Origin of the sequence: Sphingopyxis sp. CCNWLW2, assembly GCF_037095755.1 — a bacterium.
Taxonomy (GTDB): domain Bacteria; phylum Pseudomonadota; class Alphaproteobacteria; order Sphingomonadales; family Sphingomonadaceae; genus Sphingopyxis.
This window is the reverse complement of sequence record NZ_JBAWKJ010000001.1, coordinates 852,660-906,126: the sequence shown is the minus strand read 5'-3', so window position 1 is coordinate 906,126 and position 53,467 is coordinate 852,660. Positions and strand designations below refer to the sequence as shown.

Here is a 53,467-nt window from a genome sequence, read left to right as displayed (position 1 = left end):
CGGGCCGATTTGCCAGCCGCGCGCGATCAGGATGAGCAATTTGGCGATCACGAGAAAAGCCCGGAAATCTGCGCAACTTCACGCGCGATCGATGTTTTTTCTCTACGTTCTTTATCATCGTCACCCCGGACTTGATCCGGGGTCCACAACGCCGTCGCAGCAATGGACCCCGGATCAAGTCCGGGGTGACGACGTGGGGGGGGAGAAGCGGTCATTCCGACACGCTACGCCCGCGAAATAATGTAGGACAGACTTTCATCGCGCCAATTTCTTCGCCGCGCGCTTCAGCGCCGAATCGAGCTGTTCGCCGAGTTCGGCAAAGACGATGTCGTTGCCGCCCGGCCGGCCGATCAGCACATGGTCGGCGCCGGCGATTCCCGATTCGGGGAGCGCGGCGCGGCAGAGCGCGCGCAGGCGGCGCTTCATCCGATTGCGGGTGACGGCGTTGCCGACTTTCTTGCTGACGGTATAGCCGATGCCCAGCACGTCGTCGCCGTCGCCGCGCGGGCGGACGAGCAAGACAAAGCCGGGCATGGGGAAGCGAAGGCCGCGGTTCGCGGCCAGAAATTCGCTGCGTTTTGAAAGCGTTCGCACCAGCAGAACTGGCGCAGAAGCGTCAGCGATCAGGCCGACAGCTTCTTGCGGCCCTGGGCGCGGCGGTTCGCGAGAACCTTGCGGCCGCCAACCGTTGCCTTGCGGGCGCGGAAACCGTGGCGACGGGCGCGCACGAGGTTGCTCGGTTGAAAGGTACGCTTCATCGCGGTTGTCCCTAATTCTCGTCAAAGGCTTTAACAGAAAAGGGCCGCCAAACGTGGGCGGCCACTGATGGGGGCGCGGATAAGCGAGAGTCGGGGCAAAGTCAATCATCATTGCGGCGGTTTTTCGGGCGTTTCGCCATCGGCTGCCTCCAGCGCCTCGCGCTCGCGCCGCCGCGCCGCGCTGGTACGCCGCATCAACCGGTCGGTCCAGCCGGCGTAGCGCGGGTGGCGCCGCTTGAAGCGGACATAGACGCGCTTCGCCCATTCGCTGTTCTGCAACGCCAGCATCAATCCCGCGGGAAACAGGATGACAAAGCCCGGCCCCGGCAGCGGACCGAGCAGCGGCGCGGCGATCATCAGCAGCACGCCGAGGACGAACAACGCCGTCCGCACCCGCGGGTTCGATCGCAATCGCTGGTAGAGGCTGCGTTTCGCCATAGAGGCGATGTGGGGGAGCGTGCGGCGTGTTACAAGGCTAATGCAGCTTGGCGCGCGTAGGTTGATGACCGCGAGCGGCGGGAATGGGGTGGGAAGCGGTCGTAGCGCCACTCGACTTCCGTCATCCCAGGCTTGACCCGGGACCCGCCTTTTCCTTCAAGAAGGCAGGCCCCGGATCAAGTCCGGGGTGACGATGATCGATAAGGCAGCTACCGGTCGTTAGCTGCCTTTACGAACGCAGTTGCGACGACATTCAGTCGAGCGCCACAAACCGCGCCATATCGTCGCGCGTCAGATAGCGGACGTCGTCGAACGGCGTGCTGTTGGTCAGCGCGTAAAAGGCGCGCGCCTTGGCGTCGTTCAGCCCCATTTCACGGTAATAGCCGAGATATTCGGCGTGGACCGGATCGTTCGCGGGATAGTCGTTCGCCTCGCGGCCATATTCGTCGGCCCAGCTGTGGACACCGAATTCGGCATCGGGCGCAGCGCGGCGGGTGACGCCCGCGAGCCAGAGCTCGACCGCGCCCGAGCGGATCGAGCCGCCCACCGGAACCACGGTTTCCATGCCCTGACGGCGGATCGCGCGCGCGAGGATCAGATTCGCTTCCTCGTCGAGGCTGCCGGGGCAGTCGGTCATCTCAAGCCGCTTGAGCCCCGGATAGGCCGCGAGCATCGCCGCGAACTGGCGCGGCGTTGCCGAGGTGACGTCGCCCGCCATGCGGACGGTCGCGCCATCGATTACCGAAAAGGGGCCGAAGCGTGCCTTGGCATGGCCGAGCGTCGCGAGCGTCGCGGCGGGGGCATAGCGCCGCGTCGCCGCGAAATCGGCATCCTCGGCGAGCGCCTCGTCACCCAGCAGCGCGGCGCCTTCGTCGATGACGCCCCCGTCACTATCGGCGGCGCCCTCTTCGTCTCCGGCATCGTCATAGGTCCAGGTCACCGTCGTGGTGGTGATCGTCACGACCTGCTGCGCATGCGCCGGCGCGAACGCGAGCACCGCCGCCAAAGCGGCGACGATGAGTGTGCGGGCGAAGGCGGACGGCGAAACCATGGGTCCGCCTTCGCGCGTGCGCGCCTATCAAATGGCAAAGAGGCAGCGTCAGCGCGCCGTTAACCGCGATCCGGTACAATTGCGCTAGAGCTCGCCTTCGGTGCCATAGGGCGTCGTGATCGCTTCGAGCAAATGGCCGTCGGGATCGGCGAAATAGACGCCGCGCCCGCCGAAATGGCGATTGATCTCGCCCGGCCGGGTCCGCGCCGGGTCGGCCCAATAGTCGAGCCCGCGCGCCGCAAGCTGACCCATCACGCCGTCGAATTCGGTTTCGCTGACCAGAAAGGCATAATGCTGCGGCGCGACCGGCCCGTCCTTCTGCATGAAATCGACCGAGACATGGTTTGCGAGCCGGACGACCATGAAATGCAGGAAGGGTTGGGGCGGGGCGAGCGCGAACATGTCGGCGAGGAAGGCCGAGGACGCGAGCTTGTCGCGGCACCAGATGATCGTGTGATTGAGCTCGACCGCCATTGGCTTAATCGCGGTCGGGCGCGCCGAGCGGAAAATAGGGCCGATAAGGCCGCGCTTCCTCGACGCAGCGCGAAACCGTCGGATGCGCGAGCAGCCGCGCGCGATAGGCGCGCAGATTTTCGTATGTCTCCGGGATTTGATGAACCCAGTCGGCGTAGAAAAGCGAAGGTGCCGCGGCACAATCGGCCATGGTGAAGCCATGGGGCGTCGCCCAGCCGCCGCCCGCCAGTTCCTTGTCGAGCCAGCCATAGATGGTATCGAGCGCGGCCTTCGACTGCTCGACGATCATCGGCACGTGATTTTCGGGCCCGCGGATCGCGTCGGCGACCACGGCCTGCATCCGGCCCATGACATGATTGTCGAAGACACGGTCGAACAGCCGGACCTTCAGTGCCGCGTCGAAATCCGCCGGGATCAGGCGCGGCTCGGGTGCCAGCCGGTCGAGATATTCGATGATGATCGACGATTCGAAATAGGGAACGCCGTCGTGGACGAGCAGCGGGAACTGCCCGACCGGCCAGTGCGCTTTCAGCTCGGGCATATGGTCCGGGAACGCCGGATCGACCGAGCGATAGTCGAACTCGACCCCCTTCTCGTACAGCGCGATCAGCACTTTCCAGGTGTAGGAGGAGAAGGGGTGGCCATAGTAGATCAGCATCAATTATCATCCTTGCGCGTCAGCCAGGCGAGCGGCCAGCCGACGAAGAAAATATGCGGGAACAGCGCGACCGCGCCTTTGACAAGGTCGGCCGGCGGAAAGGGCACTCCGAAGCGGAGCGGCAGCACGATTCCGTTCATAATGACATAGAGCAGCAGCCCATAGAGCGTGCCGGTGAGCCACCAGGGCCAGGCGGCGAGCGCGGTCCAGCGCCGCGCGACGAAGAACCATGTAGCCACCATCGCGCCCATGATCGCAAAATGCGTTGCGAGCCCCGCGATATCGCCGCCGATGCCCCAGCCGCGCGCGGCGTCGCCGAACGGCCCGCTCGCGACCGCGTGGAGCATCGAAGAGACGGTGCCCCCCTGCACGACGCTCGACACCGCCGCATAGACGATGTCGAGCGTACCGCAGAGCAGCCAGGCGAAGAGCGCCGGGCTACGCCGCGCCAACGGCTTCGCCCCGCACCGCGGCCTCGATCGTCGCGATATCGATCTTCTTCATCGTCATCATCGCCTCGAAGGCGCGTTTGGCGGCCGCGGGGTCGCCGCCCATCGCCGCGTCGGTCAGCGCGCGCGGGGTGATCTGCCAGCTCAGGCCCCATTTGTCCTTGCACCAGCCGCACATGCTTTCCTGTCCGCCGTTACCGACGATCGCGTTCCAGTAACGGTCGGTTTCCTCCTGCGTGTCGGTATGGACCTGGAACGAAAAGGCTTCGCTATGCTTGAAGGCGGGGCCGCCGTTGAGCCCGATGCACGATATGCCGAGCAGGGTGAAGTCGACGGTCAGCGCGTCGCCTTCCTTGCCGCTCGGATTGTCGCTGGGTGACCGGTGGACCGCGCCCACGCTGCTGTTCGGGAAGGTCGCGGCATAGAAATTCGCGGCTTCCTCGGCATCCTTGTCGTACCAGAGGCAGAGGGTCACGGGCTGGCTTGTCGGTTGGTTCGTCATTTTCACTCTCCCTTGATCGGCGCGCCGATCGACCATTGATGGCCGAACGGATCCTTGATCTGGCCGTAGCGGTCCCCCCAGAACATATTGTCGAGCGGCATGACCACCGTCGCGCCGGCGGCGACCGCGCGGTCGAACCAGGCGTCGGCGTCGTCGACGTGCAGGTGCAAGGTCACGCCATCGGGCTTGCCGGACGGTTCGCTGACATATTCGGGAAATTCGTCGTGCATCATCAGCGACGCGCCGTTGATTGTCAGGTGCGCGTGCATCAGCCGCACACCATCGTCGGCGGGCATGCGCATATTCTCGGTCGCGCCGAACGCCTTGATGTAAAAATCGATCGCCTCGCTCGCGCGCTTGTCGGCGATGGCGATATGCGGGGTCAGTCCCGTCGTCGGGCCCTGGTTGTCCATCCTCTCTCTCCTTTGTCTATTTGCGGGGGCCGACGAAGCCGATGGGCGCGCCCTGCGGGTCGATCGCGTTCATCGCATATTCGCCGCCGGGGATTTCCATCGGTTCGCTGGTGATCGTGCCGCCGTTCGCGGTCACCGCGGCGTGCGCGCGGTCGATGTCGTCGACGCCGATGTAGAAATTCCACACCGGCACCGGATAGCCCTCCATCAGCGGCATCACCGCGCCGATCATCACCTCGCCGCGCTGGAGGAAGCGGTAGGCGCCGAGCGGACCCATATCCATCTCGCCCTCCTGCCCCCAGCCGAAATGCTTTTTGTAGAAGGCGATCGCGGCATCGGAGTCGGAGGTCGCGAGTTCGTTCCAGCGCACATGCTGCGCTTCGGTGACCGAAAACACGTCGCTTTCCATGCCTTCGGACCCCGGCGGGGGCACCGGGTCCATGATATAGAAATGCGCGCCTTGCGGATCGCTGACCATCGCGATGCGTCCGACGGGCAGGTCGGTCGCGGGCATGTGCACCGCGCCGCCATCGGCCTTGATCGCATCGATCGCGGCATCGACGTCGGCGACCTCGAGATAGCCGAGCCAGCCGGGGCGTGCGCCGCCCGCGAGCATGTCGGCACCCAGCGCGAGCACCCCGCCCGCGTTGCCGCCGTCGCTGCGGGCGATCATGCGATAATCGACGTCACCGGCCGACGGGTCGCGTTCGGCGGCAATCGTCCAGCCGACCACCGCGCCATAGAAGCGCGCCGCGCCCGCGGGATCGGGTGTCATCAGCTCGTACCAGATGAAATTGGATGCCATCGTCTCTCTCCTCTTTCCTCGGTCTCAATAGGTCAGGCTGGGAAACCAGTCGCCGCGCCCCTCGGGCGTCATGTCGAGCAGGCCCCAGAGCGGATCGACGAGGTCGCCCGCGCGGTGGTGCTGGCCGGGATCCCCGGGCGCATAGGCCATCTCGCTCGCCCAGACGTGGCGGATGCTGTCGCCGTCCTTGCGGAAGACGTTGAAGATCGTCTCGTCCCAATCCTCGCCGGGTTTCACGCCATGCTCGGCGCGCTTGGCGCCGGTCAGTTTCGACGTGTCGCCGAAATAATCGGCCGAATAGCGGCCATCGACGTCCGACAGAAAGATGAGGTGCGGCCAGCGCCGCTCCTTCGCCCAGGCCTCGAGCCGCGCGATCGGCGACTTGGCGACAACGTAAAAGGGCGCACGCTGTCCGACATGACGCGCGCTACCGTCGATCGCGTCGAGCATATGGGTGCAGCCGTTGCACGGCTTGTCGCGCTCGGCCCCGAACATGAAGCTTTGCAGGATGATGCTCGGCTTGCCCGCGAACAGTTCGGACAGCTTCACCCGCTCGGGACGCTGATATGCGCCGATGCGTTCGAAGCTATAATCCTCGGGCACCGCCCCGCCCGGCGGCAGCGCGCGGCGCTTGGCGGCGACCGCCTCGATCTGGCGGCGCAGCGCGATCTCGTCGGCGAGCAGCTCGGCGCGCGCGGCGCGATAGGCGGTGCTCTCGTTCGGGAAGGACAGATGTTGCATGGCCTGCTTCCTTATTTGGGTGCTTATAGCCGGTGCAGCCGCAGCGGCTTCACATTTTCGCGCGCGATCAGCCCACGCGCCTCAAGATCGAGCTGAACGCCCTTCAGCCACCAGCCCGCCTTAGCGCCGCCGGGGAACAGATTCTCGGGGAGCAAGGGCAGCACGCGTTCCTTGACCTCGGCGACCGTCAGCCCGGGTTTGTCCTTCGGGACTGCCGCGATCAGCGCATCGCGCATCGCGTCATATTTCGCCTTGTCGACCTGCATCGTGAAATCGGGGCTGGTTATGCTGCGCATCTCGGTGCGTTCGACGGTCTTGCTCATCGTGCATATCCCTTCGTCGCTTCGATCGGCGGGGCGCGAAAGCCCATCGCGGCCCATGCGGTCAGCAGCCGCCACATGAACTTGCCTGACGGCGTTCGGTAATTGGGGATGTCGTCGGGCAGCTCGACCCCGTCGGGCCGGTCGCCGACGATCGTCCGCATCTCGGCGGCCGGGCGCTCGGCCTCTGGAATGCGGCCCGAATAGACGCTGAGCCAATGCCCCTTGGTGAATTCGAGCGCGATCGGCGCGTTGCAGCAGCGCGCGACGAACCGCCGCGTCGGCGAATCGGGTTTCAGCCGATGCTCCTCCAGCTGGTCCGATCCCGACAGCCATTGCAGCCGGTCCTTGCGCATCAGCACATAGGGCGTCCCGCCGTCGGCGCCGACGACTTCCGGCGCACCCGGAAGCGCGCCGAAGCCACGGCCCGCTTGCTGGCAGCTATGGCAATAGCAGGTCGCCGCCATGATCGGCTCGCCGCTGAGCTCCAGCCGCACCGCGCCGCACTGGCACGAGGCGGTGCGCGTCATGTCTCCAGCTCCGCCATCGCCTTGGCGATGGTCACCGGCGCCCTGGGCCGCGCGTACATCGACTTCAGATAGGCGCTGAGCGCGGGGGCATCGTCCAGCATGTCTTCCAGCTTGGCCCAATCGAGCGTGTAGGCGGCATTGAAATCGGCCACCGTCACCCGCTCGCCGACGACAAAGTCGCGCCCTTGCATATGCTGTTCGAATATCGCGATCATCCGTTTGCAATCGCGCCTCGCCAGCGCAATTTCCTCGGCCGATTGCTCGTCGGGTGCATAGAGAAAGCTGTGCAACGCAATCCGCCACAGCGGCGCTTCGATTTCGGTCATCAGGAAAAACAGCCAGCGATACATTTGGCCGCGGCCTTCGGGCGTGTCGGGGATCAGCCCGCCGCCGGGAAAGCGGTCGCCATATTTATCGGCCAGATAGAGCTGGATAGCCGCCGATTCGCTCACCACCAGATCGCCGTCGACCAGTACCGGCAGTTTCGCGGCGGGATTGAGCGCCAGAAATTCGGGCGTCAGCTGCTCGCCGGCGCCGAGGTCGATCGAGACGATTTCGTGCGCGAGGTCGAGTTCGTTCAGGAGCCACATCGCGCGCAGCGCGCGGGTGGGGGGCGTTCCGTAGAGTTTTATCATCGGTCTGTCCTTTCGATCCTCCCTGTCGCGCAGCGATGAGGAGGTGGCAGCGCCCTTCGACTGCCTTGCAGGCGCTCAGGATAAACTGCGCCTTTGGCGCAGCGCTGACGGAGGGGCCAATGGCGCAGCGTCGCGGCCCCTCCACCACCGCTTCGCGGCGGTCCCCCTCCCCACGGCTTCGCCACAGGGAGGAGCAGTCGCGATCAGGCTTCGACGATCGGCACGAAGCCGCCATAGACCATCCGCTGCCCATCGAACGGCGTGTTCTCGGAACTGGCCTTCATCCGCTCGTCGGCCATCATCTTTTCCCAGCCTTGGGTGCGCGCTTCCTTGCTCGGCCACTCGACCCAGCTGTAGACGACGGTCTCGCCGTCCTTCTTGTGCGCGGCGCGCGCATAGTCGGTGACCTTGCCGTCGGGGACATCGTCGGCCCACGCCTCGACGACGCGCGTTGCGCCATAGTCGATGAAGACGCCCGACATCTTCTGCGCCAGCGCCCGATAGGCTTCCTTGTTGCCCTCGGGAACGGGCACGATGTAACCGTCGGCGTAGCCGGTCGGGCCTTCACCGCGATCGTCGACGATCGAATCGAAACCGCCGATGATCATCCGCTTGCCGTCGAACGGCATCTCGCCGCCCATTTGCTCCATGCGCGGGTCGCTCATCATCTTTTGGTTCGCGGCATCGCGCGTCGCCTTGTCGGGATATTCGAACCAGCTGAACACGACGGTCTCGTCGGGCTTCGCCTGCACGGCGCCCTTGAAGTCGTTGACCTTGCCGTCGGGCACGTCGTCGCCCCAGCATTCGACCATGCGCGCGACGCCGAATTCCTTGAACAGCGGCGCCGCGTCGGCGGCGTGCTTGCGATAGGCTTCCTTGTTCGCGGTCGGCACCGCGACGACAAATCCTTCAACATAGGTCATCTTGTCTCTCCTTAAGGGGGGTGGGAGTGGAACTTCAGGCGGCGGGTGGGCCCGCTTCTTCGCTGAAGGCTTCGAGCTGTGCGTCCATCGCACGCTGGAATGCTGGCCGCGCGAGGCAGCGGTCGAGATAGGCCTGCAGCCGCGGTTGCTCGGCGATCAGTCCGGCCTCGACGCCTTCGCGCAGCACGGTCGCCATCGCGATGTCGGCGACGGTAAACTCGCCCGCGACATATTGCTTGTCGCCGATCGCGTCGTTCAGGCGGCCGAGCCGGCCCTGGATGAATTCGATCAGGCTCGGCCGGCGCAGCTTCGCCCATTCCTCGTCGGTCGAGAAAATATCGACATTGCCGAGCTCGAACAGCATCGGCTCGACGCTGTTATAGGCGGCGAACAGCCACGCGAGCGTGTTGGCGCGCGCCTGCGGGTCGCGGGGCATCAGCCGCTCGTCCTTTTCGGCGAGGTGGAGCAGGATCGCGCCGCTTTCGAACAGGCGGATGCCGCCGTCGTTGAGCACCGGCACCTGCCCCCAGGGCTGGAACAGGAAATGGTCGGCGGGACGGTTGATCGCGCTGATCAGATGCTCGGCATAGTCGAGGCCGATCTCCTCGCACGCCCAGCGCGGGCGCAGGTCGCGGACATAGCCGCGCGCGAAATCGGGCACCCAGTCGAAGGCGGTAATCTCGAGCTTGGCGTTCGGGTTGACGGACATGATGACTCTCCTTTTGAACAGGTGGCGGAAATCACGCGGCTTGCGGCGCATGCTTTGCGTAAGAGGCGAGCTGAGCCTTGAGCGCCCGTTCGAATGCGGGCCGCTGTGTACCGCGCTCGACATAGGCGACGAGGTTGGGATGTGCCGCGAGCATGGGCGTCGGTACGGCGCGCAGAACGTCGATCATCACCAGGTCGCCGATGGTGAAGCTGCCGCCCAGCCATAAGCGATCGCCGAGCGCGCGCGACAGTTGCGCCAGCCGCTTTTCGGCGAACGGTCGCGCCGCGTCCTTTGCGGCTTCCTGCCAGTCCCGATCCGCTCCCGCGACGCTCAAAATCACCAATATCTGCAACATCGGTTCGACGCTGTTCAGCGCGCCGATCATCCAGCTGATGGCGCGCCCACGCGCCGCCGCGCCGCGCGGCAACAGGCGTTCGTCCTGCTCGCCGATGTGGAGCAGGATGGCGCCCGATTCGAACAATACCACGTCCCCTTCCTTATACACCGGAACCTGTCCGAAGGGTTGGTCCGCCAGATATTCCGGGGGCTTCTCCTCGAAGATTCCGCCGATCAGGCGCTCGCGATAGGGCCGGCCCACTTCTTCGAGCGCCCAGCGGATGCGCAGGTCCTTGATGCGCCCTTCGGCGAAGGGCGGCACCCATTGATAGCCGGTGATTTCGATCGCCGCATTCGGATCGACGGGCATGATGAAACTCCTCTCGGTCATTCGATGGCGAGGAAAACGGGGTCAGAACGCGGGCGGTGGCGGGGCCTTGTCGTCGAGAAAGGGCGTCACCATCGCGACGATTGCGGGCACCTCGCCCATGATGCCGATGTGCGAAGTTGCGGGCAGGATCGCGAGCCGCGCCTTCGGCGCTTCGGTCATAAAGCCCTGCGTCGCCGCGGCGATGTCGCCGCCGCCGCGCAGCTTGAACAACTGGATCGCGTGATCGAGCCTGACGCCGTCGGCGTCGCCGATGATCACCATCGTCTTGCCGGGGATCGCGCGAAGCTGTTCGTCGGAATAGGCGAAGGGCGTGGCGTCGATCGTCTTGATATTCTCGACCAGTTTGGGAAATTTATCGGGCGTCGGCGACAGGCTCTTGTAACCTGTTTCGATCGGGCTGCCCGCGAATGTCGCCGGGGTCAGCTGCGCAATGCCGGCCAGCACTTCGGGATACCAGCCGTCGAGCCGCGAGGTTCCCGACAGGACGACCTGCTTGCCGACGCGTGCGGGGTGGCGGACCGCCAGCGCGATCGCGGTCGACGCGCCCATCGAATAGCCGAGAACGTCGGCCTGCTTCACCCCCAGCTTTGCGAGCACCGCGGCGGCGTCGTCGGCCATTTGGTCATAGCTCAGCTTGCCGTCGACCCCGCCCGAGCGGCCATGGCCGCGCGCATCGATCGCGATCACCGGGCGCGTCGCGGACAGGGGATCGATCAGCGGCTTCATCGCGTCGGCGAACATGAACGCGCCGTGGAGCACGAGCAGCGGGGTTTTGCCCGACGCGAGATCGCCGTGCAGCTGGTAATGGATGCGCGTGCCGTTCACATCGGCGTCGCCATTCTTGACCGTTACCGGTGTCGCGGCCTTAGCGGTTTCGGCGGCGGCGGGCGGCGCGGCGTGCGCCGGCTGGGGCAGGGCTGCGGCGGCACTCGCGGCGGCGAGCAGCGCGATGACGGACACGAAGCTCCAGCGGGAGGAGTGGTTTGTCATTGGATTATTCCTCTTATTCTAAAGACGGAGGCTAGGAGCGTTTGCCTTTGATCCAGGCGACGATCGACATCGCGTGGCCGTGGCCGAGATCGTAATCGGCCTTCAGCCAGTCGATGATCGCACCCGCCTTGATTCCCGGCGCGAGGCCGCTTTCGTCGGCGAGGCCTTTTTCGATCGCGATGGCCTTCAGTGCGCCGGCCGATTTGCCGGTCTTGGTTTCGACATTGTCGATATAGGCTTGAAAGCTCATACCGCCGCTCCTGCCCTGAGCGGGATCAGCGCGCGGAGGCGCGGGTCGCGCAGCCACAGGCCGCCCCACAGCATCAGGCCCAGATAGACGCCGAACAGGCTGTGGCTGAACAGCGGGCTATTGATGCGCACATGCGTGCCGATCGCGCCGCCGAGATAGCCGGTGATCAGGATCGCACCGAGGATCGCGGTGCGCGGCCAGATATAGAGCAGCGTCGGGATCAGCAGCAGCGTGCCGAGCAGATACATCGTGCCGACTTCGAGCGGCCATCCGAGGTCGGGCGGGCTGTATTTGATCGCGGTTTCGGGCGACACCAGCTTGAGCCCGGCGTCGAAGAGCAGGAAGAGGATCACAAGGCCGCTCAAAACGCGGCCGGCGATCAACTGGCCCTTGGGGGTCGTATCGGTCATCCTCTTCCTCCTCCCTTATGCGCTTGTCAGGCCGTGGCTTCGGCGGGTTCGCCGGCGGGGATCGCGGTCGGGTCCATCCACATCACTTCCCAGATATGGCCGTCGGGATCTTCGTAGCTGCGGCCGTACATGAAGCCGAAATCCTGCGTCGGGGTCGGGTCGGCCTTGCCGCCCGCCTTGACCGCCTTGTCGACCTGTCCGTCGACCGCGTCGCGGCTGTCGGCCGAAAGGCAGAGCAGGACCTGCGCATGGGTGCGCGCGTCGGGGATCGTCTTGGTCGTGAAATCCGCCCATTTCGCGTGGGTCAGCAGCATGACGTGGATCGACCCCTCTTCGACCACCATGCACGCGGCGGTGTCGTCGGTGAAGGCGGGGTTGTTCGCGGCGCCGACCGCCTCGTAAAAGGCTTTCGACTTGTCGAGGTCGGTGACCGGCAGGTTCACGAAAATCATCTGGGGCATTACTCTCTCCTTTGGGGGGTGGTGATTGTTGAAGTCAGCGTGCGCGGCGCGCGGCGGCAATTACCTGTCGCATCATGGCGTGCCGCCGGCGCCGAACAGCATCCGGACATAACGCTTCAAATGGGTGACGGTGCCGCGCGCAATCGCCGGATCGTTCGTCGTTTTCGCCAGGACGAAGGCGCCCTGCAGTACCGACTGGACATGCTGCGCCAGGCCGATCGCGGTGACGTCCTCGGGCACGCCGTAAATGTCGATCGCCGCCTGAATGTCGGGCGCGAGCGCCTGGCAATAGGCGTTGATGCTCGCCTCGCACGCCGCGCGAATGCGGTCGTTGGTCGAATAGGCTTCCTGCACCATCGTGCCGACGAAGCAGGTATAATCCTCGGTCGGGCCGTCGAGCATCGCCAGGCGGAAATCGATATGGCCGAGCAGGCGGTCGAGCGGGTCTTCCAGCTTCACATGCGGCGGCAGTTCGAACATCGGCCGCGCGCGCTCGGTCCAGCCCTCGGCCGCCGCGACCGCCAGTTCTTCTTTCGACGCGAAGTGATGAAAGAAGGCGCCCTTGGTCACCCCCGCCGCCGCGCAAATCTGGTCGACCGTCGTCGCCGCATAGCCCTGCTTGCGTACCGTGGCATGCGCCGCGGCGATCAGCCTGGCACGCGCGCTGCCGCGCGGGGCGCGGGCCCCGGGGGTGCCGCCGCCCGCCGGGGGGACGTCGCGGGCGGCGGCTGCGGGGACAGAAGGGGGCTGATTCGTCGTCATGCGAATCGACATACCGACTAGTTGGTATGTTGTCAAATCGGCGCAAACATCCGCGATGTGCGCAACGATCGAGAAGTTGCGAAAAGACTCGACCTTCCCGCCACTTCGCCTAAACAGGGCATCGGAACAAAGGGGGCACATCGGTGCTGTTCCGGGGGGAATATGGTCGCAGTCGTTTCAACCACTGCCTATCTCGGCATCGACGCGCGCGGGGTCGAGGTGCAGTGCCAGATCACCCCCGGCGTGCCGCGCTTCGTCGTCGTCGGCCTGCCCGACAAGGCGGTCGGCGAAAGCCGCGAGCGCGTCCGCGCCGCGATCGCCGCGATCGGCCTGTCGCTTCCGCCCAAGGTCATCACCGTCAATCTGTCGCCCGCCGACCTGCCGAAAGAAGGCTCGCATTACGACCTGCCGATCGCGCTCGCGCTGCTCGGCGCGATGGGAGTCATCGATGCCGAGACGCTCGCCTCCTATGTGGTCGTCGGCGAACTCGGGCTCGACGGGCGGGTTGCGGCGTCGCCGGGCGTGCTGCTCGCCGCGATCCATGCGGGCAGCGCCGGGCTCGGGCTGATCTGCCCCGCGGCGCAGGGACCCGAGGCGGCGTGGGCGGGCAATGTCGAAGTGATCGGGGCGCCCGACCTCCTGTCGCTGCTCAATCATTTCAAGGGCCATGCGCTGCTCGCGCCGCCGGTGCCGGGCGAGGTCGAGATGCCGGTGCGCTCCGCCGACCTGCGTCAGGTCAAGGGGCAGGAGACCGCTAAGCGCGCGCTCGAAATCGCCGCCGCCGGCGCGCATAATCTGATGATGTCGGGGCCGCCAGGCGCGGGTAAGTCGCTGATGGCGGCGTGCATGCCCGGCATCCTGCCCGACCTTACCCCCGCCGAGGCGCTCGAAGTATCGATGATCGCGTCGGTCGCCGGGAATCTCGAGGGCGGGCGCCTCGTCCGCGCACGGCCGTTCCGCAGCCCGCATCATTCGGCATCGATGCCCGCGCTCGTCGGCGGCGGGCTACGCGTGCGGCCGGGCGAGGTCAGCCTCGCGCATCTCGGCGTACTGTTCCTCGACGAATTGCCCGAATTCCAGCGCGGCGTGCTCGATTCGCTGCGCCAGCCGCTCGAGACGGGCGAGGTCAGCGTCGCGCGCACCAATGCGCATGTCACCTTCCCCGCGCGTGTCCAGCTCGTCGCGGCGATGAACCCGTGCCGCTGCGGCCATCTCGGCGACCCCGCGCTCGCGTGCAGCCGTGCGCCGCGCTGCGCCGCCGATTATCAGGCGAAACTGTCGGGGCCGCTGCTCGACCGCATCGACCTGCATGTCGAGGTGCAGGCGGTGAGCGCCGCCGACCTTGTGCTGCCGCCGCCCGCCGAGGGCAGCGCCGAGGTCGCGGCGCGCGTCGCGGCGGCGCGCGCGGCGCAGACGACACGCTATGCGGTGCACAAAGCGCGGACCAATGCCGAGATCGACGGCGAGCTGCTCGAAGCCGTCGCAACCCCCGACGAGGCGGGGCGCAAACTGCTCGCGCAAGCGGCCGAGGCGATGCGGCTGTCGGCGCGCGGCTATACGCGGATATTGCGCGTCGCGCGCACGATCGCCGATCTGGCGGGCAGCGACGCTGTTGGGCGTATCCATATCGCCGAAGCGCTCAGCTATCGGCGGCAGGCACCGAGGAACTGATGGAGGAGATTGTCTTCGAGGCGGAGATCATCGAATGGCGCGGGCCGGCACCCTTTCTTTTCGCACCGGTTCCGGGCGAGCATGTCGGCGCCGTCCGCTACGCGGCAATGACCGCGAGCTATGGCTGGGGCGTCGTGCCCGTGGTGGCGACGATCGGGGAAACGGCGTTCGCAACCTCGCTTTTCCCGCGGGGCGGGACCTATCTGCTGCCGATCAAGGTCGCGGTCCAGCGGTCCGAAGCCGTGGGCCTTGGCGATCGGATCGCGGTCCGGATGCGCGTCGGCCGGCCTTAGATTCGCGCGATCCTCCCGATGGTGGTAAAGATTTCCGAACATATTGATGCGATGGGGTAGGGATGATCGCGGCGGGACATCTTCTGGCGCACCTGTGCGGCCGGCTGGGGCTTGGCTTTGCCGTCCTCATGCTCGCGCTGTGGGCGGGGCCGGCGGCGGCGGTGACACTCGACCTCGATCGCGACCTTTGCCATGCTGAGACCGGTATCGCGGCGCGCGACGGCAGCCTGTCCGCACTTCGCTTTTCGTGCAGCAGATCGCCCGCGAATTATCAGCAGGGCAGCCTCTGGCTTCGTGCGCCGCTTGAGGGGCCCGATGCCCGGCGCGGCGATGTGACGCTGATGGTCCATCAGTCGCGTTTCGACCGACTCGCCGTCGCCTTTTCCTACGCCGACGGCACGACGCGCTGGCAGCAGGTGCGGGCAGGCGATTATGGATCGCATTGGCGCACCGGCGGGCAGATATTGTTCGAAGCGCCCGAGCGCGGCGCGGCGTTGACCGCGGTGACAATGCGCTTCGATCGCCTGTCCGGCCACCAGTTCATCCACGCGCGGCTCATCCCGAAAGCCGAGGCGGCGATGCAGTCGGCGGGCATGGCGGCCGCCATCGGTGCGGCGCTCACGCTGCTGCTCATCAGCTGTATCTACAGCCTGTCGCTCGCTTTTGCGGTGCGCCGCCAATATCTGGCGTGGCAGGCGGCCTGGTCGGGCACGATGCTGCTGTGGGGCGCGCTCTGGTCGCAGGTCCATCTGGCGCTTGTGCCGGGATTGGCCGGGACGGTGACGACGCAGATTTGCACCTTTTTGTCCTGCCTCGCTATCGCGCTCGCGACGGTCAGCGCGGCGACCGCGGTCGACCGTGGCCGGGTGCCAAAATGGCTTCGTACCGCGACGCTCGTCCTCGGCGTGGGCGTCGGGATCGCCGGCATCCCGTTGGCGCTGATCCGGGGCAGTAGCCTGGGGGCGCTCGCCGATGTTCTGGGGCTGGTGGTGATCGCCGATCTGTTGGCGGTAACGGCCTATGTTGGCTGGGCGTGGCGGCGCGGTTCGGTCGAGGCGCGCGATTTCCTCGCCGCATGGGGGCTGCCGATGGCGGTGCTCGCCGCCATTCATGTCGTCGATGTAGAGGACGGCCTATGGGGCGGCGGATCGAAGCTGCTCGTGCTGGTCGCCGCGACCTGGCAGGCGCTGTGGCTGGCGGCGGCGGCGACGCGGCGGCTCGGCCATCTGCGTATCGAACGCGACCATGCGCGCAGCGCCGCGGCGAAGGCGCAGCATCTCGCGCGGCGCGACCCGTTGACCGGGCTGCCCAATCGCCGCGGTTTTGTTGAAAGCGTCACGCCGCTGCTCGAACGCGCGCGCGCGGACAATCTGCCCGCGGCGCTGCTCCTCGTCGACATCGATCGTTTCAAGTCGATCAACGATATCTACGGGCATGATGCGGGCGACGTGGTGTTGTGCGGTATCGCGCACCGGATCGAGCGCTGGGAGGGGCCGATGTGCACCGTTGCCCGGCTCGGCGGCGAGGAATTCGGGTTGCTGACGATCGGGATGGAAGGGATCATCCTCGGCCGTTTCGCCGAAAGCATCCGGCGCGGGATCGCCGCGTGCGATCACAGCGAGACGGTCGGTGAGCGGCTGGTCACCGCCAGCGTCGGCGTCGCCGAGGTGCGGCCGGCGTGCGATTTCCAGCAATTATACCGGCTCGCCGACGAAGCGCTCTATGATGCGAAGCGTGGCGGGCGCAACAAGGTGGTCGTCCAGCGGCACTATGACATGTCGGGACGCGCGTCGGCTCGCGAGGTCGCGATAACGAATTGAGGGCCGCGCGGACGCGGCCTTATCGGAATCGGCTTAGTTGGCGACGACTTCGAGCGGCGGCGGCGCCTTGGCCGCGGCGGCGCCGTGGCGGCGGTGGCTCAGCTTGCCTTCGACCTTGCCGCCATTTTCGATCGTGATGTTTTCATAGGTCACGTCGCCGGTGATCCGTGCGGTCGCGTGGACGATCAGCGTCTTGGCCTCGATCGCGCCGTCGAGCAAGCCTGCGATCTTCGCGGTTTCGGCGACCACCGAACCCTTGATCTCGCTCGCCTCGCCCTGGACGAGGTTGGCGCATTTCAGGTCGCCCTCGATCTTGCCGTCGACGTGCAGGTCGACGCTGGCGGCGACATTGCCGGTGACGACGACATCCGATCCGAGGATCGAAAAGGTCGTGTGACGTGCGCCCGTCGCCATCTTAGCGGGCACCACGGGCGGCAGCGACGGAACCGACTCGCTGTCGGGCGTCGTCTTTGACTTCGAGAACATCGGCTTTGGCCTCCAGGAAGCGGCGCGGGTTGACCGCGACGCCATTCAAACGGACTTCGAAATGCAGGTGGCTTCCGGTCGAACGGCCGGTCGAGCCCATTTTGGCGATCTGCTGCCCCGCGGCAACCTGCGCGCCAACGGTCGAGGTAAAGCCCGACAAGTGGGCGTAGCGGGTCAGGATGCCCTGACCGTGATCGACCTCGACGACATTGCCGTAACCCGACTTTTGCCCGACATAGACGACGCGGCCGGGGGCGGCGGCGAGGATCGGCGAGCCGAGCGGGCCGGGGAAATCGAGCCCCGAGTGCATCGCACCGGCGCCGGTGAAGGGATCGCTGCGATAACCGTAGCTCGACGAGAGCATCAGCACATTGGCGGGCTTGCCCGAGGGGAGGGCAACGAGCGTGCGTTCGAGCACTTCCATGCGGAACAGTGCGCTTTCGAGCGCGGCAAACGACTTGCCGAGCGAACTCGCGCGGCCCTTGCCGCCGCGATAAGGGATGAACGGACCACCGCGGCCGGCCGCGGCGTTGCGGACGAGCGCCGCAGGGTTCATGCCGAGCTTGGCGACGGCGCCTTCGGCCTTCGCGGCGCGTTCGTTGACCGCGGTGAGCAGACGCGTCGCGAAATCTTCCTGGCGCGCTTCGAGACGGGCAAGGACCTGTGCTTCGGGCGGCAGGTTCGGGTCGATCAGCGCGCTGGTTTTCAGCGGCGCCTGTTCGGCGGCCGGAGCCGCGCCTGCGGCATGGGCTTCGGGCGTCACGGCCGCGGGCTCGACGCCGAAGTGGACCTTCGACCATTCCTCAAGCTGTTCCTGCCGGTCTTCGAGGTCGGCGGCGGTTTCGGCGACATTGTCGCGATATTTTGCGATGCGCGCTTCGGACGCGGCGGCAGCGGCCTGCTGCTGCGCGACCGCGGCGCGCTCGCCCGAGCTTAGCAGCTGGTTGACGAGCACGGCCAGCGTCGCGCCGGCCCATGCGAGCAGCACGATAGCGGCGATCAGCGCGACGCGCTTTTGCCAGACAGCGCTGACACGCAGAAAACGGACATGTCCGTGCGTGCGGACGAAGATTTCATGGTCCTGAAACAGCGCAGAAAAACGCTGGCGCAAATCGCGCAGACCCGTTGTTCTCGATGACAAGTGGCGACCCCATCTTGTGTTTTATTGGAGCCCTCCGCCCCGATTGATGCGCGCTGTATCAGGCCGGTTGCACGGGTGCGAATCTTTGGAAGGCGACTCGGGCCGAGTCGAAATTTTCGTGCGGTGAACGGTGTCAAACTGTCGGAACGCCGCCATTTTGGCAGGAAAACGCTCGCGAATCGGAAAATGCGATTGACGGCTTGCTTACCATTTTCGGGTAACGCTAAGCGGGTGAATATCATGGCGAAATCTGCTCCATCCGACGCTGACGAATCGGCAAGCGCCCCGACCGCGCCGGCGGGCGTCCGGCCGCGCTCGGCCGTCAGCGCCGGGGTGGGCATCGTCGGTCTCGCCGGTCTGGTGAGTTATTTGCTTATCGCGCGTTTTGCGCCTGAGCTCGCGGCCCTCTTCGGCATCGACTGGGGGACCCGCGGGGCGATGAACGGACCCAATTCGGCGATCGCGAGTGTGCTTGCCTGCGGCGGGCCGATGGTGCTGTGGTCGATCCTCGTCGACAAGGTTCACCGCAATCCGTCGACCGGGATCGACTGGGCGCAGCGCCGCCCGTGGCGCGAGACGCTCGACATCAGCCTGACCAAGCTCGCCGGAATGTGGGCGACCTGGGGGCTGATTGCGCTGATCTATGCGACGATGCGCTATTATTGGGAGGGCAATTACGCCTTTTCGATGAATTTGCTCGAGACCGTTGCGCCGTGGCTGCTGCTCGTTTCGGTGCCCTATATGCTGTGGCTCGACCGCCGCATGATCGAGCCACGCGACGGTTGCTGGCAATTCGGGCGCTGGCTGATCGCGCCCGGCCAGCCCGTCGACGGCAAGGCAATCGGCCATCATCTGCGCGCTTGGGCGGTGAAGGGCTTTTTCACGGCCTTCATGTTGTCGATCGTGCCGGGCAATTTTTCGGCGCTGGTCACGGTGCCGCTGAGCGAAATCCTCGCCAACCCGTACAAGACCGGGATCTGGACGATCAATTTCCTCTATCTGGTCGACGTCCATATCGCGACGGTCGGCTACATCCTGACCCTGAAGCCGCTCGACGCGCATATCCGCACCGCCAACCCCTATGGGATGGCGTGGGTCGCGGCACTCGTGTGTTATCCACCATTTATCCTGATGAACGGCGGGCCCCTCGACTATCAGATGTACGGCTCCGACTGGGGCTATTGGCTCGCGGGGCATGAAACGCTGCTGGCCGTCTGGGCGATCGCTCTCGTGCTGCTCACCGCGGTCTATAGCTGGGCGACGATGGCATTCGGCATCCGCTTTTCGAACCTGACGCACCGCGGCATCATCACGCATGGGCCGTACATGTTCACGCGCCACCCCGCCTATATCTCGAAGAATCTGACCTGGTGGATCGGCTCGCTGCCTTTCCTCGTCACCGCGGGCGGTTGGGTCGAGGGCGCACGCAATGTCATCCTGCTCGGGCTGGTCAGCGGCGTCTATTACTGGCGTGCCAAGACCGAGGAGAAGCATCTCCTCGCCGATCCGGCCTATGTCGCTTACTGGAACTGGGCGCAGGCGCATGCGCTGGTGCCGCGCTTCTTCGCGCGGTTGACCGGGCGGACGCGTCCGCTCGTCCGGCTGGAGCCCGACGAGAGAGTCGGGCCGGTTGCCTGATGGAATATCCTCCCCGTCGCACCGCGACGGGGAGGATTGAACGCTTTTAGAATTTGAAGCCCGCCTCGATCCCGTAAATGCGGGGTTCGTTGACGTAGCTGGTCAGATTGTTGAAATCGATGCCGCCGGTCGGCGATTCATCGTTGGTGATGTTGCGCACGAAGCCCGCGATGTCGAAACGATCGGTCTTGTAGCCGACGCGGACGCCGCCCTCGAGCAGCTTGTCGTCCGAAAATTCGACCGAGCGATAGAGGAAGAACTGCACCTTCGAGCGGTAATACCAGTCGGTGAAGGCATAGATGGCGCCGTCGCCGACGGGGATTTCATAACCCGCGGTCCAGTTGAGCGTCCACTTCGGCGACTGCGGCAGCTGGTTGCCGTCGATCGAGAAGATGCCGGGGCTGCCCGGACGCGCCGGATCGAGCACGGTGCACGGCGTCGCCGAGCCGCAGCCCGCGACGAAGGCGTTGGCATCGTCGATCTTGGCGATGTTCCACGCGCCGCCGATCGAGAAGGTCAGCCCCTTGGCGGGCGCCGCCTGCAACTCGGCCTCGATCCCATGGCCCTTGGCGTCGACGTTGAGCAGGCTCGCGACGTTCGACGTGCCGCCGACCGCGGTCAACTGAAGGTCCTTGGTGTCGAAATAATAGCCGGTCAGGTTGAAGCGGACGCGGTTGTCGAGGAAGTTGGTCTTGATCCCCGCCTCGTACGACATCGTCTCTTCCTGATCGGCGGTCGAGATGACGCGCGAGAAGGTCAGGCGGCCCTGTACCGACGGGGCACGATAACCGCGCGCGACGCGGGCGTAGAGGGTGACGTCGTCCGATGCTTCATAGGTCGCGCTGGCGTCCCACGTCAGCAGCTTGCCCTTGACCTTTGCCGCCTGCGGCGGGACCGGCGTGTTCGGGTTTACGACGAAGGGCGGACGCGTTTCGACCGGACGCGACGCGACGAAATCGCGCGTGTCATGGTTGTAGCGCGCGCCGGCCTGCAGCTTGAAGCCATTGTCGAACTCGTAATTGACCGAGCCGAAGAGGCCGTAAGCTTCGCTGTCCTGACGCTGGATCGCGATCGCCGAGGGGGTCGCGTCGGTCGGGCCACCGAACTCGAAGCTCGAAATGTCGAGCTTTTCGTCGAAATAGAAGGCGCCGAACTGATAGCCGAGCCCGCCGCTGTTGTTCGACGCGATGCGGATTTCCTGCGTGAACTGGTCGAGGCTGGGGACATTGTCCTGGCTCTGCGCCTGGAACGGGATCAGCCCCGGACCCGACACGGGCAGGAACGCCGCGCCGAAACCGCCGTCGATGTCGCCGCGGCTGCGGAAATTGCCGTTCCAGTAGGAGGTGATCGAGTAAGCGGTCACCGGCCCGAAGTCATATTCGAGGTTCAGCCCGGCGTTATAGGTGTTGAGCTTCTGGAAGTTCAGCCCGTCCTGATAGACTTCGTCGCGCTTGAATTCGGTGCCAGCGCCGCCGAGGCCGACGAGCTTGTTGCTGCCCGGAAGCTGCGTATTGGCGCGGAAGATGATCGCCGAGCCGTCATAGATGCGGACCTGTCCGGTGACGCGGCCGGTGAAGGGGCCGTTTTCATATTGGAGCTGGAGACGCGCGGCGATGTCGTCATAGCCGCCGAGATCGTTCTTCTTGGTCGTTGCGATATTGTCGACCCAATTGTCGCGGTGCTGGAACAGCGTCGACAGGCGGACCGAGAAGCCATTGTCGTCGGCGGCGCCCGCCGCGACCTCGACCTGCGTCGTGCCGTAGCGGCCATAGCTGGCGCGCGCATAGCCGCCGGCCTTGCCGGGCTTGACGGTGTCGAACTTGACGATGCCCGCGGGGGTGTTGCGGCCGAACAAGGTGCCCTGCGGCCCGCGCAGCACTTCGACGCGATCGAGATCGAAGATCGGAAAGCCCTTGAGGATCGGATTTTCGAGCACGACGTCGTCATAGACGAGGCTGACCGGCTGCGACGCGTTGAGGTCGAAATCGGTGTTGCCGAGGCCGCGGATGTAGAAGCGCGGGAAGGTGCGGCCGAACGAGCTTTCGATGTTCAGGCTGGGGACGCGGCCCGCGAGCACGCGCACGTCCGAACCGGTCGAGGTGATCGCGTCGAGCGTGTTGCCCGAGAGCACCGAGACGGCCACCGGTACGTCCTGCAGGCTTTCCTCGCGGCGCTGCGCGGTGACGACGATGTCGCCGAGGCCCGATTCTTCGGCGACGGGAGCGGTGTCCTGCGCGGCGGCGGGGGCGGCCCAGGCCGAAGTGGCGAGAGCGATGCTTATAGCAATAGTGGAAGGAAAGTGGCGCATGGCGAGCTTCCTGAAACAGAGTTGATGATGGGAGAGTGGAAAAACCAAAGGCTCTTTGGCTTTCCGCACGCGCGCAATCAATCGCGGAAGCGCGCGCCGCTGACTTTCGTGTCAGCAGTGTTGCGTATTTGCTGCACTTTTGCGGGCGTGCATCATTCCTTCCTTCGTCATTCCCGCGCAAGCGGGAACCCAGTGACGACGGAGCGGCATGGCGCTGCCGCGCCGGTTTTTAGTTGGGCTGGGTCCCGCTTTTGCGGGAATGACGAGGTTAGTTTTAGAAGCTCAGCTCGTCGTAGATCTTCGAGAGGTCGCCGCCCCATGGGCCTTCGTAGCGGTCGAGCAGGTCGTGCGCGGGGGATTTGCCGTTCTTGGCGATGCGGCGGAGGGGTTCGAGGAAGCCGACTTCGTTGTCGCCCATCGAATTGACCTCGCCGCGTGCGGCGAGCCCCGCGGCGGCGATGTCGAGGACGCGGTGCGCGAGTTCGCCAACGGTGCCGCCGCCGGGGGCGGGGGCGCAAAGGCCGTCGCGCGGGACGGCGTCGCGTAGCGTCTGCTGTTCCTCGATGCTCCAGCCCTTGACCAGATCCCATGCCGCGTCGAGCGCGCCCTGGTCGTAGAGCAGGCCGACCCACAGCGCGGGAAGCGCGCAGATGCGGTTCCAGGGGCCGCCGTCGGCGCCGCGCATTTCGAGGAAGCTCTTCAGCCGCACTTCGGGGAAGGCGGTCGAGAGATGGTCGTTCCAGTCGGAGAGGCGCGGCTTTTCGCCGGGCAAGGCGGGAAGCTCGCCCTTCAGGAAGTCGCGGAAGCTCTGCCCCGCGGCGTCGATATATTTGCCGTCGCGGAAAACGAAATACATCGGCACGTCGAGCATATAGTCGACATAACGCTCATAGCCGAAGCCATCCTCGAACACGAAGGGCAGCATGCCGGTGCGCGCGGGATCGGTGTCGGTCCAGATATGGCTGCGGTACGACATGAAGCCATTGGGCTTGCCCTCGGTAAAGGGCGAACTGGCGAAAAGCGCGGTCGCGAGCGGTTGCAGCGCCAGCGACACGCGGAACTTCTGCACCATGTCGGCCTCGCTTTGATAATCGAGGTTGGTCTGGACGGTGCAGGTGCGCAGCATCATGTCGAGCCCCATGCTGCCGACGCGCGGCATATGGTCGAGCATGATCTTGTAGCGCCCCTTGGGCATGATCGGCAGCTCCGCGCGCGTCTTGTCGGGCCACATGCCGAGCCCGAGGAAACCAAGCCCGAGTTCGGCGCCGACCTCTTTCACCTGTTTCAGGTGGCGGCCGGTTTCGGCGCAGGTCTGATGCAGGTTCTCGAGCGGCGCGCCGGAGAGTTCGAGCTGGCCTGCGGGTTCGAGGCTGACGGTGCCATCGCTGCCCGCGAGCGCGATCACCTTTCCGCCCTCGATCACCGGTTCCCAGCCGAAGCGCGTCAGCGCCATCAACAGGTCGTGGATGCCGCCGGGTTCGTCATAGCTGGGCGCGCGATGGTCGGCGGTGCGATAGACGAATTTCTCGTGCTCGGTGCCGATGCGCCAGCGCTCCTTGGGCTTTTCGCCCTTGATCATGGGAACCGCGAGCTGGTCGCGGCTTTCGACGATGGGATCGTTGCTGTCCGAGGCGGTGCGCGTGCTCATATCGCGCCATTATACGGTTCGGTACAGAATGCAATCGGCTGTTGGCGCCCGCTATTTCACCGCGGCGCGAAGGTGCGTCGTGAAGCGCGATCCGGGCGCCATGCCGATCAATTGATCGTCACGTCGAAGGCGATGGCCAAGGCGTTGCCGGGTGCGAGTGTCGGCGTGGTCGCGGCGACAATCGTGCCGCCGATCGATGCCCCGAACGGATCGCTTTCGTCGGCGCCGCTCGCATTGTCGTCCTCGACCGCCGTCGCGCCCGCGCAGCTCGTGCCGCTGCGCAGCGAACCGGGGGCGAAGGTCGTGCTTGCGGGCAGCGGATCGGCGATGTTGATGCCCGTCGCGGTGCCGCTGCCATTGTTGGTGACAAGGATGCAATAGCGCATCGTTGCGCCGGGGATCGCCTTTGGATCTGTCGTTCCGTTGGTGGGGTCGCTGACGACGCTGCTGGTCTTGGCGATCGTCAGGTTCGCGGTCGGGCGGCAGAAAATGATGTCGTGGATCGCGATCGCCTGTTGCCCCGGATCGGTGGGCGCCAGGCCGTGGTTACCGTAGCTTATGACGATAGTATCGACCGGCGCAGCAAAGGTCACGACGACGTTGCCGTTCGCGCTGGCGTCGGCCGAGGTGCCGTCGCCATAGGCGCTGTTGCCGATGACATAATTGCTGACGCCGTTGGTCAGCGTCGGCGTGACCGGCGATCCGTTGAAACTTCCCGTCACGGTCACCCGGTCGGCGAACTGGCCCCCGGCATAGTCAATGTCGAACAGGCGAAACTGCGCGCCGGGAACCGCGGTCGGCAGCGTCATCGTCGTGGTGACGACGCCCGCCTGGCTGGACATATCGACGATCTCGAAGATCGAAAATTGCGCGGGCGAGAAACCGCCGGTGACGACATTCTGGCGCGTCGGCGACTGCCCGCCATAGGTCGCATTGTTCAGGAATGCGCCGCCGCTGATGCCGATATTGAAATTCATCGTGCCGATCGCGGTCAAGGCATAGCTGCCGCTCGTCGTTCCCGCCGCCCAGGTGACGCCGTCCCAGTCGTGCATCGTCGTGCCGACGGGGCAGACGAGCGTCGGCGGTGTTCCCGCGGTGCGCGTGCCCGAAACGGTGAAGCTCGCCGAATCATAGTCATCCTCGCCCGCGGCGCCGTTGCCCGGCGTCGAATCGGCGTCGAACGCCGACGACGCGCTGACCTCGGCGATATTGGTCACGCTCGCCCCCGCGGTGGCGGTGACGGTGCCGGTGATCGTCAGCGTTCGCGTCGTTCCGGGCGGGATGCTGCCGACCGTCCACACGCCGGTCGTGCTGTTGTAGCTGCCGAAACCCGACGCGCCGGTAAAGGCGAAGCCCGCGGGAAGCGTGTCCTGCACCGTCACCCCGGTTGCTGTCAGCGCCGAGCCGCTCGCGTTGGTGACGCTCAATATATAATTGATGCTGGCGCCGGGCGCAGGCGCTGCGTTGCTCACCGACTTGGTCAGCGACAGGTCTGCGGACGGCGCGATCGGTACCGTCGTGAGCGTCAGGTCGGTGCGCGTGAAGTTGCCGCTGTCGCCATTGAGCGAGTCGCAGATCGTGAGCTGCCACGTCCCCGCCGAACCCTGTCCGTTGAAGCTCGCGAGCGATCCCTCTGGACGGAATGTGCGCTGATAGGGCGGCGCCGCGGCGGTGTTGTCGTTGCTCGTATGGGTCGAGATGCTCGCCGCCGCGCTGTCGTCGAACAGGACGTTCAGATTGTCGGCCGAGGTGCCGACATTGGTGATCAGATTGACGACGGTTCCGCCCGGCGAAACCAGCGTCGCGCGGACGTCGCCGCGATAGCTGTGCGTGAACTGGACGCCGATATTCACATCGGTGACCTGTGCGTTCGCGGCGACGGTGAAATTTCGCACCATCGGACTGGCGCACGCGGTCGCGGTTTCGCTGATCGTGCCGGTCGCCGTGTTGCTGTAGCTGGTGGTCGTCTGTGCGGCGGCGGGATTGCTGGCAAGCGTCACCGCCAGCCAAACGAGCATGAGACATACTCGCACAGACTGCAAACACTGGCCCCCACGCCAGCAGTATCGGCTCTGGTCCCGCCGTTGCATGGCGCCGCTATGGCTCGCACATAGCTAATATCGGGTTAAAATCGGCGACCTGGTTACGTTTCTGTGCGGCAACGGGACAGATTGGGGGCTCAGACGCCCGCCGACCAATCGCCATTTTGCGCCATCCAGATGCCGACGGCGGCGATCGCCGCGGTTTCGGCGCGCAGGATGCGGGGGCCGAGCGCGATGCGGCGGACAGCGGGATGGCCGATCAGAAGCTCGCGCTCGCGCGCGGTAAAGCCGCCTTCGGGGCCGGTGAGGATCGCCGCTGGCGCTGGGGCGTCGATGCTGGCCAGCGGCGCGCCGCCGGCTTCGTCGGCGAACAGCAGCGCGCGCCCGGCGGGCCATTCCTTCAGGAGTTGGGGCAGTTTGACGGGCTCTGCGAGCGTCGGAAGCGCGGTGCGCCCGCATTGTTCGCACGCTTCGACGATCTGCGCCTCGAGCCGCTCGCGCTTGACGCGCTCGACGATCGTGCGTTCGGTGATGACCGGCTGCAGGCGGCTGACGCCGAGCTCGGTCGCCTTTTCGATGATCCAGTCGAGCCGCGCCTTCTTGACCGGCGCGAAGCACAACCAGAGGTCGGGCACTTGCTCGATCTCGCGGACCTGCCGCTCGATGCGCAGCGTCAGCGAGCGTTTCGCGGTATCGGCAACGACCGCGAGCCATTCGCCGCTGATATTGTCGAACAGCAGGATCGGATCGCCCGCCTTCATCCGCATCACATTGAGCAGATAATGCGCGGCGGGACCGTCGATCATGGGGGCGGCGTCGGGCCCCAGCGGCAAATCGACAAACAGGCGGGGTGTGCTGGCGGGCGGCCAGGCAGGAGTCGCGGGCATGGGAGGCCGATAACAGAAGGCGATATTTTGTGCATCCTTTGCCGTGAGGTGATGCAGCCTGTCCCGGTCCGGGTCAAAACCGCCGTTCCGGACCGGTCGACCCGCCCCCGATTAGCATTTTGGTAAGCAGTCCTCCCCTAGGTGCGAGGATGCCAGCGGCCCAATTTAGTGGGGGGGCGTCGCGGGGCGAAGAGGGGTTAGGCCATGCGAGGGACCGTATTCAGCCGGCTGCGGCTCGGCGCCACAAAGCTTTTGCGCGACCGGCGCGGCAATGCCCTGATGCTGACGGCGGCCGCGATTGTTCCGGTGATCGGCATCGTCGGGTCGGCGATCGACATCGGCCGCGGCTATATGGCGCAGCTTCGCCTGCAACAGGCCTGCGACGCCGGGGTGCTGGCGGGCCGCCGCTATATGAGCGGATCGACCTATAGCGACGCCGCGAAGACCGAGGCGAGCAACATGTTCGCGTTCAATTATCCCGCCGGCCTATACGGCAGCCAGAACGTCGCGTTTTCCTCGTCATGGGTGCCGGCGGGTTCGGAAGTCGCCGGCACGGCGTCGACCCGGCTCCCGGCCCAAATAATGTATATGTTCGGCTTCGACGCGTTCAACCTGACCGCAAATTGCGGCGCCAAGCTGGAAATCGCGAACGTCGACGTGATGCTGGTGCTCGATATTACGACGTCGATGACCTGGTATCCCCACAACGACAACGTGGCGCCGGTGGCGAGCTCGCGCCTCGCGGGTCTCAAAAGCGGAGCTCGCATATTCCTCGATACCCTGCTGTCGACCAGCAGCAATGAAGGAACGCTTCGTGTTGGCATGGTCCCCTATGGGGGGGCGGCCAATGTCGGAAGAATCCTGAAAAAGAAGAATGCGAGCTGGATTTCGGACACGGTGAGGATCCCGTCACGGACGTGGAACAAGCCCGGCGCCGCCAACCGGTACACGCTTGAGGATCGCGACTTCAATGTGGCGGGCGTCGCCGTGGGGGGCAACACGAGCGGGTTCACCGGCATCAACCAAAGCGGAACGCAAAGCGCCACATGGGGCGGCTGCGTTATGGAACGTTACACCTACACCACGGCCGTCACGGCTACGACAACGACGATCCCTGCCGACGCCTTTGATTTGAACGTCAACATGGTCCCCGACGCGCGGGATAGCACCAAGTGGAAACTCTATCTGCCGACGCTGGCGTGGACCCGCTCGGGGACAGGGTCGAGTACCACGACAAGCAACAACAACAGCATCGGCAATACCCCAAGCAGTTACGCCCAATGCACGACTTCCGAAGCGATGAACCTGGAGATCATGAAACAGGGAAGCGCGCGGAACGAGGCCAACATCTCGGTGTATGGGGAGAAGATCGATAACCTCCATGCCGTCGGTTATACCTATCATGATGCCGGCATGGTATGGGGGACACGATTGATCTCGCCGAACGGGTTGTTCAAAGCGGACAATGTTCGCACCGACGAGCAGACGGTCGGGCGTCATATCATCTTCATGACCGACGGCGATATGAATACGCCGCGCGACTATTATTCGCATCAGGGAATGGAGCAGGCGATTCCGCGCATCGGCGGGTCGGACAAGAATGCATCGATCGCGCGTCATAACAATCGGTTGAAGCTGTTGTGCGATGCCGCGAAAGCCGAAGGTATCACCATCTGGGTGATCGCGTTCAGCACCAGCGTCGACGATTATGGACCGCTCGATTATTGCGCGTCTTCGGGTGCGGCGTACAAGGCGCCGGACAGCGCAACACTCTCGACGATCTTCACGCAGATCGCTGGACAGATTTCCAAGCTGAGGTTGTCGAAATGATCCGATTCATTCCTTTCGTCCGCCGCATGCGCCACGATCGCCGGGGCACCGCGATCACCGAATTTGCTCTGACCGCACCGATGTTTCTGCTGCTGGTCATGGGGATTTTCGACTATAGCTGGCAAATGTACGCGCAGCAGGTGCTGCAAGGCGCCGTCGGCGACGCCTCGCGCCTGTCGACGCTTGAGGGCAACGCTACCGCAGACAAACAGAAACTGCTCGATGACGCCGTGCGCGACAAGGTCAAAGACGTGATCGGCAACGCCAGCCTGGAATTCAGCCGTAAAGCGTATCAGGACTTTTCGGGTGTCGGCCAGCGCGAGGCGCTGGAGGATTCGAATAATAACGGCAAAGCGGACAAGGGCGAATGTTTCGACGACATGAACGGCAACAATAGCTGGGATAATCAGGACCAAGGTCGGAGCGGTAACGGCGGCGCAAGCGACGTCGTGCTGTATACCGCGACAGCGAAGATCGAGCGCATCCTTCCGGTTTGGAAGATCCTCGGTCAGTCGCAGCAGATGACGCTGACATCGTCGACAGTGCTGCGCAACCAGCCCTATGCGACCGTAGCAGCAACAAGGAAACGGGTATGCGTCTCCTGAAATCTGTCACCCCAATTCGTTTGCTCGTCAAATCGGCGGGTCTGCTGCGCGACCGGCGCGCGACGGTGATCATCGAAATGGCAGCGTGCATTCCGTTTTTCGCCGTGCTTGGCTTTGGCGGGCTGGAACTCGCCAATTTGGCGTTGGCGCACACGCACGTCAGCCAACTTGCTCTGAACACCGCCGATAATGCCTCGCGCATGGCGTCGGGTACCAGCCTGACCGTGCCAACCGTTTCCGAGGCCGATATCCAGGAAGTTTTCATTGGCGCGGAAAAGCAGTCGGGCAGGCTCGATTTCAAACGGCACGGACGAATCATCCTGTCCAGCCTCGAGCGCAATGCGAACGGCGGCCAGTGGCTGCACTGGCAGCGCTGTTTCGGTGACCTTTCGGTTGCGTCAACCTTTGGCGCGGAAGGCGATGGCGCGGTTGGCAAACCGACCATCGCCGGCATGGGGCCGCAGGGCAGACAAATTGCCGCTCCACCCGGATCGGCGATCATGTTCGTCGAAATCGTTTATGACTATCAGCCGTTGGTTTTCGGTGTCTGGCTCGGTCCGCGAAGGATCCATATGACCGCGGCGTTCAATATCCGCGAGAACCGCAATCTGACGAACGGCGTTTCTCCCTCAAGCGGCGTGGCCACCGCAACCTGCCCCGTCCCGGCATAGACGGGCGCTCGATGCGCCCGGGGATGGCTCACCATGCCGACGTCGTGATGGCCGCAGTGGGGGCGCGCCCTTTCCCGATCCAGCGCATCGGGCCGAAGTGGACCAGCCAACCATATCCCATTTGTCGATGCCGCTCCGCATGCTATCGCCCGCGCATCGATGACTGCCACCCATCCTCCCGATAGCCAGCTTCGCGGTTTCGTCGCCCTGCTGCCCTCCGCGGCGCGGCCCTATGCGCTGCTCGCGCGGTTCGACCGGCCGATCGGCTGGTGGCTGCTCTATTGGCCCTGCGCGTGGGCGCTTGCGCTCGGCGGCGGCGCGGTCAGCCACTGGCCCTTGTTCCTGTGGATGCTGATCGGCGCGATCGCGATGCGCGGGGCGGGATGCGTCTATAATGATATCGTCGACCGCGACCTCGACGCGAAAGTGGCGCGGACGGCGTCGCGCCCGGTCGCGAGCGGCGCGGTGTCGGTTCGGAACGCGCTGCTGTGGACGGCGCTGCTATCGCTCGTCGGCCTGCTTGTGCTGCTGCAATTGCCGCGCCCGGCGCAGATCGTCGCGCTCGGCAGCCTGATCCTCGTCGCGGGCTATCCCTTTATGAAGCGGATCACCTGGTGGCCGCAGGCGTGGCTGGGGCTGGTGTTCAGCTGGGGCGCGCTCGTCGCGTGGGTCGCGGTGGGCGGGGCTGAGGGCGCTGCGCTGCCGCTGCTCTATGCCGGCTGTATCGCGTGGGTGATCGGATATGACACCATCTATGCGCTGCAGGACATCGAGGATGATATGCTGATCGGCGTGAAGTCGAGCGCGCGCGCGATGGGGCGTCATGTGCGGGGCGGGGTCGCGATATGCTACGCGCTCGCGCTCGCCTGCTGGGGCGGCGCGCTATGGGCGGTGCGGCCCGATCCGCTGGTGCTGATCGCGCTGCTGCCCGCGGCGGTGCATCTGACGGGGCAGGTCGTCACGCTCGACCCGGCGAACGGCGAGGATGCGCTGGCGAAGTTCCGCAGCAACCGGTTCGCGGGGCTGCTGGTGTTCGCGGCGATGCTGGTGGTGGGAATGGCGCCCTAAAGCTACTCGGCCGCGAGCAGTTCCTCGGCGCCGCCGAGGTCGACCGAGACGAGGCGCGAGACGCCGCGCTCGATCATCGTCACCCCGAACAGGCGGTGCATGCGCGCCATCGTCACCGCATTGTGCGTGACGATCAGGTAACGTGTGTTCGTTTCGCGCGCCATGCGGTCGAGCAGGTCGCAGAAACGCTCGATATTCGCGTCGTCGAGCGGCGCGTCGACTTCGTCGAGGACGCAGATCGGCGCGGGGTTGGTCAGGAACAGGCCGAAGATCAGCGCCACGGCGGTCAGCGCCTGTTCGCCGCCCGACAGCAAGGTGAGCGTGCCGAGGCGCTTGCCCGGCGGCTGCGCCATGATTTCGAGCCCGGCTTCGAGCGGATCGTCCGAATCGACGAGTTCGAGATGCGCCTGTCCGCCGTTGAACAGGGTCGTAAACAGCCGCTGGAAATGCTGGTTCACCGCCTCGAACGCCGCGAGCAGGCGGACGCGGCCCTCGCGATTGAGATTGCCGATCGAGCCGCGCAGGCGATGGACCGCCTGCGTCAGCTCCTCGATCTCGGCGGCGTTCTTCTCGCGCTCGGTGTCGAGTTCGGCGAGCTCGTCGGCGGCGACGAGGTTCACCGGGCCGAGCCGTTCGCGGTCGGCAACGAGCCGGTCGTGCTGCGCCGATTCGGCATTGGCGTCGCCGACGCTGCTTGATTCGAACCCGGCCTTTTGCGGCAGCAGCGGCGGCGGGCATTCGAAGCGTTCGCCCGACAGGCGGCCCATCTCGATGCGGCGGAGTTCGGCGTTTTCGGAGCGGGCGATCGCGCCGGCACGCGTTTCGCGCGCGGCGGCGACGCGCTCGCGGATCGCATTCAGCGCGGTTTCGGCCTCGCGCAGCGCGGCCTCGGCGGCGCGTTCCTGCGCTTCGGCCGCGGCGACCTTTTCGCGCAGCTCGGCCTGCTGTGCTTCGGCGGCGGCGCGCTGCTGCGCGAGTTTGGCGGGGAGGTCGGCGAGCTTCGCGGCTTCGGCGGCCAGCGCCTCGGCGCGCTTGTCCATTTCGGTCACGCGGCGAGCGGCCTCGCCCGCGCGCGCCTTCCAGCTCTTGATCTCGGCGCTGACGACCGCTTGCCGTTCGCTCAGGCTGGCAAGCGTGCGTTCGTGCGCTGCCAGCGCATCGCGCGCGGCATTGGCGTCGGCGCGCGCCCGTTCTGCGGTCTGCTCCTCGGCTTCGAGCGCTGCGCGCGCGATGCTGTCGTCGGGCAGCGCGGCGAGCGCGGCTTCCTGCACCGCGAGCTGCTCGGCGGCGTCCTTCGCAGCTTCGGCGATTTCGGCGAGGCGGCGGTCGAACAGCGCCGCGGCGTCGCGGTGGCGGTCGATCGCGGCCTGCGCCTGATCGGCGGCGCGCAGCGCGCTACGCCGCACCTCGTCGGCCTGCGCGAGCGCCTTGCGCGCGGCTGCCGCGGCGGCGGTCAGGTCGGACGCCTTTGCGGCGGCGGCATCGCGCCGGTCGCGCAGGTCCTGCACCCCGAGTTCGACCTGCGGGCGCTGCGCGGCGAGTTCGTCGAGGCGGTTCTGGCGTTGCAGCCGTTCGGTCGCGGTCGCGCCGTCGCCGCGCGTGACGAACCCGTCCCAGCGGCGCATCACGCCATCAGTGGTGACGAGGCGCTGGCCGACCGCGAGCGGCTGGCCGCCGTCCGCCTCGGTTACTGCGACCTGAGCGAGGCGGCGTGCGAGCGCGGTGGGGGCCTTCACAAATTCGGCGAGTGGCTTGGTGCTGGCGGGCAGCGCGGGATCGCTTTTCGCGGCATCGGCGCCGCCCCAGCTGCGCGCGGCGTCCTTGTCCGTCCCGGCGTCGAGGTCGTCACCGAGCGCGGCGGCGAGCGCGGCTTCATAGCCCGGCGCGACGCGGAGCTGGTCGAGAATGCGGTCGGCATCGCTGCGCGCCGCGGCGAGCGCGCGTTCGAGCGTCGACGCCTCGCCTTCGAGCGCGGCGAGCGCGGCGCGCGCTTCGGCGAGGCCCGCCTCGATGCCTGCAAGGTCCGCGGCGGTCGCCTCGCGATCGGCCTCGGCTTCCTGCAGCGCGTTTTCGGCGGCGGCGATCGCGGCCTCCGCGGCCTCGGCTGCCTTCGTGCTGTCAGCGAGCGTCGCGGCGAGCGCGGCGCTGTCGCCGAGCGCGGCGACCTCGGCGTTGACGCGCGCCTTGTCATTGGCAACTCGGCGTACGGCAGCTTCGGCGCTGTCGCGGGCCGATACGGCGATACGGCGGTCGGCGGCTTCGCTCGCTGCCTTGGCGCGCGCCTGTGCCAGCGCCACTTCGGCGTCGCGGAGGCGCGTCTGCGCGGCAAGACTGGCATCGGCGAGCGCGGCCTTGCCCGCATCGTGCCCGGCGATTTCCTGCGCCAGCGATCTCGTCTCGGCGTCGAGTGCGGTTAGCGCCGCATGGGCTTCGCGCGCGAGTTCGCCTTCGTGCGCGCGGTCGTCGGCGATGCGCCGTTGCTGCGTCGCCAGATCGTCGAGCCGCTGGAGCGCCGCGCGCTCCTCGCCCTGCAAGCGCACCTGCGTTGCGGTCGCCTCGGCGAGCGCGTCGCGCTGTGCCTGTGCGTCGCTGCGCGCCGCGGCGACGCGCGTTGCGACCTCGGTCTGCGCCTTCGATATGGTTTCAAGTTCGTCCTGTGCGGTCTTGACCGCCGCCTCGGCCGCGTCGGCATCGCGCCGCGCCTGATCGGCCGCGGCGGCGGCGTCGCGCCAGCGCGCATAGATCAGGCGCCCCTCGTATATGCGGATATCGTCGGAGAGTTTCTTGTACTTTTCCGCCGCGCGCGCCTGCCGGCGTAGCGCGTTCGCGCGCACCTCCATGTCGGCGACGATTTCGGAAAGGCGCGTTAGGTTGGTTTCGGTCGCGCGCAGCTTTTGCTCGGCGTCCTTGCGGCGCACGTGGAGCCCGGCAATGCCCGCGGCTTCCTCGAGCATCGCGCGGCGATCGGTCGGCTTGGCGGCGATGACGTTCGCGATCTTGCCCTGGCTGACGAGCGCGGGGCTGTGTGCGCCGGTCGCGGCGTCGGCGAAGATCAGCGCGACGTCCTTCGCGCGCACGTCGCGGCCGTTGGCGCGATAAGCGCTGCCCGCGCCGCGCTCGATGCGGCGGATGACCTCGAGATCGTCACCGTCGCTCGAGTCCGAGAGACCCGCGACGAGCGCGCCCTCGGTATCGCAATGGAGCGCGACTTCGGCAAAATCGCGCGCCGGGCGCGTCGAGGTGCCGGCGAAAATCACATCCTCCATCCCGCCGCCGCGCATCGATTTGGGGCTGGATTCGCCCATCACCCAGCGGATCGCTTCGAGCAGGTTCGACTTGCCGCAACCGTTGGGGCCGACGACGCCGGTCAGCCCGGGTTCGATGCGGAGTTCGGTGGGTTCGACGAAGCTTTTGAAACCAGTCAGGCGCAGCCGCTTTATCTGCACGGGATAACCCCGTGCAGCTCATCGAATCGGAGCTGGTGCAACCTTGTCGTCACATATCCCCCATGCAGCCGTCATGCCGCGCGGCGGGGGGAGTCGCAAGGGGGTAGGGTTAACCCTACCCCCGGCAAATTCGGATCAGCGTGCGCCCATCGTACGCAGGCGGTCGCGGAGCAGGCCCCAGGCGGCGACGCCTTCGACAACCTGACCGTTGATGACAAAGGTCGGGGTGCCGGTGATCTGATATTTCTCGACCCCGGCGTTGGTGCCCTTTTCGATCGCCTCGACATTTTCGACCTTGGCAAGGCACTGCTGGATCGTCGCGGCGGGGACGCCGCGCTGCTGATAGAATTGATCGATTCCCCAGTCCTTGGCGAGCGCGACGAAGCGCTGCGCGGGGGGCAGTTTCATCGCTTCTTCGATCCCCGGCGCCGGCTTCGACGGACCGGCGATGAACGCTTCATGCTCGAGGAAGGTCGCGTCGGCGAGCGGGAAGAAGCGGTCGGGGCCGGTGCATTTGACGATCGCGCCCGCGATCGCGTCGACCGGGTGGAGCATGAACGGCGTCAGCTTGTACGACACGCGGCCGGTGTCGACGAAGTCGCGTTTCAGCTCCTCGTGCGAATCCTTGGCGAACTGGGCGCAGTGGCCGCAGGTGAAGGCGCCAAATTCCTCGAGTTTTATCGGTGCGTCTGGATTGCCCATCACGACGCCGTCGCCATCGACGTGCACGACCTGCGACCAGCTCTTGCCGGCCGGCGGCGCGACCTTGGCGACCACGGACTGTTCCTTGGACGGGTCGGTCGCACCGTCGCCGCAACCGGCGAGCGCGAGCGCGCCGAGCGAGGACAGAAGGGCGATACGAAGTGATGCGTTCATCTTTTTCTTTCTCCACGAAAACGGGAATGCGAGGCTTTTACGAGGCCTTGAGGGCAAGGTCGAGTTTCGATTTGAGCGCGGGCCACGCGGTCACTTCGGCGTTGCGGCCATTGACGAAGAAGCTTGGCGTGCCTCCGACGCGGTCGGCGTTAAGGGCGATGTTCGTCATCCCGGTGAGCTCGGCCTGCGCCACCTCGCTGTCGAGCGCGGCGTCGAGTTGCGTCTGGGTATAGCCGCGCGTGCGCATCAGTGCGGTGAGTCCCGTGGCGGCCGCGATCTTGCGCGCGCGCTCGCCGGTGGTGCCTTCGAACCAGCTCTTCTTCTGCGCCTCGGTCGCCTTCTGGATGCTGGCGATCAGCGTGGGGAAATTGTTGAAGATCGCCTGATGGTTGCCCGCGAACGCCTTGGGCCCGCCGCAGCGCGCGAGCAGGGCCGCGGTCATGTCGACGGGGTCGCGCACGAGGTTGCGATATTCGAAGAGCAAGAGCCCGCGATCGACATATCCGGTCTTCAGCGGCAGCGCGCTCGCCTTCGCGAAATTGGCGCACACGTGGCAGGTGTAGCTGAAATATTCGACGACCCGCACCTTCGCGGCGGGATTGCCGGCAAGGAAGGCGCCGATCGGGGTCGTTGTCACGGTCTGCGACCAGAGGGTGGGTTTCGCGGGGGTTGCGGCGATCAGGCCGAGCGCGGCGCCCGAAAGTGCCAGCACCGCCGCACGGCGATCGAGAAGCGGGTCGTCAAAAGCGGACATCCGTCGTTCCTAACTGATACGGGGAAGCTTGGGCGGCGTCGCCAGTCCCGCCGCCATGCGTTCGAGCACGGTGCGCAGTTCCGGGTCGCCGATGTCGCGCAGGCTGTCCCCCAGTTCGGCGGGTACGGGTTTGAGCATTGCCGGCTGCTGAACGGGCGCGGCGGGGATGACCTGGCCATGCGTCATGCGGACCTGCGCGACGGCGGCATAGCCGAAGAAGCGGTTGACCGCGCCGATGATGTCGGGCGCGACATGCTGCAGCATCGGCGCGTGCGCGCCGCTGATCGTGAGGTGGAGCGTGCCGCCGGCTTTCTGGCCCGCCGGAAAGCGGATCATCGCGGGTTGGGTGACGTCGGCAAGCCGGTCGCCGACGATCTCGCGCCAGCGGCTGACCACCGAGCTTTGCACGAAGCCGAATTTGCGAAAGGCGGCGCGGCCGATTTCGGGAACGAGGTCGGAGACCATGCGCGCTTCGCCGCCGCGCGGGCGTTCGTAAACGCGCACGGGCGGCTTGGCGGTTTTCGCCTTGCCTTTCGCCTTGGCCTTTTTGGCCGGCGCATCCTCGCCTGCGTCTTTCGTCATGCCGGGTGCCATGCCATAGGCGGGGGGTGAGCGTCCAGACTTCCCACATGGCAGATGACATCGCCCGCGACTTCGCGGACCGGCTGCTCGGCTGGTACGATCGGTCGGCGCGCGTGCTGCCCTGGCGCATCGCGCCGAACAGTGGCGGGGTCCCCGATCCCTATCGCATCTGGCTGGCCGAGGTCATGCTGCAGCAGACGACGGTCGCCGCGGTCGCGGGCTATTTCGCGCGCTTTACCGGGCGCTGGCCGACGGTTGCCGATCTGGCGGCGGCGGACGATGGCGATGTCATGGCGGCGTGGGCGGGGCTGGGCTATTATGCCCGCGCGCGCAACCTGCTCGCCTGCGCGCGCGCGGTCGTTCGCGACCATGGCGGGATGTTTCCCGATAGCGAGGCCGCCTTGCGCGCGCTGCCCGGGATCGGCGACTATACCGCGGCGTCGGTCGCGGCGATCGCTTTCGGGCGCCCGGCGGTGGTCGTCGACGCCAATATCGAGCGCGTGATCGCGCGCCGCCGCCTGATCGAAACCCCACTGCCGATGGCGAAGCGCGAGATTCGCGCCGCGCTGGCGCCGCTAGTGCCCACGGATCGCCCGGGCGATTTTGCGCAGGCGCTGATGGACCTTGGCGCGACCGTCTGCACGCCGCGTAGTCCGGCGTGCGCGATCTGCCCGCTGATGGCCGACTGCCGCGCGCGTGGGCTGCCCGATATCGAGCGCCTGCCGGTGAAGCCGCCGAAGAAGGCCAAGCCGCATCGGCATGGGCTGGCGCACTGGATCGAGCGCGATGCGCAGGTCTGGCTCGTGCGCCGGCCGGGCAAGGGGATGCTCGGCGGGATGCGCGCGCTGCCCGGCGGCGACTGGAGCGACGCGCCCCCCGCCGAGTCGGGAATCGTCAGCGTCGACCATGGTTTTACCCATTTCGACCTGACGCTGACACTGGTGCGGCGCGAAGCCCCTCCCGAAGCCGCCGATGCCGCAGCGGAAGGCCGATGGTGGCCGATCGCGGACCTTGACGCGGCGGGGCTGCCGACGCTCTATCGCAAACTGACCGACAAGATGCTGGAGAGAGACGCATGAACATGATGGTGTCGCGCCGCGCGCTGATGGGTGGGATGGCGCTGGCGGGTGCGGGGGCGTTACTGCCGCGCGCCGCGCTGGCGTGGAAGATCGACGGCGCCGCGCTCTATCCCGCGACCAATGCGTTCATCAAAGGCTTTGTCGACCGCCGTGAACTGGCGGGCACGCTCGCCGCGATCGGCAAGGGGCAGGAGGCGCCGGTCTTTTTCGGCGCGGGGGTGCAGTCGAACGATTCATCGACGCCGGTCGGCCCCGACACGCTGTGGCGCCTCTATTCGATGACCAAGCCCGTCACCGGCATCGCGGCGATGCTGCTGATCGAGGACGGCAAGATGAAGCTCGACCAGCCGATCGCCGATTTCCTGCCTGCCTTTGCGAACATGAAGGTCCAGAACGTCCCCGACGGCTCGATCACCGATGTGCGCCCCGCAAAGGGTCCGATCACGGTGCGCCAGCTGCTCACGCATACCGCGGGACTCGGCTATAATATCATCCAGAAGGGGCCGATCAAAAAGGCCTATGACGACAATGGCATCACCGGCGGGCAGGCGAGCCGGCTGCCGATCCCGGGTTTCGCGCCGGTGACCCCCGCGCCGAGCCTTGCCGTGATGGCCGACCGGCTTGCGGCGCTGCCGCTCGTCTACGAGCCCGGCACCAAGTGGAGCTATTCGATCAGCCTCGACCTGCTGGGGCGGTTGATCGAGGTCGTGTCGGGGCAGCCGTTCGACGCTTTCCTGAAGGCGCGATTGTTCGATCCGCTCGGGATGACGAGCACCGGCTTCATGGTAAGCGCGAAGGATGTCGGGCGCTTCACGAGCAATTATGCGCCCTTCGGCGGTGCGCTGATCCCGTTCGATCCCGCGGCGAGCTCGATCTATCTTGATCCGCCGCCCTATCCGTTCGGCGGCGGCGGGCTGGTGTCGAGCGCGCGCGATTACGACCGCTTTCTCGCGATGCTGCTGGGTGAAGGCGAAACCGGCGGCAAGCGCGTGATGAAGCGCGAGACCGCGCGGCTCGCGATGTCGAACCTCATCGCCGACAGCGTCGACCGCAAGGGGACGTTCATCGACGGGCAGGGCTTTGGTGCCGGCGGCCGCGTGTCGCTGCCGACCTCGCCGGGTGGCGAGGGCATTTTCGGCTGGGCGGGCGCCGCGGGGACGATCGGCTTTGTCCACCGGGGGCTCGGTTATCGCGTCGGCGGCTATACACAGATCATGCCGCCCGATGCGGTGTCGTTCCAGGGCAAGTTCGGCGAAACCTTCTTCAAGGATGTGACGCGCTGATGCCTTTGCCGCTCGGTTTCACGGGGGCGTGGCTCGACCGCGCCGATCAATTGCGTACCAACGAGGCGGCTTTCGCCGCGGCGGTAGCCGATCCGCGGGCGCGCTGCCTGGTGCTTGACGGCATAGATTTCGTGCCGGGCGAGGGCGGCGGGTTGCTGTGGGAGCCGCTCGACCCCGCCGACGATCGTGCGCCGATGCTGCTCGGCATCGACGATGATGAGATCCCGCATTTTGTGCGCGAGGCCCCGGCCGGCGCACGCATCGATGCGCGCTCGCGTACGGTGATGCGACTGCTGCCGTTGCTCTCGGGCGAAGAGGCGGCGCTGTATGGCGGCGCGCGCAGCCTTGTCGACTGGCACGCGCGGCATCGTTTCTGCGCGGTGTGCGGATCGCCGACCGACCTGTTTCGCGGCGGGTGGGGACGGCGTTGCGGCAGCTGCAACGCCGAGCATTTCCCGCGCGTCGACCCCGTCGTGATCATGCTCGCCGAATGCGAGGGGCGCGTGCTCGTCGGGCGGCAGGGCGGGTTTCCGCCGGGGTTCTTCTCGGCGCTCGCGGGGTTCGTCGAGCCCGGCGAATCGCTCGAGGAAGCGGTCGCGCGCGAATTGTTCGAGGAGGCGGGCATCCGCGTCTCGGATGTCAGCTATGTCGCGAGCCAGCCCTGGCCCTTCCCCTCGTCATTGATGATCGGGTGCCGCGCGGTCGCGAAGGACCCGGCGTTGACGCTCGACACGACCGAGATCGAGGCGGCGATGTGGGTCGACAGGGACGAGGTGCGCGCCGCGCTCGCGGGCGACATGGGCGCGCCGTTCATGGCGCCGCCGCCGCTGGCGATCGCGCGATATTTGCTGGAAGATTGGGCTGGTTAGAGCCGCTTGCCGGTAATCCGACTGATTTCCTTGGCGACCATCGCCTCGACCAGCGCGGGCAGGTTGGTGTCGAGCCAGTCCTTGAGCATCGGGCGCAGCGCGTCGAGGACGACATCCTCCATCGTGCGGCCGGCGACGGTCGGGGCGGCCACGGTTGCAGCGGCAACCGCGGGCGCGACCGCGGCGGTCAGCGCTTCGAGCGACTGGCGCGCGGCATCGGCGCTCGCCTCGGAAACGAGCTCCGCGGCCGCGGGGGCGGCATCGGCCCGGTCTTCTTCATCCTGAAGGTCGAGAATATCATCGGCTTCGGGGACGCGAATCTCGCGCGCCGAGCCCGGCGCCTCGTCGCGAGCGATCACGCGCCGAATCGACGACAAGATATCTTCCATCGATGGTTCCCGCGACATATCGCCCATAACCAACCCCCTAAACCATCGCGATTACCGGATGGTTAACCATCCTCTTACCGATTCGAGGCGGATTTTGCCAAGCCTTATTGTGGCGAGAGCGATGGCGGACCGACGGGAACGCTGGCGGTGGCAGCGGGAACGGCGCGGGTGTCGGTCGCGACCTGCTGCGGTGCCGGATCGTCGGCCCAATCCCAGATCTCGCCGCGCACGCGCTTGTAATTGACTTCGGGATCGTAGAGCGCGCCGCCGCCGATGCCGAGATCGCGCGCTTCGGCCTTGCCCATTGCGGCGAGGACCGAGAAGGCGGCGACGTACGAGTTGCGCTGCGCCGACACGAGCTGGACCTGCGTGTTCAGATATTCCTGTTCGGCGTTCAAAATGTCGAGGATCGACCGCGTGCCGACGCTGTTTTCGGCGCGCACGCCTTCGAGCGAGAGGGCGTTCGCGCTGACCGCCTGCTGCGTCGCGGTGATGATGCGTTCGTTCGCCTGCCACGCGGCATAGGCACCGCGCGTCTGCGCGATCACGCCGCGTTCGGTTTCGACATATTGTTCGATCGCCTGGCTGCCGCGCGACTGCGCCTGCCGCACCTGGGCCGACCGGCGTCCGCCGGTGAAGATCGGCAGCGTTACCGAAACCCCGGCGGCCGCGTTCGATGTTTCCTGCAATACGCCGATGCCGGTGACACCGCTGTTCAGCGAGCCGAGGTAATTATTGTAGCCGCCGCCGACCGTCGCCGAGAGTTTCGGCGCGCGGGCTGCCTTTGCCGCGCCAATGTCCGCCTTGGACGCATTGACCAGCTGATTCGCGGCCTCGATATCGGGATTGGTGTTGAGCGCGATTCCGACCGCTTCTTCGGCGCTCGCGGGCAGGTTCGGCAGCGTCGGCGGTGCCTGCAGGTCGGTCGGTGCGTCGCCGACAAGCCGGATATAGGATTCGCGGCTGCCGATCAGATTGGCTTCGGCGTTGCGCAAATCGCCTTCAGCGAGCGCGAGCCGCGCCTCCGACTGGGCAACGTCGGTGCGCGTCAGGTCGCCGATCTCGAAGCGATCGCTCGTCGCCTGAAGGTTGGTCCGCAGGACCGAGACGTTCTTTTGGTTGAGCTGGACGATCGCCTGGTCGCGAATGACGTCCATATAGGCGCCGACGACCTGCGAAAACACGCTTGCTTCGGTTGCGCGCAGGTCGGCTTGTCCCGCCTCGACGCGATATTTCGCGGCGCGCACGGCGTTGCGGACGGCGCCTCCCTGATAAATCGGCACCGACAGCTGGCCGCTCGCGGTAATCGATCGCGTCGGCGCGTTGAAGCTGTTGCCGGGGATGATCAGATTTTCCTCATAATCCGCGCGGGTGTTGACCTCGGGAAGACCGAAGCTTTTCTGGATCGGCACATTCTCGTCATTCGCACGCTGTCCCGCGCGCGCGCCGGTCAGCGTCGGGTTGTTTTCATAGGCCTTGGCCAGCGCACCCTGCAGCGTTTCGGCCTCTGCCGCCGCGGGCAACATCAACGCGCCGACCGCGAGGCCAGCGAGCCAGCTGGACCGGCGAAGGGGCTGTTTCTTATTATTATCGTTCATAAAGATCTCAGCCCCGAAACAAGGAAGGAAGTGGCCTTAAAACTGAAAAGCGACCGGTGCCGCAAAGCCCGGCAGCGGCGCGACGTCCATGTCGGCGAAGCTGCGCAGCGCGACCGCGCCGCCGGCCTTCACGCCCTCGACCAGCCGCGTCACCGCACCTTCGCGCCGCGCTGCGATCAGCCGGCCGCCGTCGGCGAGCTGCTGGGCAAGCGCGTCGGGCAGCGTTTCGATCGCGCCCTCGATGATGATGCGGTCGAACGGCGCCGCATCGGGCGCACCGGCGGCCAGCGGTCCCTGGGTCCAGTGGATATTGGCGTTGGCGACCGCGCCCTCTGCCACCGCCATCAATTCACCCTGTTCCTCGACGGCATGGACTTCGGCGCCGAGCAGCGCGAGCAGTCCGGCGGTATAGCCCGTCGCGCTGCCGACCAGCAGCACGCGCTGGCCGGGGCGGATCGCCGCCGCGACCAGCATCCGACCGGTGACCAGCGGCGCGTTCAATGCGCGGCCATGACCGAGCGCGATCGGGCGGTCCATATAAGCGACGCCGGCGAGCGCGGCGGGCACATGCGCCTCGCGCGGTGCCGCGGCCATTGCGCCGATCACCGCGGGGTCGATGACATCGTTGGTCCTGAGCTGGCTGTCGATCATGGCAGCGCGCATCTCTGCCGCAGTGATTTCGCTAAACTTCGTCGCCATCAGCCTTTTCCAATTCCCTGGAACTTGAACCTTTGCGGGGCAGCTTTAGCCGAAGCAATGCTGTATTGCAATAGTAATACAGCCCCGCAGCCGCATCGCGTGTCGCATAGCTGCCAATGGGGGTGCCGCCAACCCTCATCGCGCGCTGTACCGCGGCCCGAGCGGTGCCGGTCCGGCGAATCCTTGACAAGGCAGCCAAAGCCCCTCACTAGCGGCGCCGTCCAACACCCGGCCCGTCCCAAAAAGGATGCGGTAATTTGGCATGAGGCCCGATGGCGGAGTGGTGACGCAGCGGATTGCAAATCCGTGCACGCCGGTTCGATTCCGGCTCGGGCCTCCAATATCCTGTCAGCGGACGGTTGCTGGTGGTTGAAAAACTCCCCGTTTTCTGCTAGTTATGGGGCATTCACTGATTGCCGGTGATGGTCTCTGATTGCCCGTAATTGTGGTCGTTGGGGGCCTTTTTCGGGGCAGCCGAGGCCCCCATTTGCGCGAGGCCCCCAAATGGCTCTGACAGATGCCGCAATCCGCAATGCTAAACCCAGAGAAAAGCCTTATAAGGTTGCAGATTCCAAAGGACTATATCTGCAGATCAACCCTGCTGGCAGCAAGCTCTGGCGGCTGAAATATCGAATCAATGGCGTGGAGCGGAAACTGGCGCTCGGATCTTATCCCGAAATCAGTTTGGCCGAAGCTCGCGAGGCGCGCGATGCTGCTCGCAAGCAAGTGGCGCATTCTATCGATCCGAACTTCGCGAAGCGCGAAGCGCGAATTGAGGCGACCGTGCGCGCTCGCAACAGCTTCGCGCATGTTGCAGACGATCTTATTCAGAAAAAGACGCGCGAAGGTTTGGCCGCGCCGACGCTGAAAAAGATGCATTGGTTCGTGAAGCTGCTCGGGCCAGAGTTCGGCAGGCGCCCGATAGCCGACATCACTCCGCATGAGATTTTGCATGAGCTTCGTAAGCATGAGCGTCGGGGCCGGCTTGAAACCGCCAACCTCCTCCGATCATTCGTCAGTCGCGTGTTCCGATATGCTGTTGCAACTGCGCGCGCTGATCGCGATCCCGCACAGTTGTTGATTGGTGCGCTGACTATTCCGAAGGTGAAGCATTTTCCGGCAATCACCGATCCGGTTGCGTTCGGCGGGTTGCTGCGCGCGATCGACGACTATCAAGGTGATCCCGCCGTCATGGCGGCCTTGAAGCTCACGCCCCATCTTTTCCAGCGCCCCGGCGAGATGCGCCAGATGGAATGGAGTGAGATCGATTTCGACAAGGCGGTGTGGACGATCCCCGAGGGCAAGATGAAGATGCGCCAGCCGCATGCGGTGCCTCTTTCGCGACAGGCCTTGGCGATTCTCTCCGACATGCGGATTCTGTCGGGATCGGGCCAATTTGTCTTTCCATCGGTGCGCACCCGTTCGCGCCCGATTAGCGACAATACGCTGAACGCGTCGCTGCGGCGCATGGGATATCCCAAGGATCAGATGACGGCGCATGGTTTTCGCACGTCGGCATCATCGCTCCTCAACGAATCGGGATATTGGAATCCCGACGCGATCGAGCGTGCGCTGGCGCATGCGGTCGGGGGCACTGTCCGCCGCATTTACAATCAGTCGGCCTATTGGGCCGAACGCGTCGAAATGGCCCAATGGTGGAGCGACTATCTCGACGATCTGCGTGAAGGAGGAAATCGATGCCCGTCGCCGAGACCACAGCCCCGACCGGGATATGGCATCGGCCGACCGATGCACATCGGAGTCTCGCGCGGATTGCCGCTCGCCTCTTATACGCCAAGGACAAGGAGGAGCTGGGGTTAGACGAGGTCGATCGCGTCGCCGTCGCCATCGAGCGCGCGGTCAGGCGCCGGTTCCTTGTCCTAGCTACGTCATTCCTGCTCTGTATTCTTCTTTTGTTGCTCGTCCTGGTCGTTTGGGGCGCGGCGGTATTGAACGGGGATGACATCGGTCAGGCGGCTTCGGTGGCAATGATCGCCCTGCTCGCGATGGCTGCTTGCATCGCGGCGTCTTGGCGGCATTTCCAATATGGATTGGGGATTGCCGAAAAGAAGCGAACCCCCGTCTATGGCAGCAGCCGCCGTTCGACCGTCGAAACGCTCGAGAAGCTTTTCGACTATCTAGGCCGCCGAACTGCCCCGGCTACCTATTACTACGACCGGAAAGGCATGCGGCGTCCGGTCCATCGCCGCCACTTTTACGGGCGGCTGCGAGGCTTGCTGTTGTCTGAAGTCGCCAGCGACCGGGCGATCGTGCTTCCGCCACGCGGCTTCTGGTTCAGCGCTCAGATCTTCGTCGATGCCGAACCGGAAGAGATCATCCGGGCGCTCAAAGTGCGGCCCAACAGCGGAGGGCGCCCGAAGGAATACGATTATGAGGCGATGCTGCTGGCCTTGATCGAGCACCCCGCGCTCCGCGCGATCGATCCAGATGAATATCGTGCTGAAAGCGCGGTCATGGACCTTATTAGAGATCGCTGCGAACCGAGCGAGGACCATGACAATGATATTCGCGTTCCGGAGAACACCCGCCTGCGGGCATTTGCGAAAAACATCGTCGCGGCGGTAAAAATAAATCGGGGCGCCGGCTAGACGGGACGCTTCAGGAGATAGCGAAAACTGACCGAAAAGCGCCAAAATCGGTAGCGCACGGTTGCCGAAATCTCCCACCGCTCGCAGATTTGTTTGGTGTTCGCGTTACCGGACGACCCATGCACAATCATGTGCAACCTGAGCTGTCTCCCGCCAACAATCGTCACACACGGAGACCCTCATGGAACCCCTCGTCCTTTCGATCAACGAAACTGCCAAGGCGCTCGGCATTGGCCGGTCGTCTGTCTATGCTCTCATCAAATCGGGATCGCTCGATGCGATCAAGATCGGGACCCGAACTTTGCTGACCACGGAGTCGATCCGTCGCCTCGCTCAATCCGGACTCACCAGCTGACCTGCCGACACCGGTAGCGAAAGCGAATTTCGCCGCATCTTCGAAACATCACGGCGAACGCCGAGCTCTAAATGAGCGCGGCCTGGAATGAGCGCGCACTGGCGGCGGCAGGCTGCCGCCAGAGGTCGCGCGTTTGCACGGTGGGCCGCGCGGCGCTCTTGGCTCGCTGGTCTTGACGGGGCGGCCGCGAAGCACATCTGCGCGCGCACGCCGCCCCGCCTGCGGCTTCGCCAAGGGCGCATTTGTTATCCGGTGAGGACGCCGCGCTGACCGCACGGCGGCGTTGTCGTTGGGCCGGCCACGGACAACGGGTCGTTCGGCGCACGGCTATGGGATCGCTCGGCCGGTCCGCAAGCCGATGCTGCGCATCGGCTCCTACACTTCGTTACGGCCCTTCGGGTGCGCCCCGTCCTTTGGCGCGGTCCCGTCGCCTTTTCTCGCCGCCCGCCCCGCCGTCCGGGGCCGGGTGTGGTTGAAGAGAGAAGGAAGAAAGTCATGAAGCTGGATTTCATTGAACTGGGCAACCTGTCCATCGCTGCCGCCAACATGCGCGGGAAGGGGAAAGACCCCGACGTCGCAGACCTTATGCCGAGCATCCGCGCGCGGGGCGTGCTCGTTCCGCTGCTTGTCCGTCCGAACTGCTCGGAAGGCCATTACGAGATCGTGGCGGGGCGTCGGCGTTTTACCGCCGTTGGTGCCGTCGCGCGCGAGGGCGGGGCGGTGAAGCCTATCCCTTGCGCCATTCTCGACGAGGGTGATGATGCCGATGCGCTCGAAGCGTCGATGCTCGAAAATCTCGCGCGGGTGCAGCCCGACGAGGTCAGCCAGTGGGAAGCGTTCGTCGCGTTGGTCAAGGCGGGGCGGTCGGTCGAAGAGGTCGCGGACAGCTTCGGGTTCGAGCCGGGCGCGGTGAAGCGCATCCTTGCGCTTGGCAATCTGCTCCCGCGCATCCGCACCCTCTATCGCGGCGGCGAGATTGATGCGGGCACCGTCCGGCATCTGACCCTTGCATCGAAGAGCCAGCAGAAGTCATGGCTCGCGCTGTTCGACGATGAAGGCGCCTATTGTCCGACCGGCCATCAACTGAAAGCATGGCTGTTCGGCGGCACGGCTATCGCGGTCAAGCATGCCCTGTTCGATGCCGAGGAAGCAAAGCTTGCAGTCGTGTCTGACCTGTTCGGCGAGGACAGCTTCTTTGCCGACGCCGATGGCTTCTGGTCGGCGCAGACCGCCGCCATCGAGGCGCGCAAGGCGGAGTATCTCGAAGCCGGATGGTCAGATGTTTCCGTCATGGCGCGGGGCGACTGGTTCCGCTCGTGGGATTACACTCATGCGGGCAAGCGCAAGGGCGGCCGCATCTATGTCGAGGTTCGCGAGAGCGGCGAGGTGACTTTCCACGAGGGGTTTGTCACCACCAAAGAAGCGAAGCGGCTTTCGGGCGGAGGTGGGAGCGAGGACGGGGATGCCCTTACCGCCAAGCCCGTTCGTGCCGAAGTGTCGGGTCCGCTCAATGCCTATATCGACCTCCACCGCCATGCGGCGGTGCGCGCCGATCTGGCAGGGCATGGCGGCGTCGCGCTGCGGGCGATGCTCGCGCATGTCATCGCGGGGGCCGACCTCTGGCGCGTCGATGTCGAGGGCCAACGGGCGCCAAAGGAGGATATTGCCGAGAGCGTCGAGACGTCTTCCGCAGAAACTGCATTCGACCTCAAGCGCCGTGCTGTGCTCGCGGTGCTCGGGTTCGACGAGGACGCACCGACCGTCACGGGAAGGCCAATGAACCGTCCCCCTTTTGCCCCGCTGTTCGCGCGGCTGCTGGACCTTCCCGATCCGGTGGTGCTGGAGATTGTGGCGATCGTCATGGGGGAGACGTTGCAGGCAGGAAGCGAGGCGGTGGAGATGATCGGGCTCCATCTCGGCACGGACATGCGCCAGCACTGGTCGGCGGACGGGGCCTTCTTCGACCAGCTTCGCGACCGCGAAGTTCTGCTCGCCATCGTCGGCGAGGTTGCGGGACCGGAGGTCGCCGCAGCGAACGCCGGTGAGAAGGGCAAGGCGTTGAAGGCCATCGTCTCCGATTGCCTTGAAGGGTCAAACGGTCGGACGAAGGCTCAACCGTGGGTGCCGCAATGGATGGCGTTTCCGCCTTCGGCCTATACGACGCGGGGCGGGGTCGGCAGCGTCAAATCGGCGCGGCGAGTCGCGCACGAGCTTGCGGCTCCGGCAGCGTCCGAACCCGATGCAGAAGACGGACAGCCTTTGGCAGCATGAGAAGACGGCGGGCGGCTTTGGTCGCCCGCCTTATTTTTCTGCGGGCGCAAAATGACGCGCCGGCCTTGTTGGCCGGCGCGGCGCTCATGACTTGGGCGCGCCGCCGCCGCAAGCGGCGACGGCCCGCGGTTCAGCCAAAGAAAGAGGCGACGCGAAGTTGCCTTCGCGCCGCCCATACGAGGATGCTGCATCCTTCGCCCCTCCATCCTGACTTGCCGGGGTCGCTAATCGCCAAGCCCGGACGGAAGTTGGCGAGCCCGATAATATCGTTTCTGACCCAGGGATTGTACGAAAACGCCAAATCGCATGCCTTGGACATGGTTTTCTTGCCGCGCGGTATGAGCCGATAGGAAGACGGACTGCCACTCGGGCGCGGCCGCTCTGATCGTAGCCACAGTTCGCGGTTAGATCGCATTTCTCACTCAAGTTTCGTTTGATCGTTCACGCGGATAGCGCGGGCACGCTCCACCTGTTCTGCAGAACCATCCCGGCGACGGGCGATGTGACCTGAACCGGCGCGGCGTCCCGCGAAAGCGCGGCGGCGCGATTATTTCCCCGCGTGCTGCGCACGCTCCTCGCGGCCGCTTCGCTTCAAATAATCGCGCCGCCGCACTCCTCCGCTTCGCTTCGGCCCTTCGGGTTCCCGGCACGCCTTACGCGCCGGTTCCTGGTCCGCCCCATGCCGCAGGGATGGTCCCGCGGTACTTCAAGGAGACGACCAATGGCAGCTATCGGCTTTGTGAACGGCACCATCGAAACGGGTTTCGTGGGCCAACTCAAGACCCTCTCGATCCGCGCAGCGATCGAAATCCGGACCAACCGCTCGAAGAGCGGCGACGTCCAGCCCGACTACCGGGTCTGGTCCGAAGGCGTCGAGATCGGTGCCGGCTGGATCCGCGTCGGACAAGTTTCGGGCGAACCCTATGTTTCGCTGAGCCTCGCGGCGCCCGAGTTCGGACCGCGCCGCCTCTATGCGAACCTCGGCCGCGCGGCCGGGCAGGACGGCGAGGACGGTTACGCGCTGATCTGGAACCCCGCCGACTGAGGCAGGCTTCCACCCCGCGCCGAAAATATGCGGCGCGGGGCTTTGCCATGCTTGGCCTTCAGGCAGCGTTGCGATAGCGCTCGAGGTCGGCGAGCGTGAACGAGACGGGATCACGGAGCCAGAGCTCGACTTCGCCCGCGCGCCAGCCGCAGCAGCGCTCGGCGAGCTTATGCTGCGGCGGAAAGGTCCCGGCGGAGATCTTGCGATAGAGGGTGGCGCGGCTGAGCCCGGTGAGATCGAGGACTTCGGTAAGCCGCATGAGACGGAGGGGAGATTGATATGCCATGCGATTATTCTCCATATGTCGGGGGATCATATTGCGACGGGAGATCATAGAAGGGGATCGGGGCTTCGTTCGTCAACGCCGCAGAAACCCGCCCTTTTTGTTATCGCAAGATGGCGTAGAGCCGTGGGCATCCATGGGCGTCCGTGGAGGTTCGCGGGCTGTATTGGCGTAGCTCGAACTTTTTTTCTCACAGCGTCTCGCGGATGACGCCGCCCGAAGGGAAATGAGGCCGTCGGCGACGGCCGCGCTCAAAATGTCGCGCCGTAACCGGCGCGGGGATGATCTGATTCGCGTGGGACGAGGGCGCCGCTGGCGCGCATTCGGTCGCCGCGTTGCGGCGGCGTAGATGTCCCGGCGCTGCGGGGACGGAGGTGGGCGTCACTCGCCTTAGCCCCGCCCGGTCGGGCCGCAACCCTGCGGGTCCTCCTCTTCGTTCCGGTCCTTCGGATGCAGCCCGCCCGATGATGCGGGTCTGCCGGCTCCTTCCTGCCGCCCACCTCCGCCCCCTTCCGGGCCGGGGTGCGGTGGCTGGAAGGAGCAAGGATATGCGCAAGGAAAGAATCGAACGGGCGAGCCTCTATTCGGAGGTCACCAACCGGATCATCGTGGAGCTCGAAGAAGGGCGGCTGCCATGGGTGCAGCCTTGGGACAGCGCGGCATGTGGATGCACCATGCCGCAAAATGCCGGAACCGCGCGGCGCTATACCGGCATTAATGTCCTGATCCTGTGGGCCGAGGTTGTCGCCAAGGGCTATGCGTCGCAGCGCTGGCTAACTTACCGGCAGGCCGAAGCCGCAGGCGGCAATGTCCGGCGCGGCGAGAAGGGCACGGTCATCTGCTATGCCGATCGCTTCACGCCCAAGGCGGAAGCCGAAGCCGCGCGCGGCGACGAACGCGAGGCGCGGCAGGTGGCGTTCCTCAAGCGCTTCGTCGTGTTCAATGTTGATCAATGTGAGGGACTGCCCGAGGCCTATATCACGCCGATGGTCAGTCCCGATCCGGTGATTGCCGTCGGCGCGGCCGATGCGCTGATCGCCGCGACCGGCGCGCGCTTCCAGATTGGCGGCGGTGACGCCTTTTACAGCCCGAGCCATGATTTTGTGGCTGTGCCGCCGCAGGCAGCGTTTCATGAGCCGATCAACTGGTATCGGACGGCGCTGCATGAGCTTGGTCATTGGACCGGTCACGGCAGCCGTCTGGACCGCGACCAGAAGGGCGGGTTCGGATCGGACAGCTACGCGAAGGAGGAACTTGTCGCCGAGATGGCGTCGGCGTTCACCTGTGCGTCGCTCGGCATCGCGCCGACCGTTCGTCATTCCGATTATATCGCGTCGTGGCTGTCGGTATTGCGCGGCGACGAAAAGGCGATCTTCCGCGCCGCCAGTCAGGCGAGCAAGGCTAGCGATTATCTGCTTGCCTTCGCAGGAGCGGGACAATGAGGCGCCGCGATCTTTCGACCGTCACCATCGAGGACGCCGAACGCCGCATGGTGATCGCGCTCGGCAAGATGACCGCGCGTCAGGGGGATATCTTCCTGTCGATCCGCTTCGATGAAACGCCTTACGAGGAGCTGGCGTCGCGCCACGGTATCACCGTTGATGAGGTCACCCACGACTTCGCCTGCGCGCTTGGCATGTGGTCGCGCTGCCTCCATGCGCGCTTCCCGCATCTGGTTTGGCCATGGCTTTGATCGGCGGGGGGGGGGGGGGGGGGGGGGGGGCCCCCCCCCCCCCGCCGCCTTACAGGGTGAAAAGGATGCGAACAGGTCTCGATCATCTCCCGCAATCCAAGCAGCGCGAGCTTGCCGATGTCGTGCGCATCCTGTTCGAGGAATTCGAAATCGCGCATGCGCGCGGCAACTCGGACTGGAACCGCAAGGGCCGCATTTTCAAGATCGTTATCTACGGCAGCTATGCGCGCGGCGACTGGGTCGATGATCCCGTCGGCGGCTACCAGTCGGACTATGACATCCTCGTCGTCGTGAACAACGAACGGCTGACCGAGTTCGAACATTGGTCGGCGGCCGAAGACCGCCTCATGCGCGAGGTCACGATCAACCACACGCTGACCGCGCCGGTCAGCTTCATCGTTCACTCTCTGAAAGATGTGAACGCGCAGCTTGAGCGCGGGCGTCCCTTCTTTGTCGATATCGTCGAGCAGGGCATCGCGCTCTACGAGGCCGAGGGATATGAGTTTGCACAACCGCGCAATCTGCCTGCCGACGAAGCGCTGGTTGAAGCAGAAAAGCACTTTGAAGAATGGTTCGGTACTGCGTCGGGATTTCGCGACACGGCAGCCTACGCTCTATCGAAGGCCCGAAACAAGGAAGCGGCGTTTCTATTCCATCAGGCCACGGAGCGCTTCTATCATTGCGCGCTCCTCGTGCTGTCTCTCTACAGTCCCAAATCGCACCGGCTTAATTTCCTTCGGTCGCAATGCGAGCAGATTGCGCCTGAATTGGTTGAAGCATGGCCGCGCGACGACAAGTTCAGTCGCCGTTGCTTCGAGCTTTTGCGGCTCGCCTATGTCAACGCACGCTACTCGCCGCACTACAAGATCAGCGCCGAGGAATTGGCTTGGATCGGTGAGCGCGTCGCCGTGCTCGAAGGCCTCGTCGGAAAAATTTGCCGCGATCATATCGCGGCGCTCGGCAGCGCGAACCGCGCCGCCGAATAGAGAAGGATATCGATTTGGAAGATCATGAAACGCTAGTCACGCTGACCGCTGATATTGTCGCAGCCCACGTCAGCAACAACAGCGTGGCGATTTCCGACATTCCGTTGGTCATCCGGTCGGTGCACGAAGCGCTCGCTGGTCTTTCCGCGAACGCCGAGCCGGAACCCGAACCGCAGCAGCCCGCCGTGTCAGTTCGTTCGTCGGTGAAGCCGGATTACATCGTCTGTCTTGAAGACGGCAAGAAGCTCACCATGATGCGCCGCTATCTGATGACGAAGTTCGGCATGACGCCCGATGACTATCGCGCGAAGTGGAACCTGCCGAAGGATTATCCGATGGTCGCGCCCAATTATGCCGAGAAGCGCCGCGAACTTGCCAAGCAGATCGGCCTTGGCACCAAGGGCCGCGGCAGCGGCCGCAAGCCTGCCCCGCGCGGACGCGCAAAAGCGAAATAGTCCTCCGTAGTCGCGCCGTCGGCGTGGCAACGAACCTCGGTTTCGCGCGTAAGACCGTGGACCAATTTTCCACGGAGTATCCATGAAGAAGCCCGTTCTTGCCGCCGGTGCGGCGGCAGCCGTCGCCGCGCCGTTCGCCTACCTCCTCTGGAAATATTATCCGCGCCCCGGACCGGTCGGGAACTACTCGGTCCCCGACCCCGCGAAGGCGGTCGACCTCCACCGATATATGGGTCGCTGGTACGAGCAATATCGTTACGACGCATCGTTCGAGGAGGGCCTGGAAGCCGTAACGGCGGATTATTCGCTGAACCGCGACGGCACTGTTTGCGTCGTCAACCAGGGTCGCAAGCGTGGCCCCAATGGCAAGCTGCGCAAATCCGTCGGTAAGGCCAGGATCGAGGACAAGGCGACGAACGCCAAGTTGAAGGTGTCCTTCTTCCGTCCCTTCTACGGCAACTACTGGGTGCTCGACCATGGCGACAATTATGAATGGTCGATCGTCGGCGAGCCGTCGGGGCGCTATCTTTGGGTTCTCACGCGCAACGCCAAGCCTGGCGCGGCGCTTCTGAACGAGCTCGAAGCGCGCGTTCGCGCGCTTGGCTATAATTGGTCGATGATTCACTTCACCCGGCACTGATTGCATTGTCCAACGGAGCGGCCGCGAACGCGCGCCGCCCCCGGCGGCGCCAGAGTAGCATGTGCTGTTCGCGCGCTTCGCCGCGCAGCGTCGCGGCGGCAGCGACGAGCAGTCCGAGAATGACGGCGCGATCGTCGCCGGTGAGCTCGATCAGATCCGCCTTGGCGATCAGGCCGCCAAGCTCGATCAGCTGGCGGGTGCGTTCGCGTCGTTTCACCTGCCACTCGCGCGTGTCATGCCGTGCCCGCTTCGCCTGCAGGCGGTTGCGGGCCTGCACCGCTCGCCGATGCGCTGCCCGCGTTCCGGCCAGGGCCTTTGCGAGCGCGGGCGCCGTCTCCGCGAAAGAAGGCCGCGCCGCTCTTGCGCCACGCCTCCTTCTGCGCCGCGTCGGTGCCCACGGCATCGAGCAGCGCACCTGCCAACTGCTCGATAGACAGGGCG

The 53,467-nt window shown here is 65.5% G+C and carries 60 protein-coding genes and 1 tRNA gene (2 of these 61 only partly in view); 21 read left to right on the top strand and 40 right to left on the bottom strand.

The features are described from left to right. The 23 genes from yidD to V8J55_RS04150 all read right to left on the bottom strand — a co-directional run. Window positions 1-51, bottom strand: the 5' portion of a protein-coding gene (gene yidD / locus V8J55_RS04265; protein ID WP_058538707.1) for a membrane protein insertion efficiency factor YidD. Its footprint begins 162 nt before the window's first position; the window shows 51 of its 213 coding nt (coding positions 1-51); it begins with the start codon at window positions 49-51; the stop codon falls past the left edge of the window. 204 nt (window positions 52-255) lie between these two features. Continuing rightward, window positions 256-594: a ribonuclease P protein component gene (gene rnpA / locus V8J55_RS04260; RefSeq protein WP_336444489.1), complete on the bottom strand. Its 339-nt coding sequence runs from the start codon at window positions 592-594 to the stop codon at window positions 256-258. A 29-nt stretch (window positions 595-623) separates the two neighbouring features. Beyond that, a complete protein-coding gene (rpmH, locus tag V8J55_RS04255) occupies window positions 624-758 on the bottom strand; it encodes a 50S ribosomal protein L34 (protein WP_037517054.1) in 135 nt (44 codons plus the stop codon). 108 nt (window positions 759-866) lie between these two features. After that, a complete protein-coding gene (locus V8J55_RS04250) occupies window positions 867-1,196 on the bottom strand; it encodes a PGPGW domain-containing protein (protein WP_336444488.1) in 330 nt (109 codons plus the stop codon). 253 nt (window positions 1,197-1,449) lie between these two features. Next, window positions 1,450-2,247, bottom strand: coding sequence for an alpha/beta hydrolase (locus V8J55_RS04245; RefSeq protein WP_336444487.1), 798 nt, complete (start codon window positions 2,245-2,247; stop codon window positions 1,450-1,452). Between the two features lie 84 nt (window positions 2,248-2,331). Further along, window positions 2,332-2,721 carry a VOC family protein gene (locus V8J55_RS04240; protein WP_336444486.1) on the bottom strand — a complete coding sequence of 130 codons (390 nt, stop codon included), beginning with the start codon at window positions 2,719-2,721 and terminating at the stop codon, window positions 2,332-2,334. A gap of 4 nt (window positions 2,722-2,725) precedes the next feature. Further along, on the bottom strand, window positions 2,726-3,379 hold the full coding sequence (locus V8J55_RS04235) for a glutathione S-transferase family protein (protein ID WP_336444485.1): 654 nt from the start codon (window positions 3,377-3,379) through the stop codon (window positions 2,726-2,728). Then, on the bottom strand, window positions 3,379-3,831 hold the full coding sequence (locus V8J55_RS04230; RefSeq protein ID WP_336444484.1) for a hypothetical protein: 453 nt from the start codon (window positions 3,829-3,831) through the stop codon (window positions 3,379-3,381). Before V8J55_RS04230 ends, V8J55_RS04235 begins: the two co-directional genes overlap by 1 nt. Next, the gene (locus tag V8J55_RS04225) at window positions 3,818-4,330 is read right to left on the bottom strand and encodes a VOC family protein (protein WP_336444483.1); all 513 of its coding nucleotides are present in this window, start codon (window positions 4,328-4,330) and stop codon (window positions 3,818-3,820) included. The genes V8J55_RS04230 and V8J55_RS04225 overlap by 14 nt, the downstream gene beginning before the upstream one ends. A gap of 2 nt (window positions 4,331-4,332) precedes the next feature. Continuing rightward, window positions 4,333-4,743: a VOC family protein gene (locus tag V8J55_RS04220; protein ID WP_336444482.1), complete on the bottom strand. Its 411-nt coding sequence runs from the start codon at window positions 4,741-4,743 to the stop codon at window positions 4,333-4,335. 16 nt (window positions 4,744-4,759) lie between these two features. Continuing rightward, window positions 4,760-5,548 carry a VOC family protein gene (locus tag V8J55_RS04215; protein ID WP_336444481.1) on the bottom strand — a complete coding sequence of 263 codons (789 nt, stop codon included), beginning with the start codon at window positions 5,546-5,548 and terminating at the stop codon, window positions 4,760-4,762. Between the two features lie 24 nt (window positions 5,549-5,572). Then, window positions 5,573-6,289, bottom strand: a complete 717-nt coding sequence (locus V8J55_RS04210) for a DUF899 family protein (RefSeq protein ID WP_336444480.1) — start codon at window positions 6,287-6,289, stop codon at window positions 5,573-5,575. Window positions 6,290-6,312: 23 nt separating this feature from the next. Beyond that, entirely contained in the window at window positions 6,313-6,612 is a 300-nt protein-coding gene (locus tag V8J55_RS04205) for a DUF6958 family protein (RefSeq protein WP_336444479.1), read from the bottom strand. Next, window positions 6,609-7,139 (bottom strand): GFA family protein, encoded by a 531-nt coding sequence (locus tag V8J55_RS04200; RefSeq protein ID WP_336444478.1) that lies wholly within the window; start codon window positions 7,137-7,139, stop codon window positions 6,609-6,611. Before V8J55_RS04200 ends, V8J55_RS04205 begins: the two co-directional genes overlap by 4 nt. Further along, the gene (locus V8J55_RS04195) at window positions 7,136-7,774 is read right to left on the bottom strand and encodes a glutathione S-transferase family protein (protein WP_336444477.1); all 639 of its coding nucleotides are present in this window, start codon (window positions 7,772-7,774) and stop codon (window positions 7,136-7,138) included. Before V8J55_RS04195 ends, V8J55_RS04200 begins: the two co-directional genes overlap by 4 nt. 203 nt (window positions 7,775-7,977) lie before the next feature. After that, window positions 7,978-8,697 carry a DUF1428 domain-containing protein gene (locus V8J55_RS21665; protein ID WP_443030787.1) on the bottom strand — a complete coding sequence of 240 codons (720 nt, stop codon included), beginning with the start codon at window positions 8,695-8,697 and terminating at the stop codon, window positions 7,978-7,980. Between the two features lie 34 nt (window positions 8,698-8,731). Next, the gene (locus V8J55_RS04180; protein WP_037517027.1) at window positions 8,732-9,406 is read right to left on the bottom strand and encodes a glutathione S-transferase family protein; all 675 of its coding nucleotides are present in this window, start codon (window positions 9,404-9,406) and stop codon (window positions 8,732-8,734) included. Window positions 9,407-9,437: 31 nt separating this feature from the next. Then, window positions 9,438-10,112 (bottom strand): glutathione S-transferase family protein, encoded by a 675-nt coding sequence (locus V8J55_RS04175; RefSeq protein ID WP_336444476.1) that lies wholly within the window; start codon window positions 10,110-10,112, stop codon window positions 9,438-9,440. 42 nt (window positions 10,113-10,154) lie between these two features. Then, window positions 10,155-11,123: an alpha/beta fold hydrolase gene (locus V8J55_RS04170; RefSeq protein WP_336444475.1), complete on the bottom strand. Its 969-nt coding sequence runs from the start codon at window positions 11,121-11,123 to the stop codon at window positions 10,155-10,157. Window positions 11,124-11,154: 31 nt separating this feature from the next. Continuing rightward, window positions 11,155-11,373: a DUF4287 domain-containing protein gene (locus V8J55_RS04165; protein ID WP_037517023.1), complete on the bottom strand. Its 219-nt coding sequence runs from the start codon at window positions 11,371-11,373 to the stop codon at window positions 11,155-11,157. Next, window positions 11,370-11,783 carry a DoxX family protein gene (locus V8J55_RS04160; RefSeq protein ID WP_336444474.1) on the bottom strand — a complete coding sequence of 138 codons (414 nt, stop codon included), beginning with the start codon at window positions 11,781-11,783 and terminating at the stop codon, window positions 11,370-11,372. The genes V8J55_RS04165 and V8J55_RS04160 overlap by 4 nt, the downstream gene beginning before the upstream one ends. Before the next feature lie 26 nt (window positions 11,784-11,809). Further along, window positions 11,810-12,244 carry a VOC family protein gene (locus V8J55_RS04155; RefSeq protein WP_336444473.1) on the bottom strand — a complete coding sequence of 145 codons (435 nt, stop codon included), beginning with the start codon at window positions 12,242-12,244 and terminating at the stop codon, window positions 11,810-11,812. 72 nt (window positions 12,245-12,316) lie between these two features. Continuing rightward, window positions 12,317-13,006 carry a TetR/AcrR family transcriptional regulator gene (locus V8J55_RS04150; RefSeq protein ID WP_336444472.1) on the bottom strand — a complete coding sequence of 230 codons (690 nt, stop codon included), beginning with the start codon at window positions 13,004-13,006 and terminating at the stop codon, window positions 12,317-12,319. 162 nt (window positions 13,007-13,168) lie between these two features. Here V8J55_RS04150 and V8J55_RS04145 point away from each other — a divergent pair, with 162 nt between their 5' ends. From V8J55_RS04145 to V8J55_RS04135, 3 genes are all read left to right on the top strand, one after another. Further along, on the top strand, window positions 13,169-14,677 hold the full coding sequence (locus V8J55_RS04145; RefSeq protein WP_336444471.1) for a YifB family Mg chelatase-like AAA ATPase: 1,509 nt from the start codon (window positions 13,169-13,171) through the stop codon (window positions 14,675-14,677). Then, entirely contained in the window at window positions 14,677-14,970 is a 294-nt protein-coding gene (locus V8J55_RS04140; RefSeq protein WP_336444470.1) for a DUF1905 domain-containing protein, read from the top strand. The genes V8J55_RS04145 and V8J55_RS04140 overlap by 1 nt, the downstream gene beginning before the upstream one ends. A 62-nt stretch (window positions 14,971-15,032) precedes the next feature. Then, the gene (locus V8J55_RS04135; protein WP_336444469.1) at window positions 15,033-16,790 is read left to right on the top strand and encodes a sensor domain-containing diguanylate cyclase; all 1,758 of its coding nucleotides are present in this window, start codon (window positions 15,033-15,035) and stop codon (window positions 16,788-16,790) included. 33 nt (window positions 16,791-16,823) lie between these two features. Here V8J55_RS04135 and V8J55_RS04130 read toward each other — a convergent pair whose 3' ends face one another. Beyond that, complete coding sequence (locus V8J55_RS04130) at window positions 16,824-17,276, bottom strand: bactofilin family protein (protein ID WP_443030786.1); 453 nt, start codon at window positions 17,274-17,276, stop codon at window positions 16,824-16,826. Continuing rightward, window positions 17,206-18,417 (bottom strand): M23 family metallopeptidase, encoded by a 1,212-nt coding sequence (locus V8J55_RS04125; protein WP_336444468.1) that lies wholly within the window; start codon window positions 18,415-18,417, stop codon window positions 17,206-17,208. Before V8J55_RS04125 ends, V8J55_RS04130 begins: the two co-directional genes overlap by 71 nt. 240 nt (window positions 18,418-18,657) lie before the next feature. On the opposite strand from V8J55_RS04125, the gene V8J55_RS04120 reads away from it, so the two are divergent. After that, window positions 18,658-20,055: a methyltransferase family protein gene (locus tag V8J55_RS04120; RefSeq protein WP_443030785.1), complete on the top strand. Its 1,398-nt coding sequence runs from the start codon at window positions 18,658-18,660 to the stop codon at window positions 20,053-20,055. Between the two features lie 46 nt (window positions 20,056-20,101). Here V8J55_RS04120 and V8J55_RS04115 read toward each other — a convergent pair whose 3' ends face one another. The 5 genes from V8J55_RS04115 to V8J55_RS04095 all read right to left on the bottom strand — a co-directional run bounded on the left by V8J55_RS04115 (window position 20,102) and on the right by V8J55_RS04095 (window position 27,278). After that, window positions 20,102-22,363: a TonB-dependent receptor gene (locus V8J55_RS04115; protein ID WP_336444466.1), complete on the bottom strand. Its 2,262-nt coding sequence runs from the start codon at window positions 22,361-22,363 to the stop codon at window positions 20,102-20,104. 274 nt (window positions 22,364-22,637) lie between these two features. Beyond that, the gene (locus V8J55_RS04110; RefSeq protein ID WP_336444465.1) at window positions 22,638-24,011 is read right to left on the bottom strand and encodes a glutamate--cysteine ligase; all 1,374 of its coding nucleotides are present in this window, start codon (window positions 24,009-24,011) and stop codon (window positions 22,638-22,640) included. Window positions 24,012-24,118: 107 nt separating this feature from the next. Next, window positions 24,119-26,029: a proprotein convertase P-domain-containing protein gene (locus V8J55_RS04105; RefSeq protein ID WP_336444464.1), complete on the bottom strand. Its 1,911-nt coding sequence runs from the start codon at window positions 26,027-26,029 to the stop codon at window positions 24,119-24,121. A gap of 161 nt (window positions 26,030-26,190) precedes the next feature. Then, window positions 26,191-26,940: a 16S rRNA (uracil(1498)-N(3))-methyltransferase gene (locus V8J55_RS04100; protein WP_336444463.1), complete on the bottom strand. Its 750-nt coding sequence runs from the start codon at window positions 26,938-26,940 to the stop codon at window positions 26,191-26,193. A 197-nt stretch (window positions 26,941-27,137) separates the two neighbouring features. Then, window positions 27,138-27,278 (bottom strand): hypothetical protein, encoded by a 141-nt coding sequence (locus V8J55_RS04095; RefSeq protein ID WP_336444462.1) that lies wholly within the window; start codon window positions 27,276-27,278, stop codon window positions 27,138-27,140. Here V8J55_RS04095 and V8J55_RS04090 point away from each other — a divergent pair. The 4 genes from V8J55_RS04090 (at window position 27,220) to ubiA (ending at window position 31,114) form a co-directional block, all read left to right on the top strand. Further along, window positions 27,220-28,770 (top strand): pilus assembly protein TadG-related protein, encoded by a 1,551-nt coding sequence (locus V8J55_RS04090; protein ID WP_443030811.1) that lies wholly within the window; start codon window positions 27,220-27,222, stop codon window positions 28,768-28,770. The two genes, V8J55_RS04095 and V8J55_RS04090, sit on opposite strands and share 59 nt — an antisense overlap. Continuing rightward, on the top strand, window positions 28,767-29,375 hold the full coding sequence (locus V8J55_RS04085; protein ID WP_336444460.1) for a TadE/TadG family type IV pilus assembly protein: 609 nt from the start codon (window positions 28,767-28,769) through the stop codon (window positions 29,373-29,375). The genes V8J55_RS04090 and V8J55_RS04085 overlap by 4 nt, the downstream gene beginning before the upstream one ends. Next, window positions 29,363-30,046 (top strand): TadE/TadG family type IV pilus assembly protein, encoded by a 684-nt coding sequence (locus tag V8J55_RS04080; protein WP_336444459.1) that lies wholly within the window; start codon window positions 29,363-29,365, stop codon window positions 30,044-30,046. Before V8J55_RS04085 ends, V8J55_RS04080 begins: the two co-directional genes overlap by 13 nt. Window positions 30,047-30,205: 159 nt before the next feature. Beyond that, on the top strand, window positions 30,206-31,114 hold the full coding sequence (ubiA, locus tag V8J55_RS04075) for a 4-hydroxybenzoate octaprenyltransferase (protein ID WP_336444458.1): 909 nt from the start codon (window positions 30,206-30,208) through the stop codon (window positions 31,112-31,114). 2 nt (window positions 31,115-31,116) lie between these two features. Here ubiA and smc read toward each other — a convergent pair whose 3' ends face one another. The 4 genes from smc to V8J55_RS04055 all read right to left on the bottom strand — a co-directional run bounded on the left by smc (window position 31,117) and on the right by V8J55_RS04055 (window position 36,772). Further along, window positions 31,117-34,560, bottom strand: coding sequence for a chromosome segregation protein SMC (gene smc / locus V8J55_RS04070; protein ID WP_336444457.1), 3,444 nt, complete (start codon window positions 34,558-34,560; stop codon window positions 31,117-31,119). Between the two features lie 135 nt (window positions 34,561-34,695). Further along, on the bottom strand, window positions 34,696-35,436 hold the full coding sequence (locus tag V8J55_RS04065) for a DsbA family protein (RefSeq protein ID WP_336444456.1): 741 nt from the start codon (window positions 35,434-35,436) through the stop codon (window positions 34,696-34,698). A 37-nt stretch (window positions 35,437-35,473) separates the two neighbouring features. Further along, entirely contained in the window at window positions 35,474-36,190 is a 717-nt protein-coding gene (locus tag V8J55_RS04060; protein ID WP_336444455.1) for a thioredoxin domain-containing protein, read from the bottom strand. Between the two features lie 9 nt (window positions 36,191-36,199). Next, window positions 36,200-36,772, bottom strand: coding sequence for a DUF721 domain-containing protein (locus V8J55_RS04055; RefSeq protein ID WP_336444454.1), 573 nt, complete (start codon window positions 36,770-36,772; stop codon window positions 36,200-36,202). 47 nt (window positions 36,773-36,819) lie between these two features. Between V8J55_RS04055 and V8J55_RS04050 the strand changes: the two genes are divergently transcribed. The 3 genes from V8J55_RS04050 to nudC are packed head-to-tail and all read left to right on the top strand — an operon-like array spanning window position 36,820 to window position 40,003. Next, window positions 36,820-37,851, top strand: a complete 1,032-nt coding sequence (locus V8J55_RS04050; RefSeq protein WP_336444453.1) for an A/G-specific adenine glycosylase — start codon at window positions 36,820-36,822, stop codon at window positions 37,849-37,851. Further along, the gene (locus tag V8J55_RS04045) at window positions 37,848-39,134 is read left to right on the top strand and encodes a serine hydrolase domain-containing protein (protein ID WP_336444452.1); all 1,287 of its coding nucleotides are present in this window, start codon (window positions 37,848-37,850) and stop codon (window positions 39,132-39,134) included. The genes V8J55_RS04050 and V8J55_RS04045 overlap by 4 nt, the downstream gene beginning before the upstream one ends. Further along, window positions 39,134-40,003 carry an NAD(+) diphosphatase gene (nudC, locus tag V8J55_RS04040; protein ID WP_336444451.1) on the top strand — a complete coding sequence of 290 codons (870 nt, stop codon included), beginning with the start codon at window positions 39,134-39,136 and terminating at the stop codon, window positions 40,001-40,003. Before V8J55_RS04045 ends, nudC begins: the two co-directional genes overlap by 1 nt. Here nudC and V8J55_RS04035 read toward each other — a convergent pair. The 3 genes from V8J55_RS04035 to V8J55_RS04025 all read right to left on the bottom strand — a co-directional run bounded on the left by V8J55_RS04035 (window position 40,000) and on the right by V8J55_RS04025 (window position 42,689). Then, window positions 40,000-40,392, bottom strand: a complete 393-nt coding sequence (locus V8J55_RS04035) for a DUF2497 domain-containing protein (RefSeq protein ID WP_137889280.1) — start codon at window positions 40,390-40,392, stop codon at window positions 40,000-40,002. The genes nudC and V8J55_RS04035 overlap by 4 nt on opposite strands. 104 nt (window positions 40,393-40,496) lie before the next feature. Next, window positions 40,497-41,990 carry a TolC family outer membrane protein gene (locus tag V8J55_RS04030; RefSeq protein ID WP_336444450.1) on the bottom strand — a complete coding sequence of 498 codons (1,494 nt, stop codon included), beginning with the start codon at window positions 41,988-41,990 and terminating at the stop codon, window positions 40,497-40,499. A 36-nt stretch (window positions 41,991-42,026) separates the two neighbouring features. Next, window positions 42,027-42,689, bottom strand: coding sequence for a protein-L-isoaspartate O-methyltransferase family protein (locus V8J55_RS04025; protein WP_336444449.1), 663 nt, complete (start codon window positions 42,687-42,689; stop codon window positions 42,027-42,029). A gap of 266 nt (window positions 42,690-42,955) precedes the next feature. On the opposite strand from V8J55_RS04025, the gene V8J55_RS04020 reads away from it, so the two are divergent. The 5 genes from V8J55_RS04020 (at window position 42,956) to V8J55_RS04000 (ending at window position 48,969) form a co-directional block, all read left to right on the top strand. Next, window positions 42,956-43,029: transfer RNA gene (locus tag V8J55_RS04020), tRNA-Cys, on the top strand. Between the two features lie 164 nt (window positions 43,030-43,193). Next, on the top strand, window positions 43,194-44,510 hold the full coding sequence (locus V8J55_RS04015) for a tyrosine-type recombinase/integrase (protein ID WP_083435983.1): 1,317 nt from the start codon (window positions 43,194-43,196) through the stop codon (window positions 44,508-44,510). A 969-nt stretch (window positions 44,511-45,479) separates the two neighbouring features. Next, window positions 45,480-45,653 carry a helix-turn-helix domain-containing protein gene (locus V8J55_RS04010; protein WP_062185672.1) on the top strand — a complete coding sequence of 58 codons (174 nt, stop codon included), beginning with the start codon at window positions 45,480-45,482 and terminating at the stop codon, window positions 45,651-45,653. A gap of 495 nt (window positions 45,654-46,148) precedes the next feature. Next, complete coding sequence (locus V8J55_RS04005) at window positions 46,149-47,924, top strand: ParB/RepB/Spo0J family partition protein (protein WP_062185670.1); 1,776 nt, start codon at window positions 46,149-46,151, stop codon at window positions 47,922-47,924. Window positions 47,925-48,645: 721 nt separating this feature from the next. Continuing rightward, on the top strand, window positions 48,646-48,969 hold the full coding sequence (locus V8J55_RS04000) for a DUF736 domain-containing protein (RefSeq protein WP_062185668.1): 324 nt from the start codon (window positions 48,646-48,648) through the stop codon (window positions 48,967-48,969). Window positions 48,970-49,027: 58 nt separating this feature from the next. On the opposite strand, the gene V8J55_RS03995 is transcribed toward V8J55_RS04000, so the two are convergent. Then, entirely contained in the window at window positions 49,028-49,255 is a 228-nt protein-coding gene (locus V8J55_RS03995) for a helix-turn-helix transcriptional regulator (RefSeq protein ID WP_062186950.1), read from the bottom strand. Window positions 49,256-49,800: 545 nt separating this feature from the next. Here V8J55_RS03995 and V8J55_RS03990 point away from each other — a divergent pair. The 5 genes from V8J55_RS03990 (at window position 49,801) to V8J55_RS03970 (ending at window position 53,026) form a co-directional block, all read left to right on the top strand. Beyond that, window positions 49,801-50,694, top strand: coding sequence for an ArdC family protein (locus V8J55_RS03990; RefSeq protein WP_062185666.1), 894 nt, complete (start codon window positions 49,801-49,803; stop codon window positions 50,692-50,694). Beyond that, window positions 50,691-50,945 carry a hypothetical protein gene (locus V8J55_RS03985; protein WP_062185663.1) on the top strand — a complete coding sequence of 85 codons (255 nt, stop codon included), beginning with the start codon at window positions 50,691-50,693 and terminating at the stop codon, window positions 50,943-50,945. The genes V8J55_RS03990 and V8J55_RS03985 overlap by 4 nt, the downstream gene beginning before the upstream one ends. After that, window positions 50,936-51,931, top strand: a complete 996-nt coding sequence (locus V8J55_RS03980) for a HEPN domain-containing protein (protein WP_336444448.1) — start codon at window positions 50,936-50,938, stop codon at window positions 51,929-51,931. Before V8J55_RS03985 ends, V8J55_RS03980 begins: the two co-directional genes overlap by 10 nt. 14 nt (window positions 51,932-51,945) lie before the next feature. Further along, window positions 51,946-52,386, top strand: a complete 441-nt coding sequence (locus tag V8J55_RS03975; RefSeq protein WP_370568755.1) for a MucR family transcriptional regulator — start codon at window positions 51,946-51,948, stop codon at window positions 52,384-52,386. An 82-nt stretch (window positions 52,387-52,468) separates the two neighbouring features. Beyond that, window positions 52,469-53,026 (top strand): lipocalin family protein, encoded by a 558-nt coding sequence (locus V8J55_RS03970; RefSeq protein ID WP_062185659.1) that lies wholly within the window; start codon window positions 52,469-52,471, stop codon window positions 53,024-53,026. Here V8J55_RS03970 and V8J55_RS03965 read toward each other — a convergent pair. Both V8J55_RS03965 and V8J55_RS03960 read right to left on the bottom strand, forming a co-directional pair. Next, window positions 53,013-53,243 (bottom strand): conjugal transfer protein TraD, encoded by a 231-nt coding sequence (locus V8J55_RS03965; RefSeq protein ID WP_062185658.1) that lies wholly within the window; start codon window positions 53,241-53,243, stop codon window positions 53,013-53,015. The genes V8J55_RS03970 and V8J55_RS03965 overlap by 14 nt on opposite strands. Before the next feature lie 16 nt (window positions 53,244-53,259). Then, window positions 53,260-53,467 carry the 3' portion of a conjugal transfer protein TraD gene (locus V8J55_RS03960; RefSeq protein ID WP_152682490.1) on the bottom strand. 116 nt of this gene lie beyond the right edge of the window, so the window shows 208 of its 324 coding nt (coding positions 117-324); the start codon falls outside the window, past its right edge; its stop codon occupies window positions 53,260-53,262.

What these genes read in the sequence shown, in the direction of transcription:
- V8J55_RS04115 (WP_336444466.1), bottom strand. Translation starts at nt 22,363, where the DNA reads ATGCGCCACTTTCCTTCCACTATTGCTATAAGCATCGCTCTCGCCACT.
- V8J55_RS04245 (WP_336444487.1), bottom strand. Translation starts at nt 2,247, where the DNA reads ATGGTTTCGCCGTCCGCCTTCGCCCGCACACTCATCGTCGCCGCTTTG.
- V8J55_RS03985 (WP_062185663.1), top strand. Translation starts at nt 50,691, where the DNA reads ATGAGGCGCCGCGATCTTTCGACCGTCACCATCGAGGACGCCGAACGC.
- V8J55_RS04175 (WP_336444476.1), bottom strand. Translation starts at nt 10,112, where the DNA reads ATGCCCGTCGATCCGAATGCGGCGATCGAAATCACCGGCTATCAATGG.
- V8J55_RS04220 (WP_336444482.1), bottom strand. Translation starts at nt 4,743, where the DNA reads ATGGACAACCAGGGCCCGACGACGGGACTGACCCCGCATATCGCCATC.
- V8J55_RS04105 (WP_336444464.1), bottom strand. Translation starts at nt 26,029, where the DNA reads ATGCTCGTTTGGCTGGCGGTGACGCTTGCCAGCAATCCCGCCGCCGCA.
- V8J55_RS04065 (WP_336444456.1), bottom strand. Translation starts at nt 35,436, where the DNA reads ATGAACGCATCACTTCGTATCGCCCTTCTGTCCTCGCTCGGCGCGCTC.
- V8J55_RS04130 (WP_443030786.1), bottom strand. Translation starts at nt 17,276, where the DNA reads ATGTTCTCGAAGTCAAAGACGACGCCCGACAGCGAGTCGGTTCCGTCG.
- V8J55_RS04240 (WP_336444486.1), bottom strand. Translation starts at nt 2,721, where the DNA reads ATGGCGGTCGAGCTCAATCACACGATCATCTGGTGCCGCGACAAGCTC.
- V8J55_RS04180 (WP_037517027.1), bottom strand. Translation starts at nt 9,406, where the DNA reads ATGTCCGTCAACCCGAACGCCAAGCTCGAGATTACCGCCTTCGACTGG.
- V8J55_RS04215 (WP_336444481.1), bottom strand. Translation starts at nt 5,548, where the DNA reads ATGGCATCCAATTTCATCTGGTACGAGCTGATGACACCCGATCCCGCG.
- V8J55_RS04055 (WP_336444454.1), bottom strand. Translation starts at nt 36,772, where the DNA reads ATGACGAAAGACGCAGGCGAGGATGCGCCGGCCAAAAAGGCCAAGGCG.
- V8J55_RS03980 (WP_336444448.1), top strand. Translation starts at nt 50,936, where the DNA reads ATGGCTTTGATCGGCGGGGGGGGGGGGGGGGGGGGGGGGGCCCCCCCC.
- V8J55_RS04045 (WP_336444452.1), top strand. Translation starts at nt 37,848, where the DNA reads ATGAACATGATGGTGTCGCGCCGCGCGCTGATGGGTGGGATGGCGCTG.
- V8J55_RS04150 (WP_336444472.1), bottom strand. Translation starts at nt 13,006, where the DNA reads ATGACGACGAATCAGCCCCCTTCTGTCCCCGCAGCCGCCGCCCGCGAC.
- V8J55_RS04050 (WP_336444453.1), top strand. Translation starts at nt 36,820, where the DNA reads ATGGCAGATGACATCGCCCGCGACTTCGCGGACCGGCTGCTCGGCTGG.
- V8J55_RS04060 (WP_336444455.1), bottom strand. Translation starts at nt 36,190, where the DNA reads ATGTCCGCTTTTGACGACCCGCTTCTCGATCGCCGTGCGGCGGTGCTG.
- V8J55_RS04210 (WP_336444480.1), bottom strand. Translation starts at nt 6,289, where the DNA reads ATGCAACATCTGTCCTTCCCGAACGAGAGCACCGCCTATCGCGCCGCG.
- V8J55_RS04015 (WP_083435983.1), top strand. Translation starts at nt 43,194, where the DNA reads ATGGCTCTGACAGATGCCGCAATCCGCAATGCTAAACCCAGAGAAAAG.
- V8J55_RS04120 (WP_443030785.1), top strand. Translation starts at nt 18,658, where the DNA reads ATGGCGAAATCTGCTCCATCCGACGCTGACGAATCGGCAAGCGCCCCG.
- V8J55_RS04170 (WP_336444475.1), bottom strand. Translation starts at nt 11,123, where the DNA reads ATGACAAACCACTCCTCCCGCTGGAGCTTCGTGTCCGTCATCGCGCTG.
- V8J55_RS04160 (WP_336444474.1), bottom strand. Translation starts at nt 11,783, where the DNA reads ATGACCGATACGACCCCCAAGGGCCAGTTGATCGCCGGCCGCGTTTTG.
- V8J55_RS04165 (WP_037517023.1), bottom strand. Translation starts at nt 11,373, where the DNA reads ATGAGCTTTCAAGCCTATATCGACAATGTCGAAACCAAGACCGGCAAA.
- V8J55_RS21665 (WP_443030787.1), bottom strand. Translation starts at nt 8,697, where the DNA reads ATGACCTATGTTGAAGGATTTGTCGTCGCGGTGCCGACCGCGAACAAG.
- V8J55_RS04145 (WP_336444471.1), top strand. Translation starts at nt 13,169, where the DNA reads ATGGTCGCAGTCGTTTCAACCACTGCCTATCTCGGCATCGACGCGCGC.
- V8J55_RS04235 (WP_336444485.1), bottom strand. Translation starts at nt 3,379, where the DNA reads ATGCTGATCTACTATGGCCACCCCTTCTCCTCCTACACCTGGAAAGTG.
- V8J55_RS04205 (WP_336444479.1), bottom strand. Translation starts at nt 6,612, where the DNA reads ATGAGCAAGACCGTCGAACGCACCGAGATGCGCAGCATAACCAGCCCC.
- nudC (WP_336444451.1), top strand. Translation starts at nt 39,134, where the DNA reads ATGCCTTTGCCGCTCGGTTTCACGGGGGCGTGGCTCGACCGCGCCGAT.
- V8J55_RS04085 (WP_336444460.1), top strand. Translation starts at nt 28,767, where the DNA reads ATGATCCGATTCATTCCTTTCGTCCGCCGCATGCGCCACGATCGCCGG.
- V8J55_RS04010 (WP_062185672.1), top strand. Translation starts at nt 45,480, where the DNA reads ATGGAACCCCTCGTCCTTTCGATCAACGAAACTGCCAAGGCGCTCGGC.
- V8J55_RS03970 (WP_062185659.1), top strand. Translation starts at nt 52,469, where the DNA reads ATGAAGAAGCCCGTTCTTGCCGCCGGTGCGGCGGCAGCCGTCGCCGCG.
- V8J55_RS04030 (WP_336444450.1), bottom strand. Translation starts at nt 41,990, where the DNA reads ATGAACGATAATAATAAGAAACAGCCCCTTCGCCGGTCCAGCTGGCTC.
- V8J55_RS04035 (WP_137889280.1), bottom strand. Translation starts at nt 40,392, where the DNA reads ATGGAAGATATCTTGTCGTCGATTCGGCGCGTGATCGCTCGCGACGAG.
- V8J55_RS04110 (WP_336444465.1), bottom strand. Translation starts at nt 24,011, where the DNA reads ATGAGCACGCGCACCGCCTCGGACAGCAACGATCCCATCGTCGAAAGC.
- ubiA (WP_336444458.1), top strand. Translation starts at nt 30,206, where the DNA reads ATGACTGCCACCCATCCTCCCGATAGCCAGCTTCGCGGTTTCGTCGCC.
- V8J55_RS04195 (WP_336444477.1), bottom strand. Translation starts at nt 7,774, where the DNA reads ATGATAAAACTCTACGGAACGCCCCCCACCCGCGCGCTGCGCGCGATG.
- V8J55_RS03990 (WP_062185666.1), top strand. Translation starts at nt 49,801, where the DNA reads ATGCGCAAGGAAAGAATCGAACGGGCGAGCCTCTATTCGGAGGTCACC.
- V8J55_RS04100 (WP_336444463.1), bottom strand. Translation starts at nt 26,940, where the DNA reads ATGCCCGCGACTCCTGCCTGGCCGCCCGCCAGCACACCCCGCCTGTTT.
- V8J55_RS04025 (WP_336444449.1), bottom strand. Translation starts at nt 42,689, where the DNA reads ATGGCGACGAAGTTTAGCGAAATCACTGCGGCAGAGATGCGCGCTGCC.
- V8J55_RS04200 (WP_336444478.1), bottom strand. Translation starts at nt 7,139, where the DNA reads ATGACGCGCACCGCCTCGTGCCAGTGCGGCGCGGTGCGGCTGGAGCTC.
- V8J55_RS04250 (WP_336444488.1), bottom strand. Translation starts at nt 1,196, where the DNA reads ATGGCGAAACGCAGCCTCTACCAGCGATTGCGATCGAACCCGCGGGTG.
- V8J55_RS04225 (WP_336444483.1), bottom strand. Translation starts at nt 4,330, where the DNA reads ATGACGAACCAACCGACAAGCCAGCCCGTGACCCTCTGCCTCTGGTAC.
- V8J55_RS04090 (WP_443030811.1), top strand. Translation starts at nt 27,220, where the DNA reads ATGCTGACGGCGGCCGCGATTGTTCCGGTGATCGGCATCGTCGGGTCG.
- V8J55_RS04135 (WP_336444469.1), top strand. Translation starts at nt 15,033, where the DNA reads ATGATCGCGGCGGGACATCTTCTGGCGCACCTGTGCGGCCGGCTGGGG.
- V8J55_RS04080 (WP_336444459.1), top strand. Translation starts at nt 29,363, where the DNA reads ATGCGTCTCCTGAAATCTGTCACCCCAATTCGTTTGCTCGTCAAATCG.
- V8J55_RS04140 (WP_336444470.1), top strand. Translation starts at nt 14,677, where the DNA reads ATGGAGGAGATTGTCTTCGAGGCGGAGATCATCGAATGGCGCGGGCCG.
- V8J55_RS04155 (WP_336444473.1), bottom strand. Translation starts at nt 12,244, where the DNA reads ATGCCCCAGATGATTTTCGTGAACCTGCCGGTCACCGACCTCGACAAG.
- V8J55_RS04095 (WP_336444462.1), bottom strand. Translation starts at nt 27,278, where the DNA reads ATGTCGATCGCCGACCCGACGATGCCGATCACCGGAACAATCGCGGCC.
- V8J55_RS04005 (WP_062185670.1), top strand. Translation starts at nt 46,149, where the DNA reads ATGAAGCTGGATTTCATTGAACTGGGCAACCTGTCCATCGCTGCCGCC.
- V8J55_RS04000 (WP_062185668.1), top strand. Translation starts at nt 48,646, where the DNA reads ATGGCAGCTATCGGCTTTGTGAACGGCACCATCGAAACGGGTTTCGTG.
- rpmH (WP_037517054.1), bottom strand. Translation starts at nt 758, where the DNA reads ATGAAGCGTACCTTTCAACCGAGCAACCTCGTGCGCGCCCGTCGCCAC.
- V8J55_RS03995 (WP_062186950.1), bottom strand. Translation starts at nt 49,255, where the DNA reads ATGGCATATCAATCTCCCCTCCGTCTCATGCGGCTTACCGAAGTCCTC.